This is a genomic window from Actinosynnema sp. NPDC037264 (assembly GCF_055603705.1).
This window is the reverse complement of sequence record NZ_JBVJVK010000006.1, coordinates 56,377-113,158: the sequence shown is the minus strand read 5'-3', so window position 1 is coordinate 113,158 and position 56,782 is coordinate 56,377. Positions and strand designations below refer to the sequence as shown.

Genomic DNA, 56,782 nt, shown 5'->3' with positions numbered 1-56,782 from the left:
TGCCGCAGTTCGTGGACCGCGCGCAAGGCCACGTCATCGCCCAGATGCTGCTGCTCGGGCTGGTGTTCAACCTCATCGCGGTGGCGTCCGACAGCGTCTGGGGCCTCGCCGCCGCCACCGCCCGGACGTGGTTCGCCCGCTCACCCCGCCGGCTGGCCCTGGTGGGCGGCGCCGGAGGCCTGGCCATGATCGGCCTGGGCGTCACCATCGCCACCACGGGCCGCCAGGACTGACCGCCCGCGTGGCGAACCTCCAGGACCGCCGAATTCACCGGACGTGGAACTCGGGGGTCCTGAGCGTTCGACCGGCGCGGGTCAGTCGGGGAGGACGACGGAGACGATGCCGGCCAGGTGCGCCAGGCGGGCGACTTCGGCGGCGCGGAACATCGGGCCGCCCGGGCGGCCCACCAGCAGGACGCGGTCCGGCTTGCCCAGCGGGGTGGCGGCCAGCTCGGTGCCCAGTTCCTGCCACGTCTCCGGCACCCACGAGTCCTCGCCGTCCAGGACGGTGGCACGGGCCAGGGGCAGCCACGGCGGGGTCTGCAGCTTGGTCTCCGGAGCGGCCGAGGAGGAGGTCAGGCGGTGCACGGCGCCGCCGTCCCACGACACGACCACCGCCCACCCCGCGCGGATGATCTTCGGCACGCCCTCGGTGAACACCGCGAGCCCGTTGCGGGGGTCCTCGGCGACCTCCTCCACCAGCTCCAGCTCGCGGTGGGTGTCCAGCACGCCGGCGTACGGCCGGACCGCGTCCACCTCGACGCCTTCGATGGACTCCGCGGCCGTGATCAGCACGTCGGGCAGCCGCCCGGACGGCAGCTCGACCACCAGGTCGTCGATGGCCAGGCCCGCCCCGCGCTCCACCACGTCCACGCTGAGGATGTCGGCCCCGATCTCGCCGAGCGCGGAGGCGACCGCGCCCAGGGTGCCGGGACGGTCCGGGAGCTGGACCCGGATCAGGAAGGACACGGTGCACGCCTCCAAAGGCTGTGGTGGAGCATCGAGGTGGAAACTCGCCGGTCGATGATTCTCGCAGACGCAGCTTCGCTTTCCGACCCACCAGGCGCGTTGCGCGCGGGTAAAATCGCGCACCCACGCGCGCGAGCGCGGGTAACCCGGTCGGAGGTCGGCCTGACCAGCCAATAGACTCGGCAGGTCCCAAATCCGAAAAACCGACCCACGGGGGTTGACGAGGTGCCCAGCATCTCCCGCGACGAGGTCGCGCACCTGGCCCGCTTGGCGAGGCTCGCCGTCACCGACGACGAGCTGGACCTGTTCGCCGGCCAGCTCGACGTGATCCTGCAGTCGGTGGCCACGGTGGGCGACATCGCCACCGCGGACATCCCGCCCACTTCGCACGCCGTTCCGCTGACCAACGTGTTCCGCGAGGACGTGGTGCGTCCCAGCCTCGGTCAGCAGCAGGCGCTCGCGGGCGCCCCCGCCGCCGAGGACGGACGCTTCCGCGTGCCCCGCATCCTGGGGGAGGAAGCATGACCGCCGACGTTATCTTCCGCGCGGAGGCGGAATCATGAACAGTCTGATCCGCAGCACCGCCGCCGAGCTCGCGGCCAAGATCGCGAGCCGCGAGGTCTCCGCGGTGGAGGTCGCCCAGGCGCACCTCGACCGGATCGCCGAGGTCGACGGCGCGGTCAACGCGTTCCTGCACGTCGACACCGAGGGCGCGCTCGAGGCCGCCCGCAAGGTCGACGACGACATCGCCGCCGGCGCGCACGTCGGTCCGCTGGCGGGCGTGCCGATCGCGCTCAAGGACGTGCTCACCACCGAGGGCGTGCCGACCACGGTCGGCTCGAAGATCCTCGAAGGCTGGGTCCCGCCCTACGACGCCACGGTCACGCGCAGGCTGAAGGAAGCCGGCGTGGTGATCCTCGGCAAGACCAACATGGACGAGTTCGCGATGGGCTCCTCCACCGAGAACTCCGCGTACGGCCCGACCCGCAACCCGTGGGACCTGGACCGCATCCCGGGTGGCTCGGGCGGCGGCTCGGCGGCGGCGCTGGCCGCGTTCCAGGCGCCGCTGTCGATCGGCACGGACACCGGCGGCTCGATCCGCCAGCCCGGCGCGGTCACCGGCACGGTCGGCGTGAAGCCCACCTACGGCGGTGTGTCCCGGTACGGGCTGGTGGCGTTCTCGTCCTCGCTGGACCAGGCCGGGCCGTGCGCCCGCACGGTGCTGGACGCGGCCCTGCTGCACGAGGTCATCGCCGGGTACGACCCGATGGACTCCACCTCGATCAACGCACCCGTCCCGCCCGTGGTGGCCGCCGCGCGCGAGGGCGCGAACGGCGACCTGTCCGGCGTGCGCGTCGGCGTGGTCACGCAGTTCAGCGGCGAGGGCTACCAGCCCGGCGTGCTGCGCAGCTTCGAGGCGGCCGTGGCGCAGCTCAAGCAGCTCGGCGCGGAGGTCGTCGAGGTCTCGTGCCCGAGCTTCGACTACGCGCTGCCCGCGTACTACCTGATCGCGCCGAGCGAGGCGTCGTCCAACCTGGCCCGCTTCGACGCGATGCGCTACGGCATCCGCGTGGGCGACGACGGCACCCGCAGCGCCGAGGAGGTCATGTCGCTGACCCGCGAGGCCGGTTTCGGCCCCGAGGTGAAGCGACGCATCATGATCGGCACGTACGCGCTGTCGTCGGGCTACTACGACGCCTACTACGGCTCGGCGCAGAAGGTGCGCACGCTGATCAGCCGCGACTTCGAGGCCGCGTTCGCCACCGTGGACGTGCTGGTCTCGCCGACCACGCCGACCACCGCGTTCCCGATCGGCGAGCGCACCGGCGACCCGATGGCGATGTACAAGGCCGACCTGTGCACGATCCCGGCGAACCTGGCCGGCAACGCCGCGATGAGCGTCCCGAGCGGACTGTCCGACGAGGACGGCCTGCCGGTGGGCCTGCAGATCATGGCGCCCGCGTTGCAGGACCACCGGATGTACCGGGTGGCGGCGGCGTACGAGGTGGCTCGGGACGCGGCGCTGGGCGCGACGGTGATCAGCGGCGTGCCGCAGTTGGCGGGTGTGCGGTGAAGCGGGCCCGTACGGTGCTGGCCCTCGTCGGTGCCGCGGGCGCGGCGACCAGCGCGTTCTCCACGTTGAAGGCGGCTCGCGGCAAGAACGACAAGCTCGCCCTGGCCAACGCGGCGGCGAGCATCCTGGTGGCGATCACGGGCGCGGCGCTGGCCGTGCGGGGTCTGCGGAAGGACGGGAAGGCATGACGTCGGTGCACGAGCTGATGGACTACGCCGAGGTCATCGAGCGCTTCGACCCGGTGCTGGGGTTGGAGGTGCACGTCGAGCTGCACACCAACACCAAGATGTTCTGCGGCTGCGCGAACGTCTTCGGCGGCGAGCCGAACACGCAGGTCTGCCCGGTCTGCCTGGGCATGCCCGGCGCGCTGCCCGCGGTCAACGGCACGGCGGTGGAGTCGGCGATCCGGATCGGGCTGGCGCTCAACTGCGAGATCGCCGAGTGGTGCCGGTTCGCCCGGAAGAACTACTTCTACCCGGACATGCCGAAGAACTTCCAGACCTCGCAGTACGACGAGCCGATCGCGTTCAACGGCTTCCTGGACGTGACGCTGGACGACGGCTCGCTGTTCCGGGTCGAGATCGAGCGCGCGCACATGGAGGAGGACACCGGCAAGTCGTTGCACGTCGGCGGCTCGGACGGCCGCATCCACGGCGCGGAGCACTCGCTGCTGGACTACAACCGCGCCGGCGTGCCGCTGATCGAGATCGTCACCAAGCCGATCACGGGCACCGGCGAGCGCGCGCCCGAGGTGGCGCGCGCCTACGTCACCGCGTTGCGCGACCTGTTGAAGGCGCTCGACGTGTCGGACGTGCGGATGGACCAGGGTTCGCTGCGCTGCGACGCGAACGTGTCGCTGATGGCCAAGGACGCGACCGAGTTCGGCACGCGCACCGAGACCAAGAACGTGAACTCGCTGCGCAGCGTCGAGCGGGCGGTGCGGTTCGAGATGACCCGCCAGGCGGCGCTGCTGGCGGCCGGCGGCACGATCACGCAGGAGACCAGGCACTTCGACGAGTCGACGGGGTCCACCTCGTCGGGCCGCACGAAGGAGACCGCGGAGGACTACCGGTACTTCCCGGAGCCCGACCTGGTGCCCATCGCGCCCTCGCGCGAGTGGGTGGAGGAGCTGCGCGGCACGCTGCCGGAGCTGCCGTGGGAGCGCCGCAAGCGCGTGCAGCAGGAGTGGTCGCTGACCGACGCCGAGCTGCGCGACCTGGTCAACGCGGGCGCGGTGGACCTGGTGGCGGCCACGGTGGAGGCGGGCGCGACGCCCGCCGAGGCCCGGTCGTGGTGGGTGGCCTACCTGACCAAGGAGGCCAACGCCCGCGGCGTCGAGCTGGCCGAGCTCGGCATCACGCCGGCGCAGATCGCGCGGGTCATCGCGCTGGTGAACGCCGGTGAGCTGACCAACAAGCTCGCGCGCGAGGTCGTCACGGGCGTGCTGGACGGCGAGGGCGAGCCCGAGGCCGTCGTCGAGGCGCGCGGCCTGAAGGTCGTCTCGGACGACTCCGCGCTGGAGAAGGCGGTGGACGAGGCGCTGGCGGCGCAGCCGGACGTGGCGGCGAAGATCCGCGACGGCAAGGTGGCGGCGGCCGGCGCGATCGTCGGCGCGGTGATGAAGGCGACGAAGGGTCAGGCGGACGCGAAGCGCGTGCGCGAGCTGATCATCGCCCGCTGTTCGTAGGGGTCGGTTCGGCGGTGGGGCGGTGTCGCGGTCGCGGCGCCGCCCCACCGCCGTTTTCGCGTCCGCGGGGGATGGGTCCACGCGGGAGCGGTCCATTCGGGATTCGTCCTACTCGGACACTGTTCGTCACCATTTCGGGACGGCCCGTGTCCGAACCGGAAATGACCCGGGTGTGATTCCACGTCGGACGGACCGGGTGGACGCGCCTTATTGCGGACCCTGGGTGCCTGCAGCCTGTTAACACATTCCTCCATTCGAGTGGTAACACTTTCCGAACGGCCCCTCCCGTGCTGGTCAGCGAAGCTCAAGATCGACACGTTGGTCGCTCTCGGTAAATTTCCACCTCCCCAGGTGCGTCCATCTGTGTCAGGCTTGGGCCGTTCGGCAGGGCCGGGGGGCCACCGAAACGACCTGGATCAGCCGCCGAGGATCCCCCGATCAGGGGGTCCCGTTGTAGGGGAGGCAACGTCATGACCCGCACTGACCCGAAGCTCGTCGCCGAGATCGACGCCATCGAGGGCGACGTCGTCGACGGGGCCGTCGACACCGATCAGAGCACCACGGACCTGGTCGACATCAGTGGGCTGGAGCCGACCGGCGGCCCGTACAAGCCGACCACCGACGACCCCGAGGTCGAGCGGCTCGTCAAGCCGATGGGCGGCCCTTACAAGCCGACCGGTGACCCGGAGACGAACGGTGGCCCGTACAAGCCGACCACCGACGAGCCGGCGGCCGTCACCCAGACGAAGTAATACGGGTCGCCGACAATCACGGTGACGTCACGCTGAATGCCGCCGGCCACAGGTCGGCGGCATTCCTCTGCCGCTTGTGATCTCATATGAGCGTGCCTGGCGAAACGCGTGGCTCCTCCGGACCGGATCACGCCGTCAGACGGGCCCGGCAGTTGCACCGCCGCGCGCTGGACGCGGCCACCGCCGACCGCCACCCGTCCGCCATCCGGCAGATGCGGAGGGGTCTGGCGCTGCTGGAGGCGCCCGGGATCGACCCCCAGGAACGCCTCGAGGTCCGCACCCGGCTGCTCAACACGCTGGCGTTCTGCCTGGCCGAGACGGGCAAGGTCGACGACGGCCTCACCCAGCTCGCCGGCGTCGACGCCGAGCTCGCCGGGCTGCGGGACGAGGAGCTGCGCGCCCACCTGTCGACCCTGGTCAACCTCAACCGCGCGGCCCTGCTGTGCCGGGTCGGCCGCATCGACGAGGGCATCGCCCAGCTCGACCGCGAGATCGAGCGCAGCGCACGGCGCCTGCCCGAGCACGCCGACCCCGAAGCCGTCGACCTGCTCGCGCTGGCCCTGTCCAACCGGGGCAACGCGCACGGCGAGGTGCACCGCTACGACAAGGCCGCCCGCGACCTCGACCGCGCGGTCGAGCTCGCCGACGCGCACGGCCTGCCCCTGCGCGCCGCGATCGCCAAGCACGCGCTGGGCAACGCCGTGCAGCGCGCCGGCGACATCCCGGCCGCCCTGCGCCACTACCACGAGGCCAACCGGGCGTTCCAGGACCTCGAACCCGGCCTGCTGCTGCGCCTGCGCATCGACCAGGCCGAGGCGATGATCAGCGTCGGCCTGGCCGACGAGGCGGGCCGGCTGCTGGACGAGGTGCTGCCGGAGCTGCGCCGCCAGCGCATCGGGCAGGACGTCGCCGAGGCCGAGCTGTTCCGCGCGGCGGCGGCGTTGCAGGACGGGGACCTCGTCCTGGCCCGGCGGATGGCGACCTCGGCGCAGCGCAAGCTGGTCCGGCGCGGCAGCCCGGCGTGGGCGGCGGTGGCGGGGCTGATCGCGTTGCGGGTGGACGTGGTCCGCGCGCTCGGCTCCCGGCGCCCGGTCGCCGGGGTGGTGCGCCGGGCGGTCGAGCTGTCCGCCGAGCTGTCCGCGTTGAAGCTGCACGACCAGTCGGCGTTCGCGCTGGTGCTGGCCGCACGGCTGGAGATCCGGCGCGGCGACCCGGACCGCGGCGCCGACCTGCTGCGCAGCGTGCCCAAGACGCGCCGGATCACGCCGATCGACCACCGGATGCTGCTGCGGCTGTGCCGGGCGGAGCTGGCGCTGGCCCGCGGCAACCAGCGGGTGGCGCTGGCGCAGGCCAAGGCGGGGCTGGCCGAGCTGGGCCGGATGCGGGACCGGCTCGGCGGGCTGGAGCTGGTGTCCGGCACCGCCGTGCACGGCCGTGAGCTGGGCGAACTCGCCGTGCGCCTGGTGCTGGGCGGCACGGACTCGGCGGCCAACGCCAAGCGCCTGTTCACCTGGCTGGAGCGCACCAGGGCGCAGCTGTACCGGTACGACCCGGCCGTGTCCACTGTGGACTCCGAGCTGGGCGAGCGGATCGCCGAGGTGCGCACGCTGAGCCGGGCCCTGCTGCGGGCCCGGCTGGACGGCCTGCCGACCGGCGAGCTGGAGTCGCGGCTCAAGGCGAGCCAGCGCGCCGCCACCCGGATGGGCTGGAGCGCCAGCCCGTGGGGCACGCCGCGCCCCGTCGTCACGCCCGAGGAGGTGCTGTCCCGGCTGGACGGGCGGGCGATGGTGAGCTTCGCGGTGTCCGGCGACGAGCTGATCGCCGTGGTGTTCGCGGGCGCCCGCGTGCGCATGGTGCGCCTCGGGTCGGCCGCCGGTGCCACCGAGGGCGCGCGCCGCCTGCACGCCGACCTCAACGCGCTCGCGCCCGACCACCTGCCGCCGCCGTTGGTGGAGGTCATCTCGGCGTCCGCGCGCCGTGAGGCGGAGAAGCTGGACCGGCTGCTGCTCGGCCCGCTGGCGCCGATGATCGGCGACCGGTCGCTGGTCGTGGTGCCGACCGGCGCGCTGTACGTGGTGCCGTGGGGCGTGCTGCCCACCTGCGTGAACCGGCCGACGACGGCGGTCCCGTCGGCCACCGCGTGGGTGTCGGCGATCCGCCAGGAGCGCGACCACGTCGAGGGCGTGCTGCTGGTGCGCGGTCCCGGCTTGCAGGCCGCGCAGGGCGAGATCGACCGGCTCGCGGGCTACCACGGCGACGCGAAGCTGCTCGGCGTCGACGAGGCCAAGGTCGGCGCGGTGCTGGAGGCGTTGGACGGGGTCGAGCTGGCGCACATCGCCGCGCACGGCGAGCACGAGCCGGAGAACGCGCTGTTCTCCCGGCTGGAGCTGGTGGACGGCGCGATGTTCGCGCACGAGGTCGGCCGGGTGCGCCGCCCGCCGCACCAGGTCGTGCTGGCCGCGTGCGAGCTGGCGCTCAACCGGGTGCGGCCCGGCGACGAGCCGCTCGGGTTCGCGGGCGCGTTGCTGGCAGGCGGCGCGCGGACGGTGATCGCCGCGTCCAGCCGGGTCGGCGACCAGCCCTCGGCGGCGGCGATGGCCGACTTCCACCGCAACCTCGCGGGCGGCGCGTCGCCCGCGGTCGCGCTGGCCGAGGCGGTCGCGGTCGACCCGCTGCGTCGCCCGTTCGTGTGCCTCGGTTCGGGGTAGCGCGGCTGACCAGCCATTCGACCGGTTGACCTGGATCACCCGCACCCACTAGTCAGGGTGGAGGAGTTCCTCGGCGATCACCCCTAGGGGGCCCGGTGCGCTGGTTGACGCTCACGGTGCTGTTGCTGGCCACGATGACCACCCCCGCGACCGCCGCGCCCGATGCCGGCCGGGCGCACGAGCCGGGCAACGGGCCCGAGCGCAACCAGGTCGCCGCCGTCGACCCGCCGCTGCACGCCACCGCGCGCGGCGACAACCGGCCCGACGCCAACCCCGGCTACCCGCGCCGCACGCTGCTCCGCGCGTACCCGGAGGACCAGGCCGACCGGGCGATCAAGCTGGGCCTCGCGCCGTACCACGCGCTCGCGCCGCGCCTCAACGACCTGCAACGGCGCAGCGACCGGGTGTCCGTCGAGGTCGTCGGCCGCTCCACGCTGGGCCGCGACCTCTACCTGGTCACGCTCACCGCGCCGGAGACGCCGGCGGAGACCCGAAGGCAGGACGCGTGGCGCGACCGGATCGAGAACGACCCGACCCGCGCCGCCCGCGACATCTTCCTCCGCACCGGCTACAAGGCCCCGGTGTGGATCAACGCCAACATCCACGGCGACGAGTGGGAGGGCACCGACGGCGCGCTGCGCGTGATCGAGGACCTCGCCTCCGACCCGGCCGCCGGTGACTTCCTGCGCCGCCACCGGGTCTACGTGAACCTGACCGCGAACCCGGACGGCCGGGTGGCCGGCACGCGCGCCAACGCGACCGGGTTCGACCTCAACCGCGACTTCGTCACCTCGTCGCAGCCGGAGTCGCGGGCGATGCGGGACGTCGTCAAGCGCATCCAGCCCCTGCTGGTGCTCGACGAGCACGGCTACGTGGCCAACACGCTGATCGAGCCGACCACGCCGCCGCACGGCCAGAACTACGACTTCGACCTCTACATCGGGCACGGCTACGCGGGCGGCCTGCGGATGGAGGACGCGGTCCAGGCGCTCGGCCACCCCGAGGCGGCCTCGCCGGAGATCCCGTTCCGCGACTACGAGCCGGGCGTGTGGGACGGCTGGGCGCCGATCTACACCGCGCAGTACTCGATGTACCACGGCGCGGTGTCCTACACGATCGAGATCCCCATGCGCGTGAACCGGGGCGACTACACGACACAGCCGGTGACGGAGTTGCGGCGGCGTTCGGCCATCAACACCGACGTCGTCGAGGCGACGATCCGCAGCGCGCTCACGTACGTGAACGAACACCGGTCCGCCATGGTGGACAACCAGATCGAGATGTTCCGCCGCGGCCTGGCGGGCGAGCCGCAGCGGGCCGTGCCGGACGGCTTCGTGCCCGGCTTCGGCCCCGAAGACCGCTACACCACGGAGTTCCCGCGCGGGTACGTCATACCGGTGGGTGACGGGCAGCGGTCCGGGCAGGCCGCCGCACGGCTGGTCGACCACCTGGTGGCGCACGACGTCCGGGTGAAGCGCGCCGACCGACCGTTCACGCTGGGTGAGCGCTCCTACCCGGCCGGGTCCTACGTGGTGGACCTGCACCAGCCGAAACGGGCGCTGGCGAACGTGATGCTGGAGGCGGGCCGGGACATCTCCGCCACCGTGCCGGTCATGTACGACATCAGCGGCTGGAGCCACCGGCTGCTGTGGGGCGCGTCGGTGGACGTCGTGCGGGACGGGCCGCTGGACGTGCGCGGGCGGGAGGTGTCGGCGGCGTCGCCCTCGGGCTCGCTGCGGGCGCCCGAGGGCAGCGACCTGGCGCTCGTGCTGGCCGACGGCAAGGACGTGGCGGCGGTGAACGACCTGCTCGCGCGGGGTGTCGGGCTGCGCAGGCAGGACGACGGCACGATCGTGGTGCCCGCGTCGGCGCGGTCGGCGGCCGAGGAGGTGTCGGACCGGTACGGGGCGCGGTTCACGGCGGCGGCGCCGGGCGGTGCGCCGCTGCGGCGTCCCGTGGTGGCGGGCGCGGTCGCGGCCGACGAGCTGAAGGCGTTGCGGGACATGGGCTTCGACATCCGGCCGGTGTCGACGGCGGTGCTGGAGCAGGGGTTCGACCTGTCCGGTGTCGACGTGCTGCTCGTGTCGTCGGGGTTGCGGTACGACCAGCTCGGCGCACCGGCCAGGGCGGCGGTGGACGGGTTCCTGGCGCGCGGCGGCGTGGTGACGCGCGGCGCGACGGGTGTGCGGTTCAACGCCGACGCCGGGGTGCTGCCGGTGCGCGCGGTCGCGGGCCGGGAGGACGCGAACGGCGTCGTCTCGGTGGTGGACGAGGCGGGCGCGGTGGGCCACTCGTTCGTCTACGCGCCGTACTGGTTCACCGACCTCGGGGCGGGCGTGAGCGCGCGGCAGCGGTACCAGGGGCTCGTCGCCGGGCACTGGGCGGCCCGCCCGGACGGCTCGGGGGGCAGCCGTGACGCGGCCGGGCAGGCGGCGGTCGTCGCGGGCACGTCGCCGCGGGGCGCGCGGGCGGTGCTGTTCGGCACCGAACCGCTGTTCCGCGACCACCCGAAGGGCCTGTACGCGCAGGTGGCGGACGCCATCTACCGCACCACGGCCCCCTGACCGCGCTGCGACACCTGACCCGCGCTGCGACACCGGACCGGACCGCGACACCCGACCGGACCGCGACACGCCACCGCACCGCGAGGCCCGGACGTCAGTCCTTGCCGCCGACGGGGCCGCCCTGGCGCACGATGATCACCACGCGGTCGTCGCTGGAGACCGGCGCGCCGCCCTGGTTCTTGTTCACCGTGCCGGCCAGCGCGGTCGTGTCGTCCAGCATCAGCAGCGGACCGAGGCGGCCGAAGCCGTCCTCGCCGTGCATGCTCGCCTCGGGCTTGCCGGTGAAGCTGCCGTCCGGGTTCATCGGCAGGTTGAGCACGCCCGGGGTGGCGCTCGCGGCCACCATCACGGCGTTCGAGAACGACGCGCAGCCGGCGACGCCCGGGCGCTCGGGCCACGACCACGCCGGGTCGCCCAGCGCCTTGCCCGGCTCGACCCGGTACAGCAGGTCGGCGGTCGCGCCCGCGTCGGTCACCCACGCCTTCGTGCCGTCGCCGGACACGCACAGCCCGCCGGGCGACTTCAGGCCGCTCGCCAGCACCCGCGAGCCCGCCGTCGGGTTGCCGCGCGCGGGCTGGCCCGTGGCGTCGATCCGCAGCACCTTCCCGGCCAGCGAGTTCGGGTCGGCCGCCGCGCCGGGGTTGCCCGCGTTGCCCGTGGCCACCAGCAACGCGCCGGTGCGGTCGTAGGCGAGCACGCCCCGGTTGCCGGTCGGGCCCTTCGGGATGCCGGTCAGCACGGGCTTGGGCACGTCGCCCGGCGCGATCCGCAGCACCCGGTTGTCGGTCGCGGTGGTCACGTACACGAAGACCAGCTGGTCCTCGGCGTACGTCGGCGACAGCGTGAGCCCGGTGAGCCCGCCGTCGCCCGCCGCGTCCACCTCGAGCTTCGCCACCTCGACCGGGTCGACGTCCTTGGTCACCTTGAGCAGCCGCCCGGTGGTGCGCTCGGTGGCCAGCGCCGTCACCGCGCCGGTGGTCTGGTTGACGTCGGTCAGCGCCACGCCGGAGATCGGGTTCAGGCACGTGCCGACCACGGCGGGGTTGAAGTCCTTGCAGCCCTGCGGCGGTGGCACGGGCGTCGGCTGCTGACCGGGCTGCTGGCCGCCGACGGGACCCTTCGGCAGCTCGCCGGGCAGCTCGGGCACCGGCCCGGCCTGCGGCGTCAACTGCTGGGCCGCGCTCCACCCGGCCGGTCCCGGCTGCTCGGGGAAGCTCGCGCAGCCCGCGGCCAGCAGGCCGAGGGCCGAACCGATCAGCACTCCACGCAGTCGCGACACGAGACCCAGGTTAAGCGCGTGGCCGTGAACGCGAGGTGAGCGGCCCTTCCACGTCCTCGTGCACGGCCCGGCGCACGGCGTCGGCCCGGTCGAGCAGGAGCTCCAGCTCCTCCGCCACCACCCGCGGGTCCTCCAGCGGGAGGAAGTGCGTGTTCGGCAGCACCCGCACCCTGGCCTGCGGCAGGGCGGCGACGGGGCCGAGCACGCCGTCGGCCGAGGCCAGGAAGTCGTACCGGCCCGCCAGCACCGTTGTGGGGCACGTCACGCCGGTCAGGTCGAGCCGGGGCGTGCGGCCCAGCGCCAGCGCGAGGGTGAGGTACCAGCCCCAGTCGTGCCGGAGGTAGCGGCGCAGCGACCCGAGCAGCGGCCCGCCGACGTCCGGCACCGGCACGCGGTGCAGCACGGCGTCCAGCAGGGGCGCGGCGGCCTTCAACGCCGTCAGCCCGCCCACGCCGAGCAGCCGCCGCACCGGCTCCGGCACGCCGGGGATGCCGAACACGCTCGCGAACGTGTCGCCCGGCGCGCCCGTGACCAGCAGCAGGCCGCTCACCCGGTCCGGGTGCCGCAACGCCAGCGCGGCGGCCACCGTCACGCCCATCGACCAGCCCATCACCACGCACCGCTCGACGCCGCCGTCGTCCAGCACAGCCAGCGCGTCGGCGACGTGGTCGGCCAGCTCGACGCGGGACGGGTCGGCCGGCCGGTCCGAGTCGAGGGTGCCGCGGTGGTACCAGCCGTGCACGCGGGCCGACGGCAGCTCCGGCCACGCCGTCGGCACGGCGCCGAGGCCGTGGCTGAGCAGCACGTCCGGCCCGTCCGCGTCGGTGCGCCACAACCTGATCCGCGTGCCGTCCGCGGAGAAGATGTCGTGCTCCCGCATGGCGGCAAGTGTGCCGTAACGTGCGGTCCCGTGAGCCTCACCGTGCTGGTCCCCGACGACCTGGGTGTCCGCGTGCTGTCCGACGTGGAGGGTGTGCGGCCCGTCCGCTACGAGCCGGGGCAGCCGCTGCCCGCCGAGGCCGCCCACGCGGAGGTCCTGGTGCCGAAGTTCCTGCTGGGCACGGACCCGCGCGACGTGTTCGGCCGGCTGCCGGCGCTGAAGCTGGTGCAGCTGCTGTCGGCGGGCGCCGAGCGGTTCATCGGCGTCGTACCCGATGGTGTGATGCTGTCGACGTGCCGCGGCGCGCACGGCGGCAGCACGGCGGAGTGGGCGATCGGCGCGCTGCTCGCGATCTACCGGGACTTCCCGGTGTTCGAGCGGGCCAGGCAGGAACGCCGCTGGGACTACCACCTCACGGAGACGTTGCAGGGCAAGGAGGTGCTCGTGGTCGGCGCGGGCGACCTCGGCGAGCAGTTCCGGCGCAGGCTGGAGCCGTTCGACGCGACCGCGACCCTGGTCGGCCGCACCGCCCGGCCCGGCGTGCACGGCGTGGACGAGCTGCCCGACCTGCTCGGCCGGTTCGACGCGGTGCTGGTCGTGGTGCCGCTGACCGAGGAGACCACCGGGATGGTGGACGCGAAGTTCCTCTCCCGGATGAAGGACGGCGCGATCCTGGTCAACGCGGCGCGCGGCGCGGTGGTCGACACCGGCGCGTTGATGGCCGAGCTGTCCTCGGGGCGGCTGCGCGCGGCGCTGGACGTGACCGACCCGGAGCCGCTGCCGTCGGACCATCCACTGTGGACCGCGCCGGGCCTGTTCCTCACGCCGCACGTGGCCGGCAGCTGCACGGGCCACGCCGAGCGCGCGTACGCCGTGGTGGCCGCCGAGGTCGACCGGTTCGCCCGCGGCGAGCGGCCGCGGAACCTGGTCAAGGGCGACTATTAGCCCATTCGGGTGAATTCGGTCGGCTGAACGGACGCTCGCGGACGTCGTCCGAACCTCCTAACGTGCGGGTGCGTGGCTACTCACGACGACCGCTCGAGGACATCTGGCGGCTACTCCGACGACGGGTTCTACTCGACGAGTGGCGTTGGCGGAGGAGTTCACCACTTCGACGACGGCACGCGGACGATCGACGGCGACGCGTTCGGCAAGGACACCAAGGGCTTCGACGCCTCCGGCTACACGCCGATCGCGGACTTGGAGGACAAGCCCGCTTCCCACTACGACACGTTCGAGGACGAGGACGAGCGCAAGCAGTTCGGCTGGAGCGCCAGTGCCGACATCGGCCTGCTGGTGCTGCGGCTGGCGCTGGGCGGCGCGTTCGTCATGCACGGCCTGCAGAAGGTGTTCGGCCTGTTCGGCGGGCCGGGCATCGACGGGTTCGCCCAGTACCTCCAGTCCACCGGGTTCCGCGAGGCCCGGATCCTGGCCTGGGTCACCGGCATCACCGAGCTCGGCGGTGGTGCCCTGCTCATCTTCGGCCTGTTCACGCCGCTCGCGGCGGCCGGTGTGCTCGGCGTGATGGCGAACGTCATCGCCCTGAAGTACCGGGGCGGCTTCTTCGCGCCCAACGGCGTCGAGCTGGAGGCGGTGTACGCGGCGATGGCGTTCGCGACGCTGTTCGCCGGCCCCGGCCGGGCCGCCCTGGACTACAACCGCAGCTGGTTCCGCCACCCGCTGCTGTCCGGTTTCATCTGCCTGGTGATCGCGGCCGGCGCCACCGCGGCCACGCTCTACGTCTTCCGGTAGTGGACCAGCGGGTCGTGGTGGCGGGCTTGCAGCTCGCGCTCGTGGTGGTCGGGGTGCCGGTGGTCTACCTGGTCGCGTTCCCGATCGGCCTCACCGCGCGCTCGCTGCTGCCGCCCGTCGGGTTGCTCGCGGGCCTGGTCGTGGGCGGGTTGGTGGCCACCAGGGCGCGAAGACCCGTCGTCGGGCCGCTGGCCGGGTGGGCGGTGTTCCTCGCCGCCCTGGCCGCGGTCCGGCTGCTCGGCTAGGCCGTCGACCAGCGAAAACCCGGCCGGTGAAGGATGTCCGGCCGGGTTTTCCCGCACCTACTTGTTCACGTCCCGCACCGCGCCCGTGGATGCGTCCGTCGCCATCCGGGCGTAGGCGCGCAGCGCCGCGGTCACCGGGCGGACCCGGTCGACCGGCTGCCACGGCCGCTCCGACGCCTCCACCTTGGCCCGCCGCTCGGCCAGCGTGGTCTCGTCCACCAGCAGCTCCAGCCGCCGCTCGTGAACGTCGATCAGGATCCGGTCGCCGTCCTGGACCAGGCCGATCACGCCGCCGCCCGCCGCCTCCGGCGAGACGTGGCCGATCGCCAGGCCCGACGTGCCGCCGGAGAACCGGCCGTCGGTGATCAACGCGCACTTGCGGCCGAGGCCCGCGCCCTTCAGGAACGCGGTCGGGTGCAGCATCTCCTGCATGCCCGGCCCGCCCGCGGGGCCCTCGTAGCGGACCACGAGCACGTCACCGGGCTGGATCTCCTTCTTCAGGATCGCCGAGACGGCCTCCTCCTGGGACTCGACCACGCGCGCCGGCCCCTCGAAGTGCCACAGCTCCTCGTCGATGCCCGCCGCCTTGATGATCGCGCCGCGCTCGGCCAGGTTGCCCCGCAGCACGGCCAGGCCGCCGTCCTTGGTGTACGCGTGCTCGACGTCGCGGATGCAGCCGCCCGCCGCGTCCGTGTCCAGCTTCGACCACCGGTTGGACGTGGAGAACGCCTGCGTCGTGCGCACACCGCCCGGCGCCGCGTGGAACAGCTCGACGGCCCGCGGCGACGGCGACGGGGCCCGCACGTCCCACTCGCCCAGCCACGACGCCAGGTCCGGGCTGTGCACGGTGTGCACGTCCTCGTTGAGCAGGCCGGCCCGCCACAGCTCGCCGAGCAGGGCCGGGATGCCGCCCGCCCGGTGCACGTCCTCCATGTGGTAGTCCGAGTTCGGCGACACCTTCGACAGGCACGGCACGCGGCGGCTCAGCGCGTCGATGTCGGCCAGCGTGAAGTCGATCTCGCCCTCGCGCGCGGCGGCGAGGATGTGCAGCACGGTGTTCGTGGAGCCGCCCATCGCCATGTCCAGCGCCATGGCGTTCTCGAACGCCTTGCGGTTCGCGATCGAGCGCGGCAGCACCGACTCGTCGTCCTGCTCGTAGTACCGCTTGCACAGCTCCACGACCGTGCGGCCGGCCTCGGCGAACAGCTCGCGGCGCGCGGCGTGCGTGGCCAGCGTGGAGCCGTTGCCCGGCAGCGCGAGGCCCAGCGCCTCGGTGAGGCAGTTCATCGAGTTCGCGGTGAACATGCCCGAGCACGAGCCGCAGGTCGGGCACGCCGACCGCTCGACCTCGGCCAACCCGGCCTCGTCCACGTCCGGCGAGGCGGACGCGGAGATCGCGGTGATCAGGTCGGTCGGCGCGACGGCGACGCCGTCCACCACGACCGCCTTGCCCGCCTCCATCGGCCCGCCCGAGACGAACACCACGGGGATGTCGAGCCGCATCGCCGCGTTGAGCATCCCGGGCGTGATCTTGTCGCAGTTGGAGATGCACACGATCGCGTCGGCCTGGTGCGCGTTGACCATGTACTCGACGGAGTCGGCGATGATCTCCCGCGACGGCAGGGAGTAGAGCATCCCGCCGTGGCCCATCGCGATGCCGTCGTCGACCGCGATGGTGTGGAACTCGCGCGGCACCCCGCCGGCCTCGCGGATCGCCTCGGCCACGATGTCCCCGAGGTCGCGCAGGTGCACGTGCCCCGGCACGAACTGCGTGTAGGAGTTGGCGATGGCCACGATCGGCTTGCCGAAATCGCTGTCGGTCATGCCGGTCGCGCGCCACAGCGCGCGTGCGCCCGCGGCGTTGCGGCCGTGGGTGGTGGTGCGGGAACGGAGCGGTGGCACGGCTCCTCCAGAGGTCTTTGCCAAGAAGAGAATCGCGAACGACGCGCGCGGGGTGTGGGGCGCGGAAAGCGGGAGCGGTGCCTCAGAGATTACTCCGCCGCAACGCCCCGACGACCAGCACGGCGGCGAGCGCGAGCGTGATGACGTGCACAGCCGTGCACCACAGGCAGATCTTCCCGATCAGCAGGAACTCGGCGGCCACCAGGTACACCACGAACAGCACGCCGACGCCGACGGACACCAGCCGCGCCCAGTGCAGCGCCTCGTTGCGCCAGGCGAACGGCAGGCAGGCCACGGTCATGAACGCGAAGAACACCAGGCCCAGCACCGCGACCGGGATGCCGAACAGCTCCGACTGCTCGCTGGTGGTCACCGTGCCGCAGTCGATCACCTCGCCCTCGGCGCACAGCAGCGCGCCCGCGCTGAAGTGCGCGACGGTGAGGTAGGCCGAGACCGCGAGCCCCGCCAGCGACAGCACCAGGCTGAGGACGGGCACCCACTGTGTGCGAGAACTCACCCGTCGGACTTTACGGGCGGCGGCGTTTCGTCCTGGTCAGGCCCGGCGGGCTCCTCCTCGGCCGCCGCGTCCTCGGGCACGGCCGTCGGATCGGCCACCCGACCGCCGCTGACCTGCGACAACACCGGCAGGTGCGCGGCGCGCACGGCGGGCAGCCGGACGAGCGAGCCGTCCGCGAGCACCGCCGACAACCACCCCTTCGGGACCACCTTGATCGCCTTCACGTCCGACCACGGCACCTCGCGCGCGCCGAACGTGCCGCGCGCCACGATCCGCTCGCCGTCCACGGTCGTCCGGTTGCGCAGCACCCACCACGCGAACGCCGCCGGCAGCAGGTAGAGGACCTGGAGACCCGGCACGCCCCACGCGACGGGCGTCGCGCAGATGGCCGCGGACCCGGCCGCGAGCAGGGCCGGTGTGGGGATGCGGAACACGACTTTCGGCACGAATCGAGATGCTGCCACCCATCGTCCGAGCGGGTGACTCCGGCCCGCGTCCACGCACGTGCGGGCTTCCACCATCCGGGAGTGCCGTCCCGCACAGTTGACGCTCCACCTCCTTGACGGTTAACGTCAGCCCCATGCAGCGCAACCTCGTTCTCGTACTTCCCAGGCGCGTCGACGCCTAGGCATTCGAGCTTGCGTCGACGCGCGACCCTCGTGCGACCCGTTCGGGTTGGCGAGGGTTTTTTCGTGCCCGGACCGTGCATTCTCCTTACCCACGAGGCAGACAGATGACCAGCGCAACCTCGCGACCGGCTCCCGGGGAGTCGTCGTCGCCCCGCCCTGGACCGCGGCCGAAACCGGCCCCGCCGAGCGGCGCTCCCATCCGCGTGACCGGTGCCCAGTCCCTCGTCCGCTCGCTGGAGGCAGTGGGCTGCGAAGTGGTCTTCGGCATTCCCGGCGGCACGATCCTGCCTGCCTACGACCCCCTCCTCGACTCCACCAAGGTGCGCCACATCCTGGTCCGCCACGAGCAGGGCGCGGGCCACGCCGCCACCGGGTACGCCCAGGCCACCGGCAAGGTCGGCGTCTGCATGGCGACCTCGGGGCCGGGTGCGACGAACCTCGTCACGCCCCTCGCGGACGCCAACATGGACTCCGTCCCGGTGGTCGCCATCACCGGCCAGCAGTCCCGCCCGCTGATCGGCACCGACGCGTTCCAGGAAGCCGACATCTGCGGCATCACGATGCCGATCACCAAGCACAACTTCCTCGTCACCGACGCCGCGGACATCCCGCGCGCCATCGCCGAGGCGTTCCACCTGGCCGCCACCGGCCGACCCGGCCCCGTCCTGGTGGACATCCCCAAGGACGTGCTGCAGGAGATGACCTCGTTCTCCTGGCCGCCGGAGCTGCGCCTGCCCGGTTACCGGCCGACGACCCGGCCGCACGGCAAGCAGGTGCGCGAGGCCGCGAAGCTGATCGCCGCGGCCCGTCGCCCCGTCCTGTACGTCGGCGGCGGCGTGATCAAGGCCGAGGCGTCGGCCGAGCTGCTGGAGCTGGCCGAGTCCACCGGCATCCCGGTGGTGACCACGCTGATGGCGCGCGGCGCGTTCCCCGACTCGCACCCGCAGCACATGGGCATGCCCGGCATGCACGGCACGGTCGGCGCGGTCGCCGCGATGCAGAAGTCGGACCTGCTGATCGCGCTGGGCGCGCGGTTCGACGACCGGGTCACCGGCCAGCTGTCCACGTTCGCGCCGGACGCGCAGGTCGTGCACGCCGACATCGACCCGGCCGAGATCTCGAAGAACCGCCGCGCGGACGTGCCGATCGTGGGCGACTGCAAGGAGATCATCCGCGACCTGGTCGACGCGGTGCGCGCGGAGAAGGAGAACTCGGCCCGCACGGTCGACCTGGCGCCGTGGTGGGAGCAGCTCGACGCGCTGCGCGAGACGTTCCCGCTGGGCTACGACTGGCCCGAGGACGGCACGCTGTCCCCGCAGTTCGTGATCGAGCGGATCGGCCTGCTGACCCCGCCGGACACCCTGTTCACCGCGGGCGTCGGCCAGCACCAGATGTGGGCCGCGCAGTTCGTGAAGTACGAGCGCCCGCGCACGTGGATCAACTCCGGCGGCCTGGGCACGATGGGCTACGCGGTCCCCGCCGCGATGGGCGCGAAGGCCGGCGTGCCGGACGTCCAGGTGTGGGCGATCGACGGCGACGGCTGCTTCCAGATGACCAACCAGGAGCTGGCCACCTGCGCCATCGAGGGCATCCCGATCAAGGTCGCGGTCATCAACAACGGCAACCTGGGCATGGTCCGGCAGTGGCAGACGCTGTTCTACGGCGAGCGCTACTCCAGCACCGACCTGGGCACGCACAAGCACCGCATCCCCGACTTCAAGCTGCTCGCCGAGGCCTACGGCTGCGCCGGCCTGCGCGCGGAGTCGCGCGAGCAGGTCGACCCGGTCATCCAGCAGGCCATGGAGATCAACGACCGGCCGGTCGTCATCGACTTCGTGGTCGGCAAGGACGCCCAGGTGTGGCCCATGGTGGCCGCCGGCACCGGCAACAGCGAGATCATGGCCGCGCGTGGCATCCGCCCGCTGTTCGACGAGGACGAGTGACCCCTGATGACTAGGCACACCCTGAGCGTTCTGGTCGAGGACAAGCCCGGTGTCCTCGCCCGTGTGGCGGGTCTGTTCTCGCGGCGCGGCTTCAACATCGAGTCGCTGGCCGTCGGCCGCACCGAGCACCCGGACATCTCCCGGATGACCATCGTGGTGTCGGTCGAGGAGCTGCCGCTGGAGCAGGTCACCAAGCAGCTCAACAAGCTCATCAACGTCATCAAGATCGTCGAGCTCGAGCCCGCCGCGTCGGTCCAGCGGCAGCTCCTGCTCGTCAAGGTGCGCGCCGACGCGACGGTGCGCAGCCAGGTCCTCGAGACGGTGCAGCTCTTCCGCGCGAAGGTCGTCGACGTCTCCCCGGAGGCGGTCACCGTCGAGGCCACCGGCACGTCTGAGAAGCTCGACGCGCTGCTGCGGATGCTGGAGCCCTACGGGCTCCGCGAGATCGTCCAGTCCGGCATGGTCGCCATCGGCCGTGGCGCCCGCTCCATCACCGCGACCGCGGTGCGCTGATTTTCCAGTTCCGAGGAAGGAAGTACCACCAGTGAGCGTCGAGATCTTCTACGACGACGATGCCGACCTGAGCATCATCCAGGGGCGCAAGGTCGCGGTCATCGGCTACGGCAGCCAGGGTCACGCGCACGCGCTGAGCCTGCGCGACTCGGGCGTCGACGTCCGGATCGGCCTGCCCGAGGGCTCCAAGTCCCGCGCCAAGGCCGAGGAGGAGGGCCTGCCGGTCGGCACGCCCGCCGAGGTCTCCGCCGAGGCCGACCTGATCATGATCCTGGCGCCGGACACCGCGCAGCGGCACATCTACGCCAACGACATCGCGCCGAACCTGAAGGACGGCGACGCGGTCTTCTTCGGCCACGGCTTCAACATCCGCTACGGCCTGATCACCGTGCCGTCCAATGTGGATGTCGCGATGGTCGCGCCGAAGGGCCCCGGCCACCTGGTGCGCCGCCAGTTCGTCGACGGCAAGGGCGTGCCCGCGCTGATCGCGGTCGAGCAGGACGCCTCCGGCACCGCGCAGGCGTTGGCGCTGTCCTACGCCAAGGGCATCGGCGGCACGCGCGCGGGCGTCATCAAGACGACGTTCAAGGAGGAGACCGAGACCGACCTGTTCGGTGAGCAGGCCGTGCTCTGCGGTGGCACGTCCGCGCTGGTGCAGGCCGGTTTCGAGGTGCTGACCGAGGCCGGTTACGCGCCCGAGGTCGCCTACTTCGAGTGCCTGCACGAGCTGAAGCTCATCGTGGACCTCATGTACGAGGGCGGCATCGCCCGGATGCGGTACTCGATCTCCGACACCGCCGAGTTCGGCGACCTCACCCGCGGCCCGCGCGTCATCACGGCGGGGGTCAAGGAGGAGATGCGCAAGATCCTGGGCGAGATCCAGGACGGCACCTTCGCCACCGAGTGGGTGAACGAGGACGACGCCGGCCGCGGCAACTACAAGAAGTTGCAGCAGGAGGGCGAGCAGCACCCGATCGAGGAGGTCGGCAAGAAGCTGCGCGGCCTGATGTCCTGGGTCGACCGCCCCATCACCGAAACGGCGTAAGATCAGCGGTTTTTTCACCCGGGCCCGCGGTTTCGACCGCGGGCCCGGGTATACCTAGGCCCCATGACCGACAGCGCGCCCATCTACGACGACAAGGCCCACGTCCGGGGCAACCTCGACCTCGGCGGAGCCGAGTGGATCCGCAGCGACGAGGGCGCGGAGGACGAGGAGGAGCACGTCGAGATCGCGTTCGTCGAGCACACCGACGGCGTGACCTACACGGCGATGCGCAACTCCGCCCACCCCGACGGCCCGGTCCTGGTGTTCACCCCCGCCGAGTGGGAGGCCTTCATCCTCGGCGTCAAGGACGGCGAGTTCGACGAACCCTGGTGACGCGCCACCCGCGCTCCCAGCCTCCGAACCGCGCGCGTCCCGCGTTCCCGCCGCGCGTGTCGAACGTTCAGGACGGCCGTGCCGAACGTTCGCGTACCCCGAGTCCACCGTTCCCGTCGGCGGCGCGGTCGTGGTGCCCGCCGGTGGACGGGGTGTCGCAGGACACGTCGGTCCCGTGAAGGGCCCGGTGGCCCGCGGGCAAGTAGGGGCATGACGAGGACGACTGCGAGCGCGGCGGGGCCTGGCCCGGGGCCGCCGCTCGACGACGACCCGGACCTGTCGGGGCCGGATCCGGGAGCGGTGTTCGGGCGGCTCTTCGACGACCACGCCGGGTCGCTGCACGCCTACCTGGCCCGTCGGGTCGGGGACCAGACCGCCGACGACCTGGTGTCGGAGACGTTCCTGGTGGCGTTGCAGCAACGGCACACCTACGACCCGGAACGCGCCGGCGTGCGGCCGTGGTTGTACGGGATCGCCAGCAACCTGCTGCGGCGCCACGTGCGGCAGGAGGTCCGGGGCTGGCGCGCCAGGGCCCGGGTGGCGGGGTCGGAACGGGCGCAGGCGGAGTCGCCCGAGGTGCGCACGACCGAGCGGGTCACCGCGCAGCAGCGGATCCGGCGGCTGGCCGGCGCGCTGGCCGCGCTGGAACCGGGGGACCGGGACGTGCTGCTGCTGACGTCATGGGGTCACCTGAGCTCGACCGAGGTGGCCCAGGCCCTGGGCATCCCGGTGGGCACGGTCTACTCGCGCCTGCACCGGGTGCGTCGGTGGCTGCGATCACACGGTTCCGGTGCGACCGGTGGAGCGGAGGACGGCGATGCGTGAAGGGGATCGGGGCGGGGTCCGGCAGGTGTGGACCGAGGACGAGCTCGACCGCGCGCTGACCGGGCTGTACCTGGAGGTCGAGACCGATCAACGGGGTCTGGCCGGGGTGCGTGAGCACGTGGTGGCGGCGGCGGACGGCCAAGCCGGGCCGCGGCCGGGCCAGGTCGAGGCAGGGGAGGGAAGGCGGCGGCCGTTGCGCCGATGGTTGGCCGCGGCGGCCGCGGTCGCGGTGCTCGTGACCGCGGGCGTGCTCGCGCCGACGGTGTTGTTCTCCGACAGCACCGCCACGGCGCAAGCGCGGGAGGCGTTGACCAGCGCCGCCGACCTCGCCGCACGGGCCGAGGACCCGGTGCTGACCGACGGCCGGTACCGCTACGTGGCCACCCACGCCTGGTGGATGAGGACGACGGGCACGGAGGGCGAGAGCTTCTCCTTCCTCAACGAGAACGTCGTCGAGACCTGGATCCCCGCCGACCCGGGCGGGGAGTGGCTGCGGCGACGCGGGGAGACCGGCAACCGCAAGTGGGTCGTGGGCACCGAGGCCGAAGCCCGTGCGGCGGGGGCCGTCATCGAGGAGCTGCCGTGGCCGGAGCAGCGCGCCAAGGGCGGCGTCTTCACCGCGGGGGCCCCCGAGCACGGCAACTGGCAGTTCCCCGAGCCGGAGTTCCTCGCCGGCCTGCCCACCGACCCCGAGCGGCTGTACGAGCGGTTGCGCCAGGACAGCGGGGGCGGGAAGCGATCGCTGGTCTACGCCGCCGACGCGTTGCGCACCGGTCTGCTGCCCGCCGCGGCCCGCGCGACCCTGCTGCGGGCGTTGACCCACCTGCCCGGACTGGACGTCACGGATGACGCCGCCGACCTCGACGGCCGCCGGGGCGTGGCGCTGGGCATCTCCGAGGACGGGGAGCGCCAGGAGATCATCATCGACCCCGGCACGGGCGAGGTGATCGGGGAGCGCACGGTGTCCGACTCGATGTTCGCCGGCATCCCGAGGGGCACCGTCACCGGCTACTCCTCCACCACCACGGCGGTGGTCGACGGCATCGGGACCAAGCCGACCCGTTGATCCGGTGGCAGCCCGGTGGTGGGCGCGGACCCGAGCCCACCACCGGGCTGTCGTCGGTCGGTCGACGGTCGGGGCACCGGCGGACTTCGCCGAGGGGCGACCGCCCCGGCACCGGGCCCTCCCCGCGCGACCGGGGCGCTTCGCGGGACGCGCGTACCGTGTTCCAGCAGGTGAAACGGGGCACCCGGGTGTCAACCGCCGGGCGGGTGCTGACTATGCTCGTTAACAACCCGGACACATTGCCGTGGCCGGCCGGCGCGGGTGACGACCTGCTCGACGGCCCCGCGCTCCCCACCCGTTCACACCTCCGGGAGCGACGTCCGTGACCAAGCCCGTTGTCCTCATCGCCGAGAAGCTCGCACCGTCCGTTCTCGACGTCTTCGGTGATGGCATCGAGGTGCGCCACGTCGACGGCACCGACCGTCCCGCGCTGCTCGAAGCCGTCGCCGACGCCGACGCACTCCTGGTCCGCTCCGCCACCAAGGTGAACGCCGAGGTCTTCAAGGCCACCACCAAGCTGAAGGTCGTCGCCCGCGCGGGCGTCGGGCTCGACAACGTCGAGGTGCCCGCCGCCACCGAGCGCGGCGTCATGGTGGTCAACGCGCCCACCTCCAACATCGTCAGCGCCGCCGAGCACGCGGTCGCCCTGCTGCTCGCCACCGCGCGCCAGATCCCGGCCGCGCACGCCACGCTGCAGAACCACGAGTGGAAGCGCAGCAAGTTCAACGGCGTCGAGGTCCAGGGCAAGACCGTCGGCGTGGTGGGGCTGGGCAAGATCGGCCAGCTGTTCGCCGCGCGCATCGCGGCCTTCGGCACCGAGCTCATCGCCTACGACCCGTACGTCAGCGCCGCCCGCGCCGCGCAGCTCGGCATCGAGCTGGTGACGCTGGAGGAGCTGCTGGAGCGCGCCGACTTCATCTCCATCCACCTGCCGAAGACCCCGGAGACCAAGGGCCTGATCGGCGCCGAGCAGCTGGCCAAGGCCAAGCGCGGCGTGATCATCGTCAACGCCGCCCGCGGCGGTCTGGTCGACGAGGAGGCGCTGGCCGAGGCCGTGAAGGAGGGCCAGGTCGGCGGCGCGGGCATCGACGTGTTCTCCACCGAGCCCACCACCGAGAGCCCGCTGTTCGGCCTGCCGAACGTCGTCGTAACGCCGCACCTGGGCGCGTCGACGACGGAGGCGCAGGACCGGGCGGGCACGGACGTGGCCAAGTCGGTGCTGCTCGCGCTGGCCGGCGACTTCGTGCCGGACGCGGTGAACGTGCAGGGCGGCGGCGTGGTCGGCGAGGAGGTCCGCCCGTACCTGCCGCTGGTGCAGAAGCTGGGCACGGTGGTCGCGGCGCTGAGCGCGAAGGCCCCGACGAGCGTCACCGTCGAGGTGCGCGGCGAACTGTCCAACGAGGACGTCGCGGTGCTGCCGCTGGCCGCGCTGCGCGGCGTGTTCTCCAGCGTGGTCGAGGAGCAGGTCACCTTCGTCAACGCGCCCGCGCTGGCCACCTCGCTCGGCGTGAGCGTCGACCTGCTCAAGGAGCCGGAGAGCGCCAACCACCGCAGCCTGGTCACGGTGCGCGCGGTGCAGGCGGACGGCGCGGTCATCACGGTGTCCGGCACGCTCACGGGGCTGGACCAGGTCGAGAAGCTGGTCGGCATCAACGGCCGCGGCTTCGACCTGCGCGCCGAGGGCAACGTGCTGCTGCTGGAGTACCCGGACCGGCCGGGCGTGATGGGCGCGGTCGGCACGCTGCTCGGCGAGGCGGGCGTGAACGTCGAGGCCGCCCAGATCAGCCAGACCAAGGACGGCGCGGACGCGTTCATGCTGCTGCGCGTCGACCGCCCGGTGGACACCGCGGTGCTCGACCCGATCGGCGCGGCCGTCGGCGCGCGCACGGTGCGCTCGGTCAACTTCGAGTGATCGGCTAGTCCCCGAAACGGAGTAACGCCGCCGAGACCTGTCGATGTATATCGTCGCAGGTCTCGGCGGCGTCACAGTTAACCGTTAGTTGTCAAAACTGTGGTTGCCGTCACTCGTATGGGCTAACTGATCAGCTCGATCGAGCGATTAGGTTCCTCGCACGAGGTTGACCCGGTGCCGTAGAGGGCACGGCACCACGCGGGCAGTGCCCCCACTGGAGAAGACGCTGCCTGCCCGGTCGAATCCGACCTCGCTTGGGGCACGTTGTGAGCCGATCTCGCGTTTTCGCCAGATCTGCCGTACCGGTGTTGGCCGCGATGCTCGTCGCCGGGTCCACCGCCGGTACCGCACTGGCCGCGGAAGATCCACTGGCACCGTCCGTCGCGAACGCGCGCGGTCTGGATGCGGGCAAGTTGCAGTTGAAGGTGTCCGACCGGCTGACGGCCGCCAAGGGCAGGGTCACCGCGTTCGTGGAGTTGGAGGCCAAACCGGCCGTCGACGCGTTCGCCGAGCAGACCAGCCAGGGCGCCACGAAGCAGCAGGCCAAGGACGCCGCCAAGGCCACGAAGAACGACACCGGCCGGGTCACCGACGTCGTCGTCGACGCCTTGAAGGGCAAGGACTCCGCCACCAGGGAGCTGTTCCGCACCGCGAACGGCGTGCCCGGTGTGGTCGTGCAGGCCGACGCCGCGAAGGTGCGCGAGCTGGCCCAGCGCGCGGACGTGAAGTCCGTGCGCACCGTGGTGCCGAAGAAGCGCCAGAACTCCAGCGCCGTGCAGCTGACGAACACGCTCAAGGCGTGGCAGGAGTACGGCAAGCTCGGTGACGACACCCGCGTCGGCATCATCGACACGGGCATCGACTACACCCACAGCGACTTCGCGGGCCCCGGCACCATCGAGGCGTTCCAGGCGATCGACGAGACCAAGGTCGACGCCTCGTACTTCCCGACCGCCAAGGTGGTCGGCGGCTACGACTTCGTGGGCAACGCCTACGACGGCGAGAGCGACGACCCGGCGATCAACACCCCGAAGCCGGACCCGAACCCGCTCGACTGCAACGGCCACGGCTCGCACGTCGCCGGCACCGCCGCGGGCTTCGGCGTCAACGCCGACGGCTCCACCTTCAAGGGTGACTACACCAAGCTCACCCCCGAGGCGCTGGACGCGATGCGCATCGGCCCCGGCACCGCGCCGAAGGCCCTGCTGTTCGCGCTGAAGGTGTTCGGCTGCGAGGGTTCGACCAACGTCACCGCGCAGGCCCTGGACTGGGCGCTCGACCCCGACGGCGACGGCGACTTCTCCGACCACCTCGACGTGGTCAACCTGTCGCTCGGCTCGGACTACGGCGCGCCGGACGACCCGGACAGCCTGTTCGTGCGCAAGCTCAACGCCTCCGGCGTGCTGACCGTGTTCTCCGCGGGCAACGGCGGCGACCTGTACGACATCGGCGGCTCGCCGGGCAGCACCCCCGAGGCGCTGACCGTGGCCAGCACCCGTGACGCGTACGTGCTGCGCGACGCGGTCGAGGTCACCGCGCCCGCCGGCTCCGCCGGGTCGAAGCCCGGCCAGTACAGCGTGGCCTACAACTACGAGGGCGCGAACGTCAGCGGCTCCGTCGTGGCGATGAGCGACGCGGCCAACAAGGACGGCTGCCTGCCGTTCTCGGCCGCGGACAAGGCCGCCGTCGCGGGCAAGATGGTGTGGCTCGAGTGGGACGACAACGACGCCACGCGTCGCTGCGGCTCGGTCGGCCGGAGCAACAACGCCACCGCCGCGGGCGCCATCGGCGCGCTGTTCACCTCGAACCTGGAGCACTTCAACGCGGGCATTTCCGGCAACGCGGCGATCCCGGTGTTCCAGCTGACCGGCTCGGCGACCGCGGCGCTGCGCCCGGCGCTGGCCGCGGGCACGCTGGCCGTCCGCCAGGCGGGCGACCTGCGCACCTCGCTGCCCACCTACGACCAGTCCATCAGCGACACCCCGAGCTCGTTCACCTCGCGTGGCGTGCGCGGCCCGGTCGTGAAGCCGGACGTGGCCGCGCCCGGCGACTCCATCGCCTCCGCGCTGGTCGGCTCGGGCAACAAGACGATGGTCAACTCGGGCACGTCGATGGCCGCGCCGCACATCGCCGGCATCGCCGCGCTCGTGCGCCAGGTCCACCCGGACTGGACGACCGAAGAGGTCAAGGCCGCCGTCATGAACACCGCGGGCCACGACGTGAAGGCCGACGGCAAGACCTACGCGCCCAACCGCGTCGGCGCCGGCCGCGTCGACGGCAAGGCCGCGGTCGAGAACCAGGTCCTCGCGTACGTGCAGGACAACCCGGGCTCGGTGTCGGCGTCGTTCGGCACGGTCGAGGTGGCCGCGCCGGTCAGCCTCACCAAGACCATCAAGGTGGTCAACAAGTCCACCAAGTGGGTCGACTACACCGTGGGCTACGAGGCGCTGACCCAGATCCCGGGCGTGCGCTACGAGCTGTCCGCGAACACCGTGCGGCTCAGCCCGCGCGGCATCGCCCGGATCACCGTGACGCTGAAGATCGACGACCCGGCGGCGCTGCGCAAGACCGCCGACCCGACGATCGAGGCGAACCACCTCGACGTGCCGCGCCAGTACCTGGCCGACGCGTCGGGCCGGGTCGTGCTCACGCCGAAGTCCGGTTCCGCGGTGTCCCTGCGGGTGCCGGTGTACTCCGCGCCGAAGCCGGTGGCGGACATCGCCGTGGCCAACGGCGTGCGGGTCAACGGCAAGGGCCAGGGCGTGCTGAACCTGACCGGCCGGGGCGTCGACCAGGGCGCCTACCGGTCCCTGGTGAGCGTGCTGGAGCTGCAGGCGTCCTCGCCGCAGCTGCCCGAGTGCCGCCGCAACGTCACCGACAACTGCGTGCTGAACGACACCGCCAAGGGCGGCGACCTGCGGCACGTGGGCGTGGCCTCGACCGCGCCGCTGGCCAAGGCGCAGGGCAGGCCGCAGGACGCGATGCTCGCGTTCGGCCTCTCCACCTGGGGCAACTGGTACAACCTGGGCAGCAACACCATCCCGTTCGTCGACGTCGACACCAACGGTGACGGCACGTTCGACTACGAGGTCTACGCGACCAAGCTGACCGACACCGACCTGCTGGTCGCGGCCACGGTGGACCTGAACACGGGCGCCACGGTCGACCTCCAGGGCGTCAACGGCCAGTTCGGCGACGTCGACACCAACGTGTTCGACACGAACGTGGTGGTCCTGCCCGTGCTGCTGTCGGCGCTGGGCATCGACGCCTCGGCGGACACGTCGCGGATCAGCTACCAGGTCGGCGTGGCCGGGTACTACGTGGCCCCGGGCTCGTCCAACGGCCTGGTCGACGCGATCGCGAGCCCGCTGTCGTTCGACCCGCTCAAGCCGGGCCTGTGGGTGCAGGGCGGTGGCGACCCCGCGCTGTCCTACCTGGCGCGTCCGGCCACCGCGCTGGTGGTCAACCACGACGCCGAGGCCGCGGCGGCCGACGGCGCGGACAGCCTGCTGGTCCTGCACCACCACAACGCCTCGGGTGACAAGGCGGACGTGGTGAAGGTGCGGGCGAGGTCGACGGTCGGCGTGGCCGTCCGCCCAGTGGCCTGATCGTCGTGCACCGCTCTGGCCGGTCGGGGGTTGCCCCGGCCGGCCAGAGCCGTTTAAGCGCATCGGGTGACGCCCGAACGGGTGCACTGGACCGTTCGGGTGTCCCGCAGTCCGGGAGACATGACCACGGAGGGGTGTTCCGAGTGCGGTTTCACGGCCTCGGACCGGTAGCCTTTCGCAATGGAAACTAGTCCCGTGCAATGGGACTGATACCTGGGAGGTGTGTGGATGCGGCTCGCAGTGATCCCAGGAGACGGGATCGGGCCCGAGGTCGTCGCCGAGGCCCTGAAGGTGCTCGGTGAGGTCGTTCCAGCGGCTGAGATCACCCGCTACGACCTCGGCGCGGCGCGCTGGCACGCCACAGGTGAGTTGCTGCCGGAGTCCGTGCTCGGGGAACTCCGCCAGCACGACGCGATCCTGCTCGGCGCCGTGGGCGACCCGTCGGTGCCGAGCGGAATCCTGGAACGCGGCCTGTTGCTGCGGCTCCGGTTCGAGCTCGACCACCACGTGAACCTGCGCCCGGCCCGGCTCTACCCCGGTGTGCGCAGCCCGATCGCCGACCCGCCCGAGATCGACATGGTGGTGGTGCGCGAGGGCACGGAGGGGCTGTACGCCGGCAACGGCGGCCTCCTGCGCAAGGACACGCCGCACGAGATCGCGACCGAGGTGTCGATCAACACGTCGTTCGGCGTGGAGCGGGTGGTGCGCGACGCGTTCGCCCGTGCCGCGAACCGGCCGCGCAAGCACCTCACGCTCGTGCACAAGACCAACGTGCTCACGCACGCCGGGTCGTTGTGGTCGCGCGTGGTGGAGGAGGTGTCGTTGCAGCACCCCGACGTGACGGTGGCCTACCAGCACGTGGACGCGGCGACGATCCACCTGGTCACCGACCCGGGCCGGTACGACGTGATCGTGACGGACAACCTGTTCGGCGACATCCTGACCGACCTGGCGGCGGCCGTGACCGGCGGCATCGGGCTGGCGGCGTCGGGCAACCTCGACGTGACCAGGCGCAACCCGAGCATGTTCGAGCCGGTGCACGGCAGCGCGCCGGACATCGCCGGGCAGGGCATCGCCGACCCGACGGCCGCGGTGCTGTCGGTGGCGCTGATGCTCGACCACCTGGGCGAGTCGGAGGCGGCGCGGCGGATCGAGGCGTCGGTGGCGTTCGACCTGGCCACCCGCGACCACTCGTCGCCGGGCGCGACCTACGCGGTGGGCGACCGCCTGGCCGCCCTGGTCTCCTCGAACGTGAGGACGGCCTAGCCGCGAGCGCACTACGTGATCAGGGCCACCACGGCGACGTCGTGGTGGCCCTGACCGCGTCACGGGCCGTAGGGTCGCCGGAGCCGCCCGTGGGGGAAGTCCGGTCGAATTCCGGCGCTGACCCGCAACGGTAGGCCGGACGTCGTGCTGCACGACGTCCGGCGAGCCCGATCACCCGTGGGCGGTGGGAAGAAGCTCCAACTCCTGCCGTGGTCTGCGGGACGGGTGCGCCGGCCTGCCGCGAGCGGGTGCGGGTGGCCGGTCTGGGCCACCCGTCCGAAAGGCGACCGGTGACCTCCACCAGCAACCGGGGCAACACCGACCACACCCCGCCGCCGACACCGCCCACCGCGCCGACACCGCCTACCCCGATTACCTCGGCGGCACCGGGCACCGCGCCGACCCGCCGCCGCCCACCGACGCCGAGCACCCCGTCGGCACCTCGTCGGCCGCCCACCGGGGGCCTGTGCCTGGTCCTCGCCGCCGTCCTCGCCGCCTCGGTCGTCGCCGGCGTCGCGCTCGGACCGGTGAGCATCCCGTTCGGCGACGTCCTGCGCTTCCTCGCCGCCGCGCTCACCGGCGGCACGATCGACGCCGCCGAAGCGGGCCCCTACCGGATCGTCTGGGACATCCGCCTGCCCCGCGTCCTGCTCGCCGCCGTCGTCGGCGCGGGCCTGTCCGTGGTCGGCGTCGCCATCCAGGCCATGGTCCGCAACGCCCTGGCCGACCCGTACGTGCTGGGCATCTCCTCCGGCGCGAGCGTCGGCGCCACCGCCGTCGTGACCACGGGCCTGTTCGCCTCGCTCGGCATCTACGCCCTGTCCACGGCCGCGTTCCTCGCCGCGCTCGCCGCGATGGCCCTGGTCTACGTGGTCGCCGGCCGCGACCTCGCCCCGCTGCGCCTGGTCCTCACCGGCACCGCCCTGGCCTACGGCTTCTCCGCCGTCGCCATGCTGCTGGTCTTCCAGTCGCCACGCGGCGAGGCCGCGCGCGCCGCGATGTTCTGGCTGCTGGGCAGCCTCGGCGGCGTCACGTGGGGTTCACTGCCCGTCGCCGCGGCGGTCGTGCTGGCCGGCGTCGCCTACCTCCGGACCCGCGCCAAGCACCTCAACGCCCTCTCCATGGGCGACGAGACCGCCACCACCCTCGGCATCGACGTCTCCCGCACCCGCAAGGCGCTGTTCGGCGTCACGGCCGCCATGACCGGCGTGCTGGTCGCGGTCAGCGGCGCGGTCGGGTTCGTCGGCCTCATGCTGCCGCACCTGGTCCGCCTCACGGTCGGCGCGGACCACCGCAAGGTGCTCGCCGTCGCACCGCTCGCGGGCGCGTGCTTCCTGATCTGGGTGGACGTCGCCGCACGCCTGCTCGCCGCGCCCGAGGAGCTGCCGCTGGGCGTCATCACGGCCGCGCTGGGCGTGCCGTGCTTCATCCTGCTGATGCGCCGCCGCGGCTACGTGTTCGGCGGCCGCTGATGGACGTCCGGCTCGAAGACCTCACCGTCACCGACATCCTGCACGGCGTCGACCTGCACGCCCCGGAGCACGAGGTGCACGGCATCGTCGGACCCAACGGCAGCGGCAAGTCCACTGCGCTGCGCTGCGTGTACCGGGCGCTCGCGCCGTCCGGGGGAGTGGTCCGCCTCGGCGGCCGGGACGTCGCCGCGATGAAGGTCCGCGACACCGCCGAGCACCTCGCCGCGCTCACCCAGGACAGCCACGTCGAGTTCGACTTCACCGTCACCGAGGTCGTCGCGATGGGACGCCTCCCGCACCGCGGCACGCCCGAGCACGACGACGAAGTGGTGGCCGGAGCACTGTCCCGCGTGGACGCCTCGCACCTCGCCCACCGGGGCTTCCTCAGCCTGTCCGGCGGCGAGCGCCAGCGCGTCCTCATCGCACGCGCCCTCGCCCAGCAGCCGAAGGTGCTGGTCCTGGACGAGCCCACCAACCACCTCGACATCAGCCACCAGCTCGCCGTCCTGTCGCTGGTCCGGAGCCTGCACGTGACCGTCCTCGCGGTCCTGCACGACCTCAACCTCGCCGCCGCCTACTGCGACCGCCTGCACGTGCTCGACCACGGCCGCGTGGTGCGCAGCGGCACACCGGACGAAGTGCTCACCCCCGAGGTGCTGCGCGAGGTCTTCGACGTCCGGGCGCACGTCGTCCGCCACCCCACCAGCGGCGCGCCCCAACTGCTGTTCGAACACTAGGGAGCCCACCGAAGTGAAGAAGCTCGTCGCCCTCGCCCTCCTCCTCACGACGGGCTGCGGCGCGCAGATCGCGCCCACCGCCGCCACCGACAGGGTCACCGTCACCAACTGCGGCCAGGAGGTCTCGTACGCGAAACCGTCCCGTGTGGTCACCAACGACACCGGCATCGCCGAGCTCATGTTCGCGCTCGGCCTCGGCGACCGGATGGCCGGTTACGTGATCGGCGGCGGCCAGGCGCGCGACGTCGCCTCCTCACCGTGGAAGGCGGACTTCGACCGCGTGCCCAACCTCGGCGAGCAGATCACCAAGGAACTCGTCCAGGGCGCCAAGGCGGACTTCGTGTTCGCGGGCTGGAACTACGGCTTCTCCGAGGCGACCGGCTTCACCCCGGACGCCCTCGCCGACCTCGGCATCGCCACCTACCAGCTCACCGAGGCGTGCCGCAACGGCGTCGGCAAGCAGCGCGGCATCATGCCGCCGCTGGACGCCCTCTACACCGACCTGCGCAACCTGGGCCGCGTGTTCGGCGTGGAGCGGAAGGCCGAGGACCTGATCGCGGGCTACCGCGAGCAGGTGCGGGACGCCGAGCAGCTGGTCGGGCAGCACCGGCCGAAGGTCTTCCTCTACGACAGCGGCCTCGACCAGCCGTTCACCTCCGGCCGCAACGCCGCGCCGCACGACATCATCGGCAAGGCCGGCGGCGACAACGTCTTCGGCGACCTCGACGACAGCTGGACCACGGTCGGCTGGGAGGCCGTCGTCGACCGCGCGCCGGACGTCGTGCTGATCAACGACTACGCCGACGGCGAGGCGACGACACCGGACGAGAAGCGGGCGTTCCTGGAGTCCTACCCGCCGCTCGCCGACGTGCCCGCCATCAAGGCGAAGCGGTTCTTCGTGCTGCCGTACGCGGCCCTGGTGGAAAGCCCGCGCAACCCGGCCGCCATCGCCGCGTTCGCGAGGTTCCTGGCCGATAGCTACCACCCATAGTGTGGGACAACCCGTCCGTGGCTTGGTATCCGCGGACGGGTTGTGGCACCATCGGCCCGTGGCTCTCCACACCGTGATCATTATTTCTGAGCGCGTCGGGTAGTGCTTCCTCGAAGCACCCGGCGCGCCGACCTCTCGCATCCTGCGGGGGGTCTTTTTGTTTTCCAAGATCTCTAGGAGCCCTCTCGTGACCCCCCTCGGCGATTCATTCCACGTCTTCGACACGACCCTGCGGGACGGTGCCCAGCGCGAGGGCATCTCCTACTCGGTCAACGACAAGCTGGCCGTCGCCCGCCTGCTCGACTCGCTCGGCGTCGGCTTCATCGAGGGTGGCTGGCCGGGCGCCATGCCGAAGGACACGGAGTTCTTCGCCCGGGCGGCGGAGGGGGAGCTCACGCTCAAGCACGCGCAGCTCGTCGCGTTCGGCTCGACCCGCAAGGCGGGCGTCAAGGTCGAGCAGGACGCGCAGGTCAGGGCCCTGCTGGAGGCCCGGACGCCGGTCGTGACGCTGGTCGCCAAGTCCGACCGCAGGCACATCGAACGGGCCCTGCGCACGGACGTGGCGGAGAACTGCGCGATGGTCCGCGACACCGTCGCGTTCCTGGTGAACGAGGGCCGCCGGGTCTTCGTCGACGCCGAGCACTTCTTCGACGGCTTCGCCTACGACCCCGACACCGCGCTGCGCGTGCTGGAGTCCGCAGTGGAGGGTGGCGCGGACGTCGTCGTGCTGTGCGACACCAACGGCGGCCGGCTGCCCCTCGGCCTGGCCGAGACCGTCGCCGACGTCATCGCCCGGACGGGCTTCCGGGTCGGCATCCACTGCCAGGACGACACGTCCTGCGCGGTGGCCAACACCGTCGCCGCGGTGCAGGCGGGGGCGACCCACGTCCAGTGCACCGCGAACGGCTACGGCGAGCGAGCGGGCAACGCGGACCTGTTCGCCGTCGTCGGGAACCTCGTGACCAAGCTCGGCCTGCAGGTGCTACCGCACGAGTCGCTGGCCGAGCTCACCCGGGTCTCCCATGCGCTGGCCGAGATCGCGAACATCGCACCCGACACCCACCAGGCCTACGTCGGGTCGTCGGCCTTCGCCCACAAGGCGGGGCTGCACGCGAGCGCGATCAAGGTGGATCCGGAGCTGTACAACCACATCGATCCGGACACCGTCGGCAACGACATGCGGGTGCTGGTCACCGAGATGGCGGGTCGGGCCAGTCTCGAGCTCAAGGGACGTGAGCTCGGGATCGACCTGACCCGCCGGCCCGAGGCGCTCACCAACGTGGTGCGCAAGGTGAAGGAGCTGGAGGCGGGCGGCTGGTCGTTCGAGGCCGCCGACGCCTCCCTGGAACTGCTCCTCAAGGCCGAGCTGTCCGATCTGGACGCGCCACCGTTCGTGCTGGAGTCGTACCGCGTGGTGCTCGACCACCACCAGGACGGCTCGATCGTGTCCGAGGCCACGGTCAAGGTGCACGTGGCGGGCGAGCGCGTCATCGCCACCGCCGAGGGCAACGGCCCGGTGCACGCGCTGGACGCCGCGCTGCGCAAGGCGCTCCTGCCCCACCTGTCGTGGTTGGACGCGGTGGAGCTGAACGACTACAAGGTGCGCATCCTGACCGATCAGCACGGCACCGACGCCGTCACCCGCGTCCTCGTGGAGTCCACCGACGGCGAGCGCGAGTGGACCACCGTGGGCGTGCACGGCAACATCGTCGAGGCCAGCTGGCTCGCCCTGTGCGACGCGCTCGTGCACAAGGCGCTGCGGGTCAGCCCGTCACGAGCGTGAGGCGCTCGGCGGCCAGGACGCGGTTGAGCGGCTCGAAGTAGGACGAGCCGCCGACCGAGCAGTTGCCGCTGCCGCCCAGCGAGTGGCCCTGGGCCTGCGAGCCGGTGAAGATCGGGGCCCACTGGTCGCCGGGCTCGGTGCACACGTTCGCCCGCGTCAGCCCGTAGACGACCCCTTCCGGGTAGTTGACCGTGACGTTCTTGGCCTGCACGGTGCCGCACCGCAGCCCGGTGGTGCGGCCCGCCGCGCACACCGACCCGCCGACCGGCGTCTCCGCCGAGCCGGTGATGACACCGGTGCGCCCGGCGATGGTGGGCCGCTGGACCCAGGCGGCGGTGTTCGTGATCCGGACGATCGCGTAGGTCGTCCGGACCGCGACCACCGGACCTATGTCCACCATGTTGGGCCCGCGGACGACCGTGCCGACGATCCCGCACGACGGCGGCACGATCAGGAAGCCGCGGGCGTTGAAGCCGTTGGCGCAGCGCCCGCCGTTGTACGCGTAGAGGGGCGTGCCCGCTTCCAGCGGGGTCGGCAGGGCGGCGGTGGTCGCGGCGGCCGGCGCGGCGGCGGCGACGAGCAGGGTGAGCACGAGCAGCAGGGTTCGCATCCCTCCGACGCTAGGCACGCACGGTGGGGATTCAAGCCGCCGGTTAGGGTGATCTCCGTGCGCATTGCCCGTATCGCCCAACCCGACGGCCTGGCCTTCGCCGCGATCGAAGGCGACGGCGACGACCTCACCGCGGTCGAGATCGCCGACGACCCCTTCGCCAACCCCACGTTCACCGGTCGCCGCTGGCCGCTGGCCGACGTCCGCCTGCTGGCGCCGTTCCTGCCGCCCAAGATCGTGGCGATCGGCCGCAACTACGCCGAGCACGCCGCCGAGCTGGGCAACGAGGTGCCCGCGGAACCGCTGATGTTCCTCAAGCCCAACACCGCCGTGATCGGGCCGAACGCGGACATCAAGCTGCCCGCGGTGTCCGAGCGGGTCGACTTCGAGGGCGAGCTGGCCGTCGTCGTCGGCGTCGGCGGCCGGGACATCCCCGCCTCACGGGCCCGCCAGTCGATCCTCGGCTACACGATCGCCAACGACGTCACCGCGCGCGACCTGCAGAAGACCGACGGCCAGTGGACGCGGGCCAAGGGCTTCGACACGTTCTGCCCGCTGGGCCCGTGGGTGGAGACCGAGTTCGACCCGTCCGACGTGGCCATCCGCACCGAGGTGGACGGCGTGGTCAAGCAGGACTCGCGCACCTCGCTGCTGCTGCACGACATCCCCGAGCTGATCGAGTACATCTCCTCGGTGATGACCCTGCGACCGCTGGACGTGATCCTCACCGGCACCCCCGCCGGCGTCGGCCCGCTGACCGCCGGCCAGACCGTCTCGGTGACCGTCGAGGGCCTCGGCACGCTGACGAACACCGTCACCAACCGCTGAGCTCAGCTGCGCTCGATGCGCTCGGGCGCGCGCCGTGCGAAACGCGGCGCGTGCTCGGGCCGCAGCCCGATCGCCACCAGGTAGGCGGGCACGCCCTGCAGCCGCGGGAACCGCCCCATCAGCCGGACCGGCAGCGGCGGCCGCCCCGGCGCGGCGCTCGACGTGCCGGTGAGCGTCGGCTTGAGGAACGAGTCCTGGATCCGCCGCTGGATCGCCTGGGTCACCGCCGTGGGCAGCCACCGCCTGCGCCGCACCTTCGCCAGCACCTTCGGGTCCAGCCGGCCGCGGCGCAGCGGCGCGGCGACGAGCGTCGCGGCGGCCACCGCGTCCTGCACGGCCAGGTTGATGCCGACGCCGCCGATGGGCGACATGGCGTGCGCCGCGTCACCGATGCACAGCGCGCCGTCGGCGTGCCAGCGCCGCAGGCGGTCGAGCTTCACGTCCAGCAGCTTCACGTCGTCCAGCGACTCGACGGTCTCCATCCGCTCCGCCAGCCACGGCACCAGCTCCACCACCCGCTGCCGGAACGCGGCGATCCCCTCCGCCCGCAGCAGCTCGTCGGTGCCCTTGCGGATGAGGTACGCGCACTGGAAGTAGTCGCCCCGGGGGATCAGCACCATGGCCTGGCCCTGCGTGAACCGGCCGGTGGCGCCGCTGAGCTCGCCGGGGTCGCGCGGCAGCCGGAACCACCACACGTCCATCGGCGCGCCGAACTCGTGCACCGGCAGCCCGAGCTCCTCCCGCACCAGCGAACGCCGTCCGTCGGCCGCGATGACCAGGTCGGCCGCCAGCTCGCCGGTCTCGCCGCCCGGCGTGCGGTAGCGGACGCCGGTCACCTTGCCGCCGCTCCTGAGCAGCCCGGTGAACTCGGTGTTCATCCGCAGCGCGAACGTCGGCTCGCGCTTGCCCGCGTCGGCGAGCAGGTCCAGGAAGTCCCACTGCGGCACGAACGCGATGTGCTTGTGCCGCCCGGGCAGCCGGGTGAGGTCGCCCATCGTCTGCGGGCCGCTGTCCAGCAGCACCTGCACCTTGTCCACGAGCTGGTGCGGCACCTCGGCGAACGACGGCCCCAGGCCCAGCTCGTCCAGCAGCGTCAACGTCGACGCGTGCACCGTGTCGCCGCGGAAGTCGCGCAGGAAGTCGCCGTGCTTCTCCAGCACCGTCACCTCGACACCGGCCCTGGCCAGCAACAACCCGGCCACCATGCCCGCCGGGCCGCCCCCGACGACCACGACACCAGTCCTCTCCATGATCCACCCCTCTGCTTTTCAACACCGGTTGAATAAGTTCAGGATGCTCCTGCGCGGCGTCGCGGTCAAGCCCGATACGCTGATCGGGTCATGAGCGCATCAGCAGCATCTCCAGAGGTCCGCGTCCGCTTCTGCCCGTCGCCGACCGGCACGCCCCACGTGGGGCTCATCCGCACCGCCCTGTTCAACTGGGCGTACGCCCGCCACACCGGCGGCTCCGTGGTGTTCCGGATCGAGGACACCGACGCGGCCCGCGACTCCGAGGAGTCGTACCTCTCGCTGCTGGAAGCCATGCGCTGGCTGGGCCTGGACTGGGACGAGGGCCCCGAGATCGGCGGCCCGCACGCGCCCTACCGGCAGAGCCAGCGGCGCGACCTGTACGACGACATCGCCAAGCGCCTGTTCGAGGCGGGCGAGCTGTACGAGTCGTTCTCCACGGCCGAGGAGATCGAGGCCCGGCGCAAGGCCGCCGGTCAGGACCCGAAGCTGGGCTACGACGGCCACGACCGCGGCCTGACCGAGGAGCAGCGGGCCGCGTTCCGCGCCGAGGGCCGTCAGCCGGTGCTGCGCCTGAAGATGCCCGACGAGGACATCACGTGGGACGACCTGGTGCGCGGTGAGATCACGTTCAAGGCGGGCAGCACGCCCGACCCGGTGCTCGTGCGCGCCAACGGCGACCCGCTGTACCCGTTCGTGAACCCGGTCGACGACGCCCTGATGGGCATCACGCACGTGCTGCGCGGCGAGGACCTGCTCCCGTCGACCCCCCGCCAGATCGCGCTGTACCGGGCGTTGACCCGGATCGGCGTCACCACGTTCACGCCGCGGTTCGGGCACCTGCCGTACGTGATGGGCGAGGGCAACAAGAAGCTGTCCAAGCGCGACCCGCAGTCGAACCTGTTCCTCTACCGCGACCGCGGTTTCCTGCCCGAGGGCCTGCTGAACTACCTCGCGCTGCTCGGCTGGTCCATCGCCGACGACCGCGACATCTTCAGCGTGGCCGAGCTGGTCGAGGCGTTCGAGCTGGAGAAGGTCAGCCTCAACCCGGCCCGCTTCGACCTGAAGAAGGCCGAGGCGATCAACGCCACGCACCTGCGCGCGCTGCCGGTCGAGGACTTCGTCAGCCGCGTGCTGCCCTACCTGGTCAAGGACGGCGTGCTGCCCGCCGAGCCGACGCCCGAGCAGGTCGCCCTGCTGTCGGGCGTCGCGCCGCTGGTGCAGGAGCGGCTCGTGGTGCTGTCCGAGGCGTCCGGGATGGTGCGGTTCCTGTTCGCCGCGGAGGAGGACTTCGCGCCCGAGGAGGACTCGGCGGCCAAGGCCCTCGGCCCGGACGCCCGGCCCGTGCTCGAGGCGAGCATCGCCGCCCTGGAATCGCTTCCGGAGTGGACGACGGCCGCCGTCGAGGAGGCGCTGAAGGTGTCGCTTGTGGACGGATTGGGCCTCAAACCGCGCAAGGCCTACGCGCCGGTGCGGGTCGCCGTGACGGGCCGTACCGTCTCGCCACCACTCTACGAATCCATGGAACTACTGGGTCGGAGTCGCTCGATCGGGCGATTGCGCCGCGCGCTCGGGGCAATCTGACTGGTTCGTTCGGGCGGTTCAGGGGTGCTTGACCGTGCAAGAACCCATAGATATCACCTCTCTGGTCGAGTCGGACGAGGGGTGACCGCACCTAGCCTCACGGGGTGACAACCGCAGCCCCGACTTTCACCCCTCGGAGAACCGGCGAGATCCGGGCCGTGTGCCTCGACGTCGACGACACCCTCGTCGACTACAGCACCTCGTCCCGGGCCGCCCTGGCCGCGATGGTCGGCAACGCCGACGCCTGGCCGCTGTGGCAGCGCATCACGGACGAGCACTGCGAACGCCTCCTCGCCGGCGAGCTCGAGTACGAGACGATGCGCAACATCCGCACCCGCGCCTTCTTCGCGGCCCTGGGCGAGGAGTTGGACCAGGACGAGGCGACCCGCCGGGAACTGCTGCGGCAGGAAGTCCTCGCGTCCGGCTGGCGGCTGTTCCCCGACGTCGTGCCGTGCCTGGAGTGGCTGCGGGCCACCGGTCTGCCCATGGCGGCCGTGAGCAACGCCTCAGGGCGCCACCAGCGGGTGAAGATCGCCTCGCTGGGGCTCGCGCAGTACTTCGACACGGTCCTCATCGCCGGCGAGGTCGGCGCGGCGAAACCGGACCGGGTGATCTTCGACACCGCGTGCGCGGACCTGGGCGTCGACCTGGGTGACACGGTGCACATCGGCGACCGCCTGCACGCCGACGCGATCGGCGCGCGCGACGCCGGCATGAAGGGCGTGTGGCTGAACCGCCAGGGCCCGCGCGAAGGCGCGCTGCCCGCCGGCATCGCCGCCATCAGCAGCCTCGCTGAGCTGCCGGAACTCCTCGTCTGCGAGCTCTCGACCGCCTCGGCGTGACCCCGATTTCCGTTCCGCCGGGTACGTGGTCTAGTATTCCTCCCGGCGGAACGGAGAGGCCCCCCAAAGGTCAACGGAGTCAAGACCGATGGGGAGTCGAACCGGGAAACCAATGGGGTATGGTGTAATTGGCAGCACGACTGATTCTGGTTCAGTTAGTCTAGGTTCGAGTCCTGGTACCCCAGCTGCGAAGTGGCAAATCGAGTGTGGTAAGCTACTCGCAACGCAGGACAGCAAGACATGATAAAGTGAATATCGAAAGTTCCTGGCCCCGTCGTCTAGCGGCCTAGGACGCCGCCCTCTCAAGGCGGTAGCGTGGGTTCGAATCCCATCGGGGCTACAGATCAGGGAGATCCCTGTTTCGCTGACGCGAAACGGGGATCTTTCGCATTTACACCGGGGGTGCGACCCCCGGACCCCGCGCAGGAGGGCTTCGCCCCCTGCACCCCCGGCGTCGGTTGGTGCCGTGTTCGGGGTCGGAGGGCCGCTGGCGGTTGGCAGCGGTGGTGAGTTGGATTCGTGCCCACGGCGCCGGCACTCGGTGAGTTGGGTGCCCCCGCCTGGTGCTGGTGGCGGGGGCGGTCCGAGGACTGGTGAGCGGGCCGGGCCTGGCTGCTGGGCTGGACTGCGGGCGGCCGGTAGGCGGCCGATCAGTGCGAGCCAGAGCGGTCAGAGGCGCGATTGGAGGGCTTCGGCGGCGGCCAGGAGGTCGGCGGCCCAGCGGGCGCCCGGGCGGCGGCCCATGCGGTCGATGGGGCCCGAAACCGAGACCGCGGCGACGACCGTGCCCGTGCTGTCGCGGACCGGGGCGGAAACCGAGGCTACGCCCGGTTCGCGTTCCGCTACCGATTGCGCCCAGCCGCGGCGGCGGACTTCCAACAATGTGCGCTCGCCGTAAACGGCGTCGGCGAGAACGGAACGTTGAGTTCCGGGATCGGCCCACGCCGCCAATACCTTCGCGCCGGATCCCGCCGTCATCGGCAATCGCGCGCCGATCGGCACGGTGTCGCGCAAACCACTCGGTGGTTCCGCGGAGGACACGCAGATCCGCTGCATCCCGTCCCGCCGGTACAACTGGACGCTCTCGCCCGTGATGTCGCGCAACCTCGGCAACACCGAGGACGCCGCGTCGAGCAGCGGGTCGGTGGCCCCGCCCGCCAACTCCGCCAGTGCCGCGCCCGGGCGCCAGCGGCCGTCGGAACCCCGTCGCAGCAACCGGTGCACCTCGAGCCCGACCGCCAACCTGTGCGCGGTAGCCCTCGGCAAGCCCGTCCGGTTGCACAACTCGGCGAGCCCACACGGATCCTTTGCGACGGCGTTCAAGACGGCCACTGCCTTGTCGAGCACGCCGATCCCGCTATGCTGTCCCACAAGCCGATACTAACTTCCCACTGTCTGGGAAGTCCAGATCTATCGACTGTCCAGATCTTGGGAGAGTTGCGATGAGCCGCACGCTCGCGGAGAAGGTGTGGGAAGCACACGTCGTGCGCCACGGCAGTGGCGCGGAGCCGGACCTGCTCTACATCGACCTCCACCTGCTGCATGAAGTGACCAGCCCGCAGGCGTTCGACGGCCTGCGCCTGGCGGGGCGAGGGCTCCGCCGCCCGGACCTCACGATCGCCACCGAGGACCACAACGTCCCGACGGTCGACATCGAGCTCCCCATCGCCGACCCGGTCTCGCGCACGCAGGTCGAGACGCTGCGCAAGAACTGCGCGGAGTTCGGCGTGCGGCTGCACCCGATGGGCGACGCCGAGCAGGGCATCGTGCACGTCGTCGGCCCGCAGCTGGGCCTGACCCAGCCCGGCATGACGGTGGTCTGCGGTGACAGCCACACGTCGACGCACGGCGCGTTCGGCGCGCTGGCGTTCGGCATCGGCACGTCCGAGGTGGAGCACGTGATGGCCACCCAGACGCTGCCGCTGCGGCCGTTCAAGACCATGGCCGTCACCGTGGACGGCGAGCTGAAGCCCGGCGTCACGGCCAAGGACATCATCCTCGCGGTGATCGCGAAGATCGGCACCGGCGGCGGCCAGGGCTACGTCCTGGAGTACCGGGGCAGCGCGATCGAGGCGCTGTCCATGGAAGCGCGCATGACCGTGTGCAACATGTCGATCGAGGCGGGCGCCCGCGCGGGGATGATCGCGCCGGACCAGACCACGTTCGACTACATCAAGGGCCGTCCGCACGCGCCGGCCGGCGCGGACTGGGACGCGGCCGTCGAGTACTGGAAGACCCTGCGCACCGACGACGACGCCGAGTTCGACGCCGAGGTCCGCCTCGACGCCGACGAGCTCACGCCGTTCGTGACCTGGGGCACCAACCCGGGCCAGGGCCTGCCGCTGGGCGCGGCCGTGCCGGACCCCGAGACCATCGTCGACGAGAACGAGCGGGTGGCCGCCGAGAAGGCGCTGACCTACATGGGGCTGGAGCCGGGCACCCCGCTGCGCGACATCCACGTCGACACGGTGTTCCTCGGCTCGTGCACCAACGGCCGGATCGAGGACCTGCGCGCGGCGGCGGACGTCCTGCGCGGCCACAAGGTCGCCGACGGCGTGCGGATGCTCGTCGTGCCCGGGTCCATGCGGGTCCGCGCGCAGGCCGAGACCGAAGGGCTGCACGAAGTGTTCTTGGCGGCCGGCGCCGAGTGGCGCCAGGCCGGTTGCTCGATGTGCCTGGGCATGAACCCGGACCAGCTCAAGCCGGGCGAGCGCAGCGCGTCGACCTCCAACCGCAACTTCGAGGGCAGGCAGGGCAAGGGTGGGCGCACCCACCTGGTTTCGCCACTCGTGGCCGCCGCCACCGCCGTCCGCGGCACGCTGTCGTCGCCCGCCGACCTGGTCTGAAGGGAGTCACACCGAACATGGATGCGTTCACCAGGCACACCGGGGTCGGCGTTCCGCTGCGCAGGTCCAACGTGGACACCGACCAGATCATCCCGGCCGTCTACCTCAAGCGCGTGACCCGCACGGGCTTCGAGGACGGCCTGTTCGCCGCCTGGCGCGGTGACGAGCAGTTCGTGCTCAACCAGGAAGCCTTCCGGGCGGGCAGCGTGCTCGTCGCCGGGCCCGATTTCGGCACCGGGTCGTCCCGCGAGCACGCCGTGTGGGCGCTCATGGATTACGGCTTCCGGGTGGTCATCTCGTCCCGGTTCGCCGACATCTTCCGGGGCAACGCGGGCAAGCAGGGCCTCGTGGCGGCCCAGTGCGAGCAGTCCGATGTCGAATTGCTGTGGAAGCTGCTCGAGAACGAGCCCGGCACCGAGGTGACCGTCGACCTCACCCTGAACACGGTTGTGGCGAAGGACTTCACCGCCCCCTTCACCGTCGACGAGTACACCCGCTGGCGGCTGCTGGAGGGATTGGACGACATCGCCCTGACCCTCCGGCACGCCGACGACATCGCGGAGTTCGAGCAGCGCAGGCAGGGTTGGTTGCCGACTACCGATCCGCTGCCCGCGGGGTGACCGGCGAAGGGGTCGGATTCCCCCCGAACAGCGGGAATCCGGCCCCTTCGATCCCTCCGCCGGCCGCCCGGGTGTCCCTCGACAGGTCGTAATTGCCCACGCCACAACAAGAAATCTGGCGTGGCGATTGGTATTTCCTTGCATATGGGCTTACCGTGGGCAATCAGTCGGCCCGACTAGGGCCGTGAGCGTCCTGGGAGGGACTGAAGGTGAACAAGGCCCAGCTCATCGAGGCGCTCGCCGAGCGCCTTGGCGACAAGAAGAACGCGGCTGCCGCTGTCGACGGCATCGTCGACGTCATCGTCCGCAGCGTCCACAAGGGCGAGAAGGTCAACATCACCGGTTTCGGTGTCTTCGAGAAGCGTGCCCGTGCGGCGCGCACCGCTCGCAACCCGCGCACCGGTGAGACCGTGAAGGTCAAGAAGACCAACGTTCCCGCGTTCCGCGCGGGTTCGACGTTCAAGGACGTCATCAGCGGCACGAAGAAGCTGCCGCGCGTCACGGCCGCCAAGCCCGCCGCCGCGGCGGCGAAGCCTGCTGCCGCGACGAAGGCGCCGGCGACCCGCAGCACCACCGCTCGTGCCACCACTGCGCGTGCGACGCGCAGCACCGGCACGGCCACGCGTGCTGCTGCGGCAGCCACCAAGGCACCGGCGACCCGCCGGACCGCCGCGGCCGCGAAGCCCGCCGCCACCGCCACCAAGGCCGCGCCTGCGAAGAGCACCGCGACCAAGGCCACCGCCGCGAAGGCGACGACGGCGAAGGCGACCGCGGCGAAGCCCGCGGCGGCCAAGAAGGCCACCACGGCCAAGGCGACGACGGCGAAGGCCACCACGGCCGCAGCCGCGAAGCCCGCGGCGAAGAAGGCCCCGGCCAAGAAGAAGTGAAGTCGGGCCGGGTGATCACCGGCCAGGCACGCAACACACGCTCAGGGCCCGGTGCGGACGCGCACCGGGCCCTGAGCGCTGTCTACCCCTTGGTGCGCCGTTCCGATCCGGCACGGGCGTTCTGAGCCCCGTTTTCGCGCCCCTACGGACGGCCTCTTCACCTCGGAACCCCGAACCTCTTCTCCTCGTCCTCCCGCACCCTCGCGTGTCCTACGTCCGGGACCCCCGAGTGGAACGCCCGGAACGGGGTGGGGTGCGGCTTGAACCTGTGAGCGCTCGGCGCTTCGAACGTGCGATATGCGACCTGGACGCGTGGGTGTTTCGCACTCGGAACGCGCGGGGCGCGGCCTGGACGCGTGGGTGTTTCGCGCTCGGAACACGCGGGCGCGGTCGGGTCGGCGAGTGTGTTCGGCCACTCGGATAGAGCAGTCCGGTCGGCCGTTGTGCCGGCCCCGAAACCCGGCGTTCGCGCGGTGGAGATGCTTCGCAGGGGTCCCCGCCGGGGGATCCCCGGTTTTCATGCTGCCGGCTCGGTCTGACGATTTCGGCCCGGTTCGGGCCGCCTGTGGAGAACTCACCGTGCCCGGACGGACTCCCGGCGTGACCCGACCGGACTAGTGGAGGTGTCAGGCGGTGGGCGCGGGCAGGGCGGTGGGGAAGTAGTGGGCCGAGACCAGGCGCGGCCAGGACCGGTGCGAGTCCGATGTGGACCAGCCCGGCTCCGGCCGGCGGAACGCGAGCAGCCACGCGCTGCCCTTCTTGCACGGCGTGCCGCCCAACGACAGACCGCCCAGGTCGGCGAGGGTGGCGACGACGTCCGGGATCACACCGCCCTGGCTGCACACGACCGGCGTGCCGGCCCCGTCCGCGATCTCCAGCAGGCGCACCAACCCGGCCTCGCGGTCCGGCCAGTACCCCTCCTCGGACAACCGCGGCTCCAGCAGCACGCCGACACCCAGGTCCTCCGCCACCCCCTGAACGGTCTCCACGCACCGCACCCGAGGCGCGGAGTGCACCCGTGACGGACCCCACAACGGCAGCATCGACCGCAACCCGCCGGCCTGCCGCCACCCCGCCGAGCTCAACGGCCGCAGGTCGTCGTCACCCGGCCAGTGGTCGCGCTTGCCCGCCTTCGCGTGCCGCACCAGCAACACCGTCGCCAACTCCGCCGGCTCCGCCGCGAACGCCGCCAGCACCGAGCGGTCGGTGTCCGACGTCACCAGCGAAGCCGCCTCGGCGACCGGCAGCCACCGCAGCTCGTCCACCTCGTCGTTCGGCGCGAACGCACCCGACGCGACCCGCGCGCTGAAGTAGTCCACGACCTTCGGCCTGCCGAAAGCCCGGTACGACACCTGGCACAGGTACCGACCCAGCACGGCGTGGAACCCGGTCTCCTCCAGCACCTCGCGCACCGCCGCCGCGGGCACGGTCTCGCCGGGGTCCACCTTGCCCTTGGGCAGGGACCAGTCGTCATAACGCGGCCGGTGCACGACCGCCACGGAACCCTCGCGCCACAGCACGGCGCCGGCTGCCCGGATCACCGGCTCACCCGATCGCGCGGCGGTTGCGCAGCATCTCGGTCTGGTGGTCGCGCACCCTGCTGCCGTCCGCCGGCGACGCCTCCCACTCGCCGTCCGGCTGCAGCACCCAGCACCGCGTGGTCGGCTCCAACGCCGAGTCCATCATCGCGTCGAGCTGCGCGGTGAGCTTCGGGTCGGTCACCCGCAGCTGCACCTCCACCCGCCGGTCCAGGTTGCGGTGCATCATGTCGGCGCTGCCGATCCAGTGCTCGGCCGAGCCGACGAAGTGGAACACCCGCGAGTGCTCCAGGAACCGGCCCAGGATGGACCGGACGTGGATGTTCTCCGACAGCCCCTTGATGCCCGGCTTCAGCGCGCACACCCCGCGCACGACCACGTCCACCCGCACGCCAGCCTGCGACGCCCGGTACAGCGAGTCGATGACCTGCTCGTCCACCAGCGAGTTCACCTTGATGCGCACACCGGCCGGCGCGCCCGCCCGCGCGTGCTCGATCTCGCGCTCGATGCGCTCCACGATCCCGCGCCGCACGCCGTAGGGCGCGACGAGGAGGCTGCGGTAGTGGTCCTGCCGGGCGTACCCGGTGAGCACGTTGAACAGGTCGGTGAGGTCCGCGCCGATGGTCGGCTCGGCGGTGAGGATGCCGATGTCCTCGTACAGCCGGGCCGTCTTCGGGTTGTAGTTGCCGGTGCCGATGTGGCAGTACCGCTGGATCCGCGAGCCCTCCTGGCGCACCACCAAGGAGGTCTTGCAGTGCGTCTTGAGCCCCATCAGGCCGTAGACGACGTGCACGCCCGCCTTCTCCAGCGCACGCGCCCACTTGATGTTCGCCTGCTCGTCGAACCGCGCCTTGATCTCCACCAGCGCCACGACCTGCTTGCCCGCCTCGGCCGCGTCGATCAGCGCGTCGACGATCGGCGAGTCGCCCGACGTGCGGTACAGCGTCTGCTTGATGGCCAGCACGCGCGGGTCGGCCGCCGCCTGCTCGATGAACCGCTGCACGGACGTGGAGAACGAGTCGTACGGGTGGTGCACCAGCACGTCGCCCTCCCGGAGGGTGGCGAAGATGCTCTTGGGCGTCTCGCGCTCGCCGAACGCCGAGTGCGTCGCGGGCACGAACGGCGCGTCCTTGAGCTGCTTGCGGTCCACGCTGTAGAGCTGCCACAGGCAGGACAGGTCGAGCAGGCCGGGCACCTGGACCACGTCGTGCGGGTCGACCTCCAGCTCGCGCAGCAGCCGTTCCAGCATGTGCTCGGTCATGTCGTCGGCGATCTCCAGCCGCACCGGCGGCCCGAACCGGCGGCGCGCCAGCTCCCGCTCCAACGACTTGAGCAGGTCCTCGTCCTGGTCCTCCTCTACCTCCAGGTCGGCGTTGCGGGTCACCCGGAACGCGTGGCACTCGATGACCTGCATGCCCGCGAACAGCTCGCCGAGGTGCGCCGCGATGAGCTCCTCCAGCGGCAGGAAGGTCGCCGTCGGGCTGGTCCGGTCGCTCTCCACGCGGACCAGGCGCGGCACGTTGTCCGGCACCTTGATGCGCGCGAACCGCTCCGCGCCGCCCTCCGGGTCGCGGACGGTGATGGCGAGGTTCAGCGAGAGGCCGGAGATGTAGGGGAACGGGTGCGCCGCGTCCACGGCCAGCGGCGTGAGCACCGGGAAGACCTGGTCGGTGAAGTAGTTCGACAGCCGCAACTGCTCGAAGTCGGTCAACTGCGCCCAGTTGACGATGCTGATGGCGTGCTTCTCCAGCTCCGGCTGGATGTGGTCGAGGAACGCCCTGGCGTGCTGCTCGACCAGCTCCTGGGTGCGCTTGGAGATGTTGGACAGCTGCTCGCGCGGGGTGAGCCCGTCCGCGCTGCGCACGGACAGGCCGGTCTCGTCGCGGCGCTTCAGGCCCGCGACCCGGACCATGTAGAACTCGTCCAGGTTCGAGGCGAAGATGGCCAGGAACTTCGCCCGCTCCAGCAACGGCTGGGAGGCGTCCTCGGCCAGCGCGAGCACCCTGGCGTTGAAGTCCAACCAGGACAGCTCCCGGTTGAAGTACCGGTCGTCGGGCAGGTCGGCCTGCGCCTCGGTGGCCGTGACCGCGGGTGGTGAGCTCGGGAACGACCGGGGCGCGCCGTCGGCCGGCTGCGGCGCCGGTTGCTGCGCCGCCGTCGTGCCCGCGCGCGTGCCGGCGGCGCCGCGGCGGGTGGCCGGGCGCGGCCGGCGGCGGGGGGTGCTCGCGGCCGGCGTGGTCCGCGGCGTCCTCGTCCGTCGCTTGGGCGCGGGCTGGTCGGGGGTGTCGTCCGTGCTCACGATCAGCATTGTTCCCCAATACGGGCGGCCGCGCGCTGAGCTGAGCCGACGAGGAAGTGAACTCCGCGTCACACCGGGCGGAGCACGCCCCGCACCTCACCGGCGGCATCCCGCACGAGGGTGACCCGTTGGCCGGGTCGCAGCGAGCGCCAGCCGCCTTCGGCGACGGCTTCGGCCGACACGTCCACGAGCACGCCGTCGTCGCGCAGCACGGTGGCCGAGCCGTCCGGGTGCTGGGCGCTCACCGTGGCCTGCTCGTGTTCGGCGGGGTGGGTCACGGGGCAGAAGGTAGTCGATCGCCGGCGTTCCCGAGCGGGCTCAGCCGCCGACGGGGGTGAGGGCGGCGGCGGTGCGCGGGCCCAGGCCGAGGTCCGCGGCGAGGCGCAAGTCGTCGGCGGTGTCGACGTCGTGGCGCAGCGACGGCCACGGGCCCCGCAAGGGCGTGGCGCCCGAGGCCGCGTGGGCGGCGGCGGAACCGACGCCGAAGGCCGGGGCGAGGTCGCCGCCGGGGGACGAGAGCAGGAGGGTCGTTCCGGTTCCCTGGCGGTCCGGGCAGAACGAACGGCCGTCGGCGGTGGCCAGCGCGGCGGCGAGGTCGGTGGTCCGGAGGGCGGGCAGGTCGGCTTGCAGGGCGCCGACCACGGAGGTGGAGTCGCGGGACCGGAGCACGGCGAAGCCGTGGCGCAGGGACTCGTTGAGCCCTTCGGGGCCGGGGATCGACTCGACGCCGAGCGCTCGCAGCTCCGCCACGACGGACGGGTCGGACGTGACGGCCACCACACGGCGCACGGCCGGCAGCGCCGCGGAGATCGTGTCCAACGCGAAGGCCAGGGCCAGCGCCGGCCGGTCCAGCCGGGTGCCGACCAGCCGGGTCTTGGCCCGGTGCAGGGTCTTGACCGGGACCACCAGGTCGACGTCGGCTCCCACCCCGCCATACTCCCGGATGCCGGCTGGACCTGGCCAGGGGCCCAGGGCTGATTGTCGCCCCTGGCGACGTGGTGAAGACTCCAGGTCCACGACGAAGAGGGAGTGCACGTGGCCAAGGAGAAGGGCGGCTTCTGGGTCGGGCTCGCCGCGGCGGTCTTCTACCCCGCCACCGCGCTGATCGCGCGGCGGCGCAACGAGGGCGCGGAGCGGGTTCCCCGGACGGGCGGTGCGCTCATCGTGATGAACCACGTGTCGCACCTGGACCCGGTCTACGACGCCGTCTTCACGCACAAGCAGGGGCGCGTGCCGCACTTCCTCGCCAAGCACAGCCTGTGGAACGTGCCGTTCGTCGGCATGGTCGTCAAGGGCGCCCGGCAGATCCCGGTGTACCGGGGCACGGCCGACGCGCAGCAGAGCCTGCGCGCCGCGCACGAGGCCCTGGAGCAGGGGCTGGTCGTGATCATCTACCCCGAGGGCACGATCACGCGCGACCCGGACGGCTGGCCGATGGCCTCGCGGACGGGTGTGGCGCGGCTCGCGCTGGAGCACGACGTGCCGGTGCTGCCCGCGGCGCGGTGGGGCACGCGCGAGGTGTACGACCACTACCGGAAGAAGTTCCGGCCGTTCCCGCGCAAGACGGTGGTGACGAAGGTGGGCCCGCCGGTCGACCTGGACGACTACCGGAGCAGGCCGCAGAACCTGGCGCTGCTGCGCGAGGTGACCGACGTGCTGATGAACGAGGTGAAGGACCTGCTCGCGGACATCCGCCAGGAGCAGGCGCCCGACGGCTTCTACACCAAGAAGGCCTGACGTGGACCGGGTCGCGGTGCTGGGCGCCGGGTCGTGGGGCACCGCTTTCGCGAAGGTGCTCGCGGACTCCGGCACGGACGTGGTGCTCTGGGCGCGGCGCGCCGACGTGGCCGACGCCATCTCGGCGGAGCGGGTCAACGCCGACTACCTGCCGGGCGTGACGCTGCCCCCGAACCTGACCGCCACGTCGGACGCGAAGAAGGCGTTGGCCGGCGCGGGGGCCGTGGTGCTGGCGGTGCCGAGCCAGACGTTGCGGGAGAACCTGAGCGGCTGGCGGCCGTGGCTGCCGGCGGGCGCGACGCTGGTCAGCCTGGCCAAGGGCGTCGAGCTGGGCACGTTGAAGCGGATGAGCGAGGTGGTCCGCGAGGTCGCCGGGGTGCCGGAGGACCAGGTCGCGGTGGTGTCCGGGCCGAACCTGGCCAAGGAGATCGCGGCCGAGCAGCCGACCGCGACGGTCATCGCGTGCACCGACCACGATCGCGCGGTGGCGTTGCAGCACGCGTGCTCGAACTCGTACTTCCGGCCGTACACGAACGTCGACGTGGTGGGCTGCGAGCTCGGTGGCGCGTGCAAGAACGTGATCGCGCTGGCGTGCGGCATGGCGGCGGGCATGGGGTTCGGGGACAACACGATGGCCTCGATCATCACCCGCGGTCTCGCCGAGACGGCGCGGTTGGGCGCGGCGCTGGGCGCGGACCCGTTGACGTTCGCCGGGTTGGCCGGGCTGGGCGACCTGGTGGCCACGTGCGCCTCGCCGCTGTCGCGCAACCGGTCGTTCGGGGAACGGCTGGGGCGCGGTGACTCGCTGGCGCGGGCGCAGGAGGCCGCGCACGGCCAGGTCGCCGAGGGCGTGAAGTCGTGCTCGTCGATCCGGGAGCTGGCCGCGCGGGTCGGCGTGGACATGCCGATCACCGACGGTGTGCACCAGGTGTGCCACGAGGGGTTGGACCCCCGTGTGCTGACGGCGGCGCTGCTCGGCCGCGAGCGGAAGGCGGAACGGCAATGACCTGGGGTGACGGCACGCGGGTCGTGCACTCGACGCCGGCGGTGCAGGGCGAGCCGTTCCTGGCCGGTCCCGTGTTCGCCTCCGCCTACCACCTGGGTGGCGCCGACACCTACGGGCGGGCGCACAACCCGACCTGGCGGGCGTTGGAGGTGGCGCTGGGCGAGTTGGACGGCGGCACGACCGTGCTGTTCCCGTCCGGGATGGCGGCGATCTCGACGTTCCTGCGGGTCGTGCTCGCGCCCGGCGACGTGGTGGCGCTGCCGGGCGACGGCTACTACCTGACGCGCACGTTGGCCGCCGAGATGCCGGTGGAGGTGGTGGAGGTGCCGACCGCCGGGCCGTACCCGTCGTTCGAGGGCGTGCGGTTGGTGCTGCTGGAGTCGCCGTCGAACCCCGGTCTGGACGTGTGCGACATCACCGCGCTGGTGGAGGCGGCGCACGCGGCGGGCGCGCTGGTGGCGGTGGACAACACGACCGCGACGCCGTTGGGGCAGCAACCGCTGCTGCTGGGCGCGGACGCGGTGGTGAGCAGCGACACGAAGGCCGTCGCCGGGCACAGCGACGTGCTGCTGGGCCACGTGTCCACGTCGGATCCGGGGTTGGCCGAACGGGTGCGCGCGGCGCGGACGACCGGCGGCGCGATCCCCGGGCCGTTCGAGGCGTGGCTGGCGCACCGGGGTCTCGGCACGCTCGACCTGCGGTTGAGCCGGCAGGCGGCGAACGCGGCGGCGCTCTACGAGGTGCTCAAGGACCACCCGGCGGTCAGCGGGCTGCGGTGGCCGGGCGCCCCGGAGGACCCCGCGCACGAGGTCGCGTCGCGGCAGATGCGGCGGTTCGGCGGCGTGCTGACGTTCGTGCTGGCGGACGAGCGCGCGGTGGCGTCCTTCCTGGAGCGGTCACGGCTGGTGTTCGCGAGCACGAGCTTCGGCGGCCTGCACACGAGCCTGGACCGGCGGGCGCAGTGGGGCGACCCGGTGCCCGAGGGCCTGGTGCGGCTGTCCGCGGGCTGCGAGGACACCGCCGACCTCGTCGAGGACGTGCTCCGGTCACTCTGACGGGTCCACTGCGTGGGAGGGCTTGCGTGGCGGCGAACCGGCTGCCACCCTCGTCACCATGTCTTTTCGCGCCATGACCGACGGGCGGGGTCACATCGACCTCCGCCTGGTCGCCAGCGCGCTCTGTCCTTCCCGGTGATCGTCTCGCGTCCCGCGGGCCCGTGAGGCCCGCACACGTCACCGAGTGCCGAGAAGGACATCATGTTCGCCGTTCCGGAGAACACCATCGCCCTGCCCCAGTCGCACGCCGCGCTGCACCCCGTGCGGATCGCGCTCGACACGGCGGCACGGCGCGAGCGCTGGGCCCACCTGCTCCGCTACGACCCCGAGACCCGCTTCGCCGCGCTGGTCGACCGCACCGACGAGCAGGAGGTGTGGCTGATGAGCTGGTTGCCCGGCCAGCACGCCGACCTGCACGACCACGGCGTCACCAGCGGCGCGTTCACCGTGGTCAGCGGCTCGTTGACGGAGGTGGTCACGCCGGGCCCGGCCCAGGTGCTGCACCACCTCGTGGCGGGCCAGTCGCGGGTGTTCGGGCCGGGGTACGCGCACCAGGTGCGCAACGACGGCGTCGACCCCGCCGTCACGATCCACGTGTTCCGCGACGGCGGGCGCACCGTGCGGCCCGTGCGGTTCGACCCGGTCTCGGGGACTACGTCCGCGCGGTGACGTGCGGCGGGACGTCCCAGTCGCCGACCAGCGCCGGGTCCGGCTCGGGCTCGCCCCACGCGGTGCGCAGCGGCAGCACGCCCGCCCAGCGCGCGTTGGCGGCGACGTCCTCGTCCTCGTCGCCGGGCGGGCCGCTGCGGATCTTCACCGACGCCTCGGTCAGGTCGAGCGACAGCACGGAGGTCGCGGCCAGCTCCTTCGGCGTCGGCGGGCGGGCGTAGTCCCACGAGCCGGGCGCGATGTGCTCGGTGAGCACGCGCAGGGCGTGCAGCTTGGCGTCCGGGTCGGTGACGGGGACGGCGGTGCCGTGGACGACGGCGGCGCGGTAGTTCATCGAGTGGTCGAACACCGAGCGGGCGTAGACCACGCCGTCCAGGATCGTGACGGCGACGCACACGGGCACGCCCGTCGAGGCCTCGCGGAGGCTGCGCGCGCCGGTCGAGCCGTGCAGGTAGAGGGTGTCGCCGTCGCGGCCGTAGCCGGTGGGCAGCACGAGCGGCGCGTCGTCCACGACGACGGCCAGGTGGCAGACGAGGGCGGCGTCGAGGACGGCGTGCAGCGCCTCGCGTTCGGTGACGGCGCGGTTGCGCCCGCGCTTGATGGTGCTGCGGTCCGTCGGTGACAACGTCATGGGAGGAGCTTGTCGGGTAAAGTGGCCCTCTTCAAGTGCCAATCTCGGCGTTTCGAGGAGGCCACTATGGCGGAGACGGCGTTGGCGGTGGTGCTGGACCGCGAGTCGGCCGAACCGCTGGCGGTGCAGCTCGCGGACGCCCTGCGCGCGGCGGCGGGCGACGGGCGGCTGCGCAGCGGTGACCGGCTGCCCTCGACCCGGGCGTTGGCCGAGCGGCTCGGCGTGAGCCGGACCGTGACAGCGGCAGCATACGAGCAGCTGCACGCCGAGGGTTGGATCGCCGGACGGCACGGGTCGGGCACCTACGTGACGACCACGCCGCCGGGCGCGTTGAAGGCGCGGGCCCGGCGGGTGGCGGCGCCCGCCGCGCCGGTGGACGTGGTGGACCTCGCGCCCGGCGCGCCGTGGGCCGAGGGGTTGGACCGGGCGGCCTGGCGGCGGGCGTGGCGGGCGGCGGCGGACGTGCAGCCGTTGTTCCGGCCGGCGCGGGGCGGGTTGCCGGAGTACCGGGCGGTGGTGGCGGAGCACCTGTTGCGGCACCGGGGGTTGGCGGTGCGCGGCGGGTTGCGGGAGGAGCTGGTGCTGGCGACCGGCGGGACCACGGCGGCGTTGGTGGAGCTGGGGTCGGCCGTGCTGCGGCCGGGCGACGTGGTGGCGGTGGAGGAGCCGGGGTACCAGCGGGCGGTGTGGGCGTTGCGGTCGGCCGGGGTGAAGGTCGTGCAGGCGCCCGTGGACGCCGAGGGGTTGTTGGTGGAGGCCGTGCCGCCGGGTGTCCGCGGCGTCTACTGCTCGCCCGCGCACCAGTACCCGATGGGCGGGCGGATGTCGGCGGCGCGGCGGGTGGCGCTGGTGGAGCGGGCGCGGGCGGAGGGGTGGCTGGTCGTCGAGGACGACTACGACGGCGAGCTGCGCTACGACGTCGCGCCGTTGCCGTTGCTGGCGGCGTTGGCGCCGGACGTGGTGGTGCACCTGGGCACGACGAGCAAGATCCTCACGCCGACGCTGGGCGCGGGGTGGATGGTGGCGCCCGAGCCGATCGCGGCGGAGGTGATGGCGCACCGCGACCGGACCGGCACCAGCCCGTCCGCGGCGGGGCAGCGGGTCTTGGTCGAGCTGGCGCGCAACGGCGACCTGGGGCGGCACCTCCGCAAGCTCCGGCGTGAGCTGTCCGAACGGCGTGCGCTGCTGTCGGCGGCGTTCGCCGAGGCCGGGATCCCCGTGCTGGGCGACGACGCGGGCGCGCACATCGTCGTGCCGCTGCCGTCGGCCCAGGCGGAGCGGGACGTGCTGGCCGAGGCGCACGACCGCGGCCTGCGCCTGGACGGCCTCGGCCGCCACCACGCCGGCCGGTCGAAGGTGCACGGCGCCGCGATCGGCTACAGCGCCTGCTCGCGCGACCAGCTGACCGCGGCGATCCCCGACCTGCTCCGCATCCTCGCCACCCACACCCCGTCCTGAACGCCGAACGTTCAGGTACCGCGTGTCGAGCGTTCGAGACCCCGAGTTCTGCGCTCGGGTGTCCGGTGCGGGTGGCGGGTTACGCCATCCGGGTAGGGTCCGAGCCATGACACAGCGCAAGACCAAGGTCGCCGTGGTGTTCGGCGGGCGCAGCAGCGAGCACATGGTCTCCTGCCTGTCCGCCGGCAGTGTCCTGCCGCACCTGGACCGGGACAGGTTCGACGTCGTGCCCGTCGGCATCACCGAAACGGGCGCGTGGGTGATCGGCGCCGACGACACCAAGGCGCTCGAAGTGCGCGACCGGCAGCTGCCCACCGTCAACGCGCTGGTCCCCGTGTCCGGCAGCGAACTCGTGCCCGTGGCGCCCAACGACGTGCTGGCCGACGTGGAGGTCGTGTTCCCCGTCCTGCACGGCGCGTGGGGCGAGGACGGCACCATCCAGGGCCTGCTGGAACTGGCCGACATCCCGTACGTGGGACCGGGTGTGCTGGCCAGCGCGGTCGCCATGGACAAGGAGTTCACCAAGCGCCTGCTCAAGGGCGCGGGCCTGCCGGTCGGCGAGTTCGCCGTGCTGCGCCGCGAGCAGGAGACCCTGGCCGAGCCGGACCGGGAGCGGTTGGGGCTGCCCGTCTTCGTCAAGCCCGCGCGCGCCGGGTCGTCCGTCGGCATCTCGAAGGTCGTCGACTGGGCCCACCTGGACAGCGCGATCGCGTTGGCGCGCAAGACCGACCCGAAGGTGATCATCGAGGCCGCCGTCTCCGGCCGCGAGGTCGAGTGCGGCGTGCTGGAGTTCCCGGACGGCCGGGTCGAGGCGTCGCTGCCCGCCGAGCTGCGCATCGTCGGCGGCGCGGTCGACTGGTACGACTTCGACGCCAAGTACCTCGACGACGTGTGCGAGTTCGACATCCCCGCCAAGCTGGACGAGCACGTCACCCGCGACCTGCGCGAGATGGCCGTCGCCGCGTTCCGCGCGCTGGACTGCCAGGGCCTGGCCCGGGTCGACTTCTTCGTCACCGACTACGACGAGCTCGTGGTCAACGAGGTCAACACCATGCCCGGCTTCACGCCGATCTCGATGTACCCGCGGATGTGGGCCGAGACGGGCGTGGACTACCCGGCGCTGCTGACCACGCTGGTCGAGACCGCGATCGCCCGCGGCACGGGCCTGCGCTAGGCCGCGCTAGCCCCTGGTGTCCACGGGGCCCTTGGCGAGGGTGTCCCGGATCGTGGTCGAGACGTCCTGCAGGGGCCCCGTGCCCGCGTCCGACGGCACGGTCAGCGCCACGTACACGGGCCGGTCCACCACGTACCAGGTGGCCGAACCGCCCTCGGGCACCTCGAGCCACTGCACGTCCGAGATCAGCCGCAGCGCGGAGGTCGGGGTGAGGTCACCGGGGCGGTCCAGCCCGCACCGCAGCACGACGGGCTCGTGGTGCGCGTCACCCCACGCCACCGCGCCGGCCGGTGCGGGCGC

51 protein-coding genes and 2 tRNA genes (2 of these 53 running past the window's edge) are annotated in these 56,782 nt (G+C 72.2%); 38 read left to right on the top strand and 15 right to left on the bottom strand.

What is annotated here, in order from left to right; genetic code table 11:
- On the top strand, positions 1 to 233 hold the 3' end of the coding sequence (locus ACZ7GX_RS09970; protein ID WP_498774849.1) for a LysE family translocator. 406 nt of this gene lie to the left of the window's left edge; the window shows 233 of its 639 coding nt (coding positions 407-639); its start codon lies beyond the left edge, outside the window; it ends in the stop codon at positions 231 to 233.
- Between the two features lie 81 nt (positions 234 to 314).
- On the opposite strand, the gene ACZ7GX_RS09965 is transcribed toward ACZ7GX_RS09970, so the two are convergent.
- On the bottom strand, positions 315 to 968 hold the full coding sequence (locus ACZ7GX_RS09965) for an ACT domain-containing protein (RefSeq protein ID WP_498774847.1): 654 nt from the start codon (positions 966 to 968) through the stop codon (positions 315 to 317).
- Between the two features lie 225 nt (positions 969 to 1,193).
- Between ACZ7GX_RS09965 and gatC the strand changes: the two genes are divergently transcribed.
- The 7 genes from gatC (at position 1,194) to ACZ7GX_RS09930 (ending at position 10,753) form a co-directional block, all read left to right on the top strand.
- Positions 1,194 to 1,493 (top strand): Asp-tRNA(Asn)/Glu-tRNA(Gln) amidotransferase subunit GatC, encoded by a 300-nt coding sequence (gene gatC, locus ACZ7GX_RS09960; RefSeq protein WP_015104569.1) that lies wholly within the window; start codon positions 1,194 to 1,196, stop codon positions 1,491 to 1,493.
- Between the two features lie 34 nt (positions 1,494 to 1,527).
- Positions 1,528 to 3,042, top strand: coding sequence for an Asp-tRNA(Asn)/Glu-tRNA(Gln) amidotransferase subunit GatA (gene gatA, locus ACZ7GX_RS09955; RefSeq protein WP_498774845.1), 1,515 nt, complete (start codon positions 1,528 to 1,530; stop codon positions 3,040 to 3,042).
- On the top strand, positions 3,039 to 3,230 hold the full coding sequence (locus ACZ7GX_RS09950) for a hypothetical protein (protein WP_498774843.1): 192 nt from the start codon (positions 3,039 to 3,041) through the stop codon (positions 3,228 to 3,230). The genes gatA and ACZ7GX_RS09950 overlap by 4 nt, the downstream gene beginning before the upstream one ends.
- Positions 3,227 to 4,729 (top strand): Asp-tRNA(Asn)/Glu-tRNA(Gln) amidotransferase subunit GatB, encoded by a 1,503-nt coding sequence (gene gatB / locus ACZ7GX_RS09945; RefSeq protein ID WP_498774841.1) that lies wholly within the window; start codon positions 3,227 to 3,229, stop codon positions 4,727 to 4,729. Before ACZ7GX_RS09950 ends, gatB begins: the two co-directional genes overlap by 4 nt.
- A 470-nt stretch (positions 4,730 to 5,199) precedes the next feature.
- Positions 5,200 to 5,481: a hypothetical protein gene (locus ACZ7GX_RS09940; RefSeq protein ID WP_498774839.1), complete on the top strand. Its 282-nt coding sequence runs from the start codon at positions 5,200 to 5,202 to the stop codon at positions 5,479 to 5,481.
- 212 nt (positions 5,482 to 5,693) lie between these two features.
- Positions 5,694 to 8,189: a CHAT domain-containing protein gene (locus ACZ7GX_RS09935; protein WP_498774837.1), complete on the top strand. Its 2,496-nt coding sequence runs from the start codon at positions 5,694 to 5,696 to the stop codon at positions 8,187 to 8,189.
- 95 nt (positions 8,190 to 8,284) lie between these two features.
- Positions 8,285 to 10,753: a M14 family zinc carboxypeptidase gene (locus ACZ7GX_RS09930; protein WP_498774835.1), complete on the top strand. Its 2,469-nt coding sequence runs from the start codon at positions 8,285 to 8,287 to the stop codon at positions 10,751 to 10,753.
- Between the two features lie 94 nt (positions 10,754 to 10,847).
- On the opposite strand, the gene ACZ7GX_RS09925 is transcribed toward ACZ7GX_RS09930, so the two are convergent.
- Together ACZ7GX_RS09925 and ACZ7GX_RS09920 are read right to left on the bottom strand one after the other, a co-directional pair.
- Positions 10,848 to 12,032, bottom strand: coding sequence for a PQQ-dependent sugar dehydrogenase (locus ACZ7GX_RS09925; protein WP_498774833.1), 1,185 nt, complete (start codon positions 12,030 to 12,032; stop codon positions 10,848 to 10,850).
- Positions 12,033 to 12,042: 10 nt separating this feature from the next.
- On the bottom strand, positions 12,043 to 12,912 hold the full coding sequence (locus ACZ7GX_RS09920) for an alpha/beta fold hydrolase (protein ID WP_498774831.1): 870 nt from the start codon (positions 12,910 to 12,912) through the stop codon (positions 12,043 to 12,045).
- A 30-nt stretch (positions 12,913 to 12,942) separates the two neighbouring features.
- Here ACZ7GX_RS09920 and ACZ7GX_RS09915 point away from each other — a divergent pair, with 30 nt between their 5' ends.
- From ACZ7GX_RS09915 to ACZ7GX_RS09905, 3 genes are all read left to right on the top strand, one after another.
- Positions 12,943 to 13,857, top strand: coding sequence for a 2-hydroxyacid dehydrogenase (locus ACZ7GX_RS09915; RefSeq protein WP_498774829.1), 915 nt, complete (start codon positions 12,943 to 12,945; stop codon positions 13,855 to 13,857).
- Positions 13,858 to 13,929: 72 nt separating this feature from the next.
- Positions 13,930 to 14,664, top strand: a complete 735-nt coding sequence (locus ACZ7GX_RS09910; RefSeq protein WP_498774827.1) for a DoxX family protein — start codon at positions 13,930 to 13,932, stop codon at positions 14,662 to 14,664.
- On the top strand, positions 14,664 to 14,909 hold the full coding sequence (locus ACZ7GX_RS09905) for a hypothetical protein (protein WP_498774825.1): 246 nt from the start codon (positions 14,664 to 14,666) through the stop codon (positions 14,907 to 14,909). Before ACZ7GX_RS09910 ends, ACZ7GX_RS09905 begins: the two co-directional genes overlap by 1 nt.
- Before the next feature lie 57 nt (positions 14,910 to 14,966).
- On the opposite strand, the gene ilvD is transcribed toward ACZ7GX_RS09905, so the two are convergent.
- The 3 genes from ilvD to ACZ7GX_RS09890 form a co-directional block, all read right to left on the bottom strand.
- Positions 14,967 to 16,811 carry a dihydroxy-acid dehydratase gene (gene ilvD, locus ACZ7GX_RS09900; RefSeq protein ID WP_498774823.1) on the bottom strand — a complete coding sequence of 615 codons (1,845 nt, stop codon included), beginning with the start codon at positions 16,809 to 16,811 and terminating at the stop codon, positions 14,967 to 14,969.
- A gap of 82 nt (positions 16,812 to 16,893) precedes the next feature.
- Complete coding sequence (locus ACZ7GX_RS09895) at positions 16,894 to 17,328, bottom strand: vitamin K epoxide reductase family protein (RefSeq protein ID WP_498774821.1); 435 nt, start codon at positions 17,326 to 17,328, stop codon at positions 16,894 to 16,896.
- Positions 17,325 to 17,774 (bottom strand): PH domain-containing protein, encoded by a 450-nt coding sequence (locus ACZ7GX_RS09890; RefSeq protein WP_498774819.1) that lies wholly within the window; start codon positions 17,772 to 17,774, stop codon positions 17,325 to 17,327. Before ACZ7GX_RS09890 ends, ACZ7GX_RS09895 begins: the two co-directional genes overlap by 4 nt.
- 287 nt (positions 17,775 to 18,061) lie before the next feature.
- On the opposite strand from ACZ7GX_RS09890, the gene ACZ7GX_RS09885 reads away from it, so the two are divergent.
- From ACZ7GX_RS09885 to cimA, 13 genes are all read left to right on the top strand, one after another.
- Positions 18,062 to 19,900 (top strand): acetolactate synthase large subunit, encoded by a 1,839-nt coding sequence (locus ACZ7GX_RS09885; protein WP_498774817.1) that lies wholly within the window; start codon positions 18,062 to 18,064, stop codon positions 19,898 to 19,900.
- Between the two features lie 6 nt (positions 19,901 to 19,906).
- A complete protein-coding gene (ilvN, locus tag ACZ7GX_RS09880) occupies positions 19,907 to 20,413 on the top strand; it encodes an acetolactate synthase small subunit (RefSeq protein ID WP_077009444.1) in 507 nt (168 codons plus the stop codon).
- Positions 20,414 to 20,444: 31 nt separating this feature from the next.
- Entirely contained in the window at positions 20,445 to 21,458 is a 1,014-nt protein-coding gene (gene ilvC, locus ACZ7GX_RS09875; protein WP_498774814.1) for a ketol-acid reductoisomerase, read from the top strand.
- Between the two features lie 63 nt (positions 21,459 to 21,521).
- Complete coding sequence (locus tag ACZ7GX_RS09870; RefSeq protein WP_396541985.1) at positions 21,522 to 21,791, top strand: DUF397 domain-containing protein; 270 nt, start codon at positions 21,522 to 21,524, stop codon at positions 21,789 to 21,791.
- A 210-nt stretch (positions 21,792 to 22,001) separates the two neighbouring features.
- Positions 22,002 to 22,616 (top strand): RNA polymerase sigma factor, encoded by a 615-nt coding sequence (locus ACZ7GX_RS09865; protein ID WP_498774811.1) that lies wholly within the window; start codon positions 22,002 to 22,004, stop codon positions 22,614 to 22,616.
- On the top strand, positions 22,609 to 23,682 hold the full coding sequence (locus ACZ7GX_RS09860) for a CU044_5270 family protein (RefSeq protein ID WP_498774809.1): 1,074 nt from the start codon (positions 22,609 to 22,611) through the stop codon (positions 23,680 to 23,682). Before ACZ7GX_RS09865 ends, ACZ7GX_RS09860 begins: the two co-directional genes overlap by 8 nt.
- A 322-nt stretch (positions 23,683 to 24,004) precedes the next feature.
- Positions 24,005 to 25,594 carry a phosphoglycerate dehydrogenase gene (gene serA / locus ACZ7GX_RS09855; protein ID WP_498774807.1) on the top strand — a complete coding sequence of 530 codons (1,590 nt, stop codon included), beginning with the start codon at positions 24,005 to 24,007 and terminating at the stop codon, positions 25,592 to 25,594.
- 317 nt (positions 25,595 to 25,911) lie between these two features.
- The gene (locus ACZ7GX_RS09850) at positions 25,912 to 29,202 is read left to right on the top strand and encodes a S8 family peptidase (RefSeq protein WP_498775212.1); all 3,291 of its coding nucleotides are present in this window, start codon (positions 25,912 to 25,914) and stop codon (positions 29,200 to 29,202) included.
- 228 nt (positions 29,203 to 29,430) lie between these two features.
- Complete coding sequence (locus ACZ7GX_RS09845; protein WP_073891631.1) at positions 29,431 to 30,468, top strand: 3-isopropylmalate dehydrogenase; 1,038 nt, start codon at positions 29,431 to 29,433, stop codon at positions 30,466 to 30,468.
- A gap of 464 nt (positions 30,469 to 30,932) precedes the next feature.
- Entirely contained in the window at positions 30,933 to 31,940 is a 1,008-nt protein-coding gene (locus ACZ7GX_RS09840; protein ID WP_498775209.1) for a FecCD family ABC transporter permease, read from the top strand.
- Complete coding sequence (locus ACZ7GX_RS09835) at positions 31,940 to 32,677, top strand: heme ABC transporter ATP-binding protein (RefSeq protein ID WP_498774805.1); 738 nt, start codon at positions 31,940 to 31,942, stop codon at positions 32,675 to 32,677. Before ACZ7GX_RS09840 ends, ACZ7GX_RS09835 begins: the two co-directional genes overlap by 1 nt.
- 13 nt (positions 32,678 to 32,690) lie before the next feature.
- Positions 32,691 to 33,668, top strand: coding sequence for an ABC transporter substrate-binding protein (locus ACZ7GX_RS09830; RefSeq protein WP_498774803.1), 978 nt, complete (start codon positions 32,691 to 32,693; stop codon positions 33,666 to 33,668).
- Positions 33,669 to 33,855: 187 nt separating this feature from the next.
- Positions 33,856 to 35,451 (top strand): citramalate synthase, encoded by a 1,596-nt coding sequence (cimA, locus tag ACZ7GX_RS09825; RefSeq protein ID WP_498774801.1) that lies wholly within the window; start codon positions 33,856 to 33,858, stop codon positions 35,449 to 35,451.
- Here cimA and ACZ7GX_RS09820 read toward each other — a convergent pair.
- On the bottom strand, positions 35,432 to 36,061 hold the full coding sequence (locus ACZ7GX_RS09820; protein ID WP_498774799.1) for a S1 family peptidase: 630 nt from the start codon (positions 36,059 to 36,061) through the stop codon (positions 35,432 to 35,434). The two genes, cimA and ACZ7GX_RS09820, sit on opposite strands and share 20 nt — an antisense overlap.
- A gap of 57 nt (positions 36,062 to 36,118) precedes the next feature.
- On the opposite strand from ACZ7GX_RS09820, the gene ACZ7GX_RS09815 reads away from it, so the two are divergent.
- Positions 36,119 to 36,889: a fumarylacetoacetate hydrolase family protein gene (locus ACZ7GX_RS09815; protein WP_498774797.1), complete on the top strand. Its 771-nt coding sequence runs from the start codon at positions 36,119 to 36,121 to the stop codon at positions 36,887 to 36,889.
- A 2-nt stretch (positions 36,890 to 36,891) separates the two neighbouring features.
- Here ACZ7GX_RS09815 and ACZ7GX_RS09810 read toward each other — a convergent pair whose 3' ends face one another.
- Complete coding sequence (locus ACZ7GX_RS09810; protein WP_498774795.1) at positions 36,892 to 38,139, bottom strand: FAD-dependent oxidoreductase; 1,248 nt, start codon at positions 38,137 to 38,139, stop codon at positions 36,892 to 36,894.
- A gap of 90 nt (positions 38,140 to 38,229) precedes the next feature.
- Here ACZ7GX_RS09810 and gltX point away from each other — a divergent pair, with 90 nt between their 5' ends.
- The 4 genes from gltX (at position 38,230) to ACZ7GX_RS09790 (ending at position 40,902) form a co-directional block, all read left to right on the top strand.
- Complete coding sequence (gene gltX, locus ACZ7GX_RS09805) at positions 38,230 to 39,720, top strand: glutamate--tRNA ligase (protein ID WP_498774793.1); 1,491 nt, start codon at positions 38,230 to 38,232, stop codon at positions 39,718 to 39,720.
- A 104-nt stretch (positions 39,721 to 39,824) separates the two neighbouring features.
- Complete coding sequence (locus ACZ7GX_RS09800; protein WP_498774791.1) at positions 39,825 to 40,562, top strand: HAD family hydrolase; 738 nt, start codon at positions 39,825 to 39,827, stop codon at positions 40,560 to 40,562.
- 113 nt (positions 40,563 to 40,675) lie between these two features.
- Positions 40,676 to 40,747 (top strand) — tRNA-Gln (locus ACZ7GX_RS09795).
- Positions 40,748 to 40,829: 82 nt separating this feature from the next.
- Positions 40,830 to 40,902 (top strand) — tRNA-Glu (locus ACZ7GX_RS09790).
- 329 nt (positions 40,903 to 41,231) lie between these two features.
- Here the strand turns inward: ACZ7GX_RS09790 and ACZ7GX_RS09785 are convergent.
- Positions 41,232 to 41,933 (bottom strand): IclR family transcriptional regulator, encoded by a 702-nt coding sequence (locus ACZ7GX_RS09785; protein WP_230567757.1) that lies wholly within the window; start codon positions 41,931 to 41,933, stop codon positions 41,232 to 41,234.
- 71 nt (positions 41,934 to 42,004) lie between these two features.
- On the opposite strand from ACZ7GX_RS09785, the gene leuC reads away from it, so the two are divergent.
- The 3 genes from leuC (at position 42,005) to ACZ7GX_RS09770 (ending at position 44,915) form a co-directional block, all read left to right on the top strand.
- On the top strand, positions 42,005 to 43,408 hold the full coding sequence (leuC, locus tag ACZ7GX_RS09780; RefSeq protein WP_498774789.1) for a 3-isopropylmalate dehydratase large subunit: 1,404 nt from the start codon (positions 42,005 to 42,007) through the stop codon (positions 43,406 to 43,408).
- Between the two features lie 17 nt (positions 43,409 to 43,425).
- Positions 43,426 to 44,028, top strand: a complete 603-nt coding sequence (gene leuD, locus ACZ7GX_RS09775; RefSeq protein ID WP_498774788.1) for a 3-isopropylmalate dehydratase small subunit — start codon at positions 43,426 to 43,428, stop codon at positions 44,026 to 44,028.
- Positions 44,029 to 44,237: 209 nt separating this feature from the next.
- Entirely contained in the window at positions 44,238 to 44,915 is a 678-nt protein-coding gene (locus ACZ7GX_RS09770) for an HU family DNA-binding protein (protein ID WP_498774787.1), read from the top strand.
- A gap of 626 nt (positions 44,916 to 45,541) precedes the next feature.
- Here the strand turns inward: ACZ7GX_RS09770 and ACZ7GX_RS09765 are convergent.
- The 4 genes from ACZ7GX_RS09765 to cofC are packed head-to-tail and all read right to left on the bottom strand — an operon-like array spanning position 45,542 to position 49,679.
- A complete protein-coding gene (locus ACZ7GX_RS09765; protein WP_498775207.1) occupies positions 45,542 to 46,453 on the bottom strand; it encodes an NUDIX hydrolase in 912 nt (303 codons plus the stop codon).
- Between the two features lie 7 nt (positions 46,454 to 46,460).
- Positions 46,461 to 48,761, bottom strand: coding sequence for an RNA degradosome polyphosphate kinase (locus ACZ7GX_RS09760; protein WP_498774785.1), 2,301 nt, complete (start codon positions 48,759 to 48,761; stop codon positions 46,461 to 46,463).
- Between the two features lie 59 nt (positions 48,762 to 48,820).
- Positions 48,821 to 49,030, bottom strand: a complete 210-nt coding sequence (locus ACZ7GX_RS09755; RefSeq protein ID WP_498774783.1) for a hypothetical protein — start codon at positions 49,028 to 49,030, stop codon at positions 48,821 to 48,823.
- Positions 49,031 to 49,070: 40 nt separating this feature from the next.
- Positions 49,071 to 49,679: a 2-phospho-L-lactate guanylyltransferase gene (gene cofC / locus ACZ7GX_RS09750; RefSeq protein WP_498774781.1), complete on the bottom strand. Its 609-nt coding sequence runs from the start codon at positions 49,677 to 49,679 to the stop codon at positions 49,071 to 49,073.
- Positions 49,680 to 49,787: 108 nt separating this feature from the next.
- Here cofC and ACZ7GX_RS09745 point away from each other — a divergent pair, with 108 nt between their 5' ends.
- The 4 genes from ACZ7GX_RS09745 to ACZ7GX_RS09730 all read left to right on the top strand — a co-directional run bounded on the left by ACZ7GX_RS09745 (position 49,788) and on the right by ACZ7GX_RS09730 (position 53,219).
- Complete coding sequence (locus ACZ7GX_RS09745) at positions 49,788 to 50,489, top strand: lysophospholipid acyltransferase family protein (protein ID WP_498774779.1); 702 nt, start codon at positions 49,788 to 49,790, stop codon at positions 50,487 to 50,489.
- 1 nt (position 50,490) lies between these two features.
- A complete protein-coding gene (locus ACZ7GX_RS09740; protein WP_498774777.1) occupies positions 50,491 to 51,495 on the top strand; it encodes an NAD(P)H-dependent glycerol-3-phosphate dehydrogenase in 1,005 nt (334 codons plus the stop codon).
- Positions 51,492 to 52,550 (top strand): cystathionine gamma-lyase, encoded by a 1,059-nt coding sequence (locus tag ACZ7GX_RS09735; RefSeq protein ID WP_498774775.1) that lies wholly within the window; start codon positions 51,492 to 51,494, stop codon positions 52,548 to 52,550. Before ACZ7GX_RS09740 ends, ACZ7GX_RS09735 begins: the two co-directional genes overlap by 4 nt.
- Positions 52,551 to 52,751: 201 nt before the next feature.
- Positions 52,752 to 53,219: a cysteine dioxygenase gene (locus ACZ7GX_RS09730; protein ID WP_498774773.1), complete on the top strand. Its 468-nt coding sequence runs from the start codon at positions 52,752 to 52,754 to the stop codon at positions 53,217 to 53,219.
- On the opposite strand, the gene ACZ7GX_RS09725 is transcribed toward ACZ7GX_RS09730, so the two are convergent.
- Positions 53,203 to 53,850, bottom strand: coding sequence for a pyridoxamine 5'-phosphate oxidase family protein (locus ACZ7GX_RS09725; RefSeq protein ID WP_498774771.1), 648 nt, complete (start codon positions 53,848 to 53,850; stop codon positions 53,203 to 53,205). The genes ACZ7GX_RS09730 and ACZ7GX_RS09725 overlap by 17 nt on opposite strands.
- A 66-nt stretch (positions 53,851 to 53,916) precedes the next feature.
- Here ACZ7GX_RS09725 and pdxR point away from each other — a divergent pair, with 66 nt between their 5' ends.
- The gene (gene pdxR / locus ACZ7GX_RS09720; protein ID WP_498774769.1) at positions 53,917 to 55,308 is read left to right on the top strand and encodes a MocR-like pyridoxine biosynthesis transcription factor PdxR; all 1,392 of its coding nucleotides are present in this window, start codon (positions 53,917 to 53,919) and stop codon (positions 55,306 to 55,308) included.
- A 106-nt stretch (positions 55,309 to 55,414) separates the two neighbouring features.
- Positions 55,415 to 56,482, top strand: a complete 1,068-nt coding sequence (locus ACZ7GX_RS09715) for a D-alanine--D-alanine ligase family protein (protein ID WP_498774767.1) — start codon at positions 55,415 to 55,417, stop codon at positions 56,480 to 56,482.
- A 6-nt stretch (positions 56,483 to 56,488) separates the two neighbouring features.
- Here the strand turns inward: ACZ7GX_RS09715 and ACZ7GX_RS09710 are convergent, their stop codons facing one another.
- A protein-coding gene (locus ACZ7GX_RS09710) for a DUF3515 domain-containing protein (RefSeq protein ID WP_498774765.1) crosses the window boundary here: on the bottom strand, positions 56,489 to 56,782 show its 3' portion. The gene runs 267 nt beyond the window's last position; only the last 294 of its 561 coding nucleotides appear in the window; the start codon falls outside the window, past its right edge; it ends in the stop codon at positions 56,489 to 56,491.

What these genes read in the sequence shown, in the direction of transcription:
- gatA (WP_498774845.1), top strand. Translation starts at nt 1,528, where the DNA reads ATGAACAGTCTGATCCGCAGCACCGCCGCCGAGCTCGCGGCCAAGATC.
- gatB (WP_498774841.1), top strand. Translation starts at nt 3,227, where the DNA reads ATGACGTCGGTGCACGAGCTGATGGACTACGCCGAGGTCATCGAGCGC.
- ACZ7GX_RS09940 (WP_498774839.1), top strand. Translation starts at nt 5,200, where the DNA reads ATGACCCGCACTGACCCGAAGCTCGTCGCCGAGATCGACGCCATCGAG.
- ACZ7GX_RS09935 (WP_498774837.1), top strand. Translation starts at nt 5,694, where the DNA reads ATGCGGAGGGGTCTGGCGCTGCTGGAGGCGCCCGGGATCGACCCCCAG.
- ACZ7GX_RS09920 (WP_498774831.1), bottom strand. Translation starts at nt 12,912, where the DNA reads ATGCGGGAGCACGACATCTTCTCCGCGGACGGCACGCGGATCAGGTTG.
- ACZ7GX_RS09885 (WP_498774817.1), top strand. Translation starts at nt 18,062, where the DNA reads ATGACCAGCGCAACCTCGCGACCGGCTCCCGGGGAGTCGTCGTCGCCC.
- ilvN (WP_077009444.1), top strand. Translation starts at nt 19,907, where the DNA reads ATGACTAGGCACACCCTGAGCGTTCTGGTCGAGGACAAGCCCGGTGTC.
- ACZ7GX_RS09870 (WP_396541985.1), top strand. Translation starts at nt 21,522, where the DNA reads ATGACCGACAGCGCGCCCATCTACGACGACAAGGCCCACGTCCGGGGC.
- ACZ7GX_RS09865 (WP_498774811.1), top strand. Translation starts at nt 22,002, where the DNA reads ATGACGAGGACGACTGCGAGCGCGGCGGGGCCTGGCCCGGGGCCGCCG.
- ACZ7GX_RS09860 (WP_498774809.1), top strand. Translation starts at nt 22,609, where the DNA reads ATGCGTGAAGGGGATCGGGGCGGGGTCCGGCAGGTGTGGACCGAGGAC.
- ACZ7GX_RS09850 (WP_498775212.1), top strand. Translation starts at nt 25,912, where the DNA reads ATGCTCGTCGCCGGGTCCACCGCCGGTACCGCACTGGCCGCGGAAGAT.
- ACZ7GX_RS09845 (WP_073891631.1), top strand. Translation starts at nt 29,431, where the DNA reads ATGCGGCTCGCAGTGATCCCAGGAGACGGGATCGGGCCCGAGGTCGTC.
- ACZ7GX_RS09835 (WP_498774805.1), top strand. Translation starts at nt 31,940, where the DNA reads ATGGACGTCCGGCTCGAAGACCTCACCGTCACCGACATCCTGCACGGC.
- ACZ7GX_RS09820 (WP_498774799.1), bottom strand. Translation starts at nt 36,061, where the DNA reads ATGCGAACCCTGCTGCTCGTGCTCACCCTGCTCGTCGCCGCCGCCGCG.
- ACZ7GX_RS09810 (WP_498774795.1), bottom strand. Translation starts at nt 38,139, where the DNA reads ATGGAGAGGACTGGTGTCGTGGTCGTCGGGGGCGGCCCGGCGGGCATG.
- gltX (WP_498774793.1), top strand. Translation starts at nt 38,230, where the DNA reads ATGAGCGCATCAGCAGCATCTCCAGAGGTCCGCGTCCGCTTCTGCCCG.
- leuC (WP_498774789.1), top strand. Translation starts at nt 42,005, where the DNA reads ATGAGCCGCACGCTCGCGGAGAAGGTGTGGGAAGCACACGTCGTGCGC.
- leuD (WP_498774788.1), top strand. Translation starts at nt 43,426, where the DNA reads ATGGATGCGTTCACCAGGCACACCGGGGTCGGCGTTCCGCTGCGCAGG.
- ACZ7GX_RS09760 (WP_498774785.1), bottom strand. Translation starts at nt 48,761, where the DNA reads ATGCTGATCGTGAGCACGGACGACACCCCCGACCAGCCCGCGCCCAAG.
- ACZ7GX_RS09735 (WP_498774775.1), top strand. Translation starts at nt 51,492, where the DNA reads ATGACCTGGGGTGACGGCACGCGGGTCGTGCACTCGACGCCGGCGGTG.
- ACZ7GX_RS09730 (WP_498774773.1), top strand. Translation starts at nt 52,752, where the DNA reads ATGTTCGCCGTTCCGGAGAACACCATCGCCCTGCCCCAGTCGCACGCC.
- ACZ7GX_RS09725 (WP_498774771.1), bottom strand. Translation starts at nt 53,850, where the DNA reads ATGACGTTGTCACCGACGGACCGCAGCACCATCAAGCGCGGGCGCAAC.
- pdxR (WP_498774769.1), top strand. Translation starts at nt 53,917, where the DNA reads ATGGCGGAGACGGCGTTGGCGGTGGTGCTGGACCGCGAGTCGGCCGAA.
- ACZ7GX_RS09715 (WP_498774767.1), top strand. Translation starts at nt 55,415, where the DNA reads ATGACACAGCGCAAGACCAAGGTCGCCGTGGTGTTCGGCGGGCGCAGC.